Source organism: Vibrio sp. 970, from assembly GCF_033339075.1.
The window spans coordinates 1-57671 of record NZ_JAWOTW010000017.1; the positions used below are offsets into that span (position 1 = coordinate 1).

The window sequence follows — 57671 nt, forward strand, 5'->3', positions numbered from 1 at the left end:
AAAGAAATATCTAATTGGATTATCATCAACGAGTGCCCACACAGATTGATAGGTCTATATTGTTAAAGAGCTTGCTTTGCGAGAAGTTTTTCTCTCAAAGCGGAGGTGCATTCTAGCGATTTAGTTGTTAGTGTCAAACACTTTTTTAAACTAATTTTTTGTAGAAGCTTTTTACCTCTTCGACCCTGCTGAAGCCTTGTGACGTCTGCTGTGTCGATGGATGCGCATTATAGGGAGAAGATTTTCTTTGGCAATACTAAAAATGCATTTTTTCTAAAAAAACATGCCAAATGGATACTTTCCATCCAACCCTAAAATTACCCAGAAATAACACTCAGGATTTATACAATTTACCCACAAAAAGCTGTGGATAACTACTCATCACTATCAAAGAAATAAGAAATACGCGAACGCGGATTTAGATACTCTTTTACTTTATCCGGTAATTTTGACGGATGAATCGCGTTAACTATCTTTATATCTTTTGAGGCAAGATCAATGATTGGCGCTTGCGTCCTTGGTACTGATGGATCGTAAACCAAGACATTCGGGAATAATAAATGCGATGCATTCACTGAGATAACCAGGCCGACCATATTATTAGAAAGCTGAACTACGGTACCCGGAGGAAACACGCCCATAAACTTAATTAGGATGTTCAGGTTCTCTTCTTTATATAGGTGTTTACAGTTCTTATATAAATGAGAGAGTGCGGTATAAGGAATCTTTTGATCTGAGACTATCGGTGTATGACACAAGTTATCAAACGCATTGGCTACAGCAATAATTTGAGCAAACTCGTTGATCTCATCTCCTTTCAGGCCTTTAGGATAACCAGACCCATCTCTTAGCTCATGGTGCTGCGCGATCACAATTCTCGCGACTTCGGGAAAAGCCTCGATTTGACTCGCAAGATCGACACCATATTTAGTGTGCAACTTTAAGTAGTTGGTTTCTGGCTCTGTTAGAGGTAGTTGCTTTCTTAATATTGCAGTCGGGATTTTTATTTTCCCGATATCATGGAATAGTGCGGAGAAGGAAAGCTCTTTCAACTGTGCTGCTGAGTACCCTTTAGCACGGCCAATCATCATCGAGATAACAGCCACGTTCAATGAGTGGAAATAAATATCTTCAAACTCATTTTTTCCGTTCATCAGATGTAACGTAACATTATCATCGCACATTAACTTCTCGACGATATCTTCAATAAGAAGCTTTGCTTCATCAACTGCTGCTGTCGGACGGTTACGGATTTTAGTCATGACTGAACGCATACGTGCCAGAGAGCGCTCAAACTCTTTTTCACACTGAATCACGCGTCGACGGTATGCACTTAACTTTTCTATGCGGTTCTGTTTTTCTTGCCACATTTTTTGAGTTTCATGATCTAACGACGCTTCATTTGTTACTCTGTCAGCTTGTCTTTGATCAACAGGGAGTGGAACGGCATCGCTTTGCTCTGGATTAAAGTAAACGAACTTTACGCCGAGGTGGCGGATCATCTCGACTTGCTCTTGGTCTTTAATCTTAAAGCTATTGAGTAGAAAGGGGTGATCGTTCCACTTTAGCGGAAGACGGATATGTAATCCGGGTTGAATACGATCGACCGTTAGTTTAATGGCTGCCACTTATTCACTACTGATTTATATTTCTTAAGAGAGTTAGAATACTAGTAAATTTTGTGAATAAATTCATCAGTAACTATCAAAACATCAAACCGTTATTTCTAAGCGACTCACTTAATTAGATAGAAGTAAGCTACTTTAAGGAGCGATCTGCTTTGCGTATTTTAAGCTTGGCCTCGAACACTGGCTTGTCTATTACTTCTTGATCTTTGACTAGCCCCATTAACGTTTGTACCGCTACACGGGCCATGTCACTGATAGGAAAGTGCACTGCTGATACTGTAGGGTAAAGACTTTCACAAAGCTCAACACTGTCAAAGCTAGTTAATGAGATTTGCTCTGGTACAGAAATACTGTGCTCGTGTAAGTACTGCATTGCGCCAACCGTCATTTCTTCACTGCACGAAAAGACAGCCGTCACATCAGGGTGTCGTTGTAAAATTGCAGCCATTGCATCATAACCACTTTGCCGACCATAATTCCCTTCTTCACACCAGCTTTCATCAATATCTATACCAGCATCCTTCATTGCATCAATATACCCAAGCTTTCTCAATACACTGTTATGACGTTGGGATGGACCGGCAATACAAGCAATCTTTCGATGACCACCAGCTAAAAGGTGCTCAACGGCAATACGGCTTGCATGATGATGGTTAAAGGTAACACAACGCTCTTCTATTCCTTCCACGTAGCGATCCAGGAGAACGAAAGGTGTTGGCTGTTTAGCTAATTCACGTAAGTCATCATCTGACAAATAACGACTATGAAGTACATAGCCGTCACAACGTAAATCATTAAAACGCTGAATTGCCTCTTTTTCACCTTGTGCAGAATGATGGCCTTGAGCTGTAATCAAAAACTTCTTATGAATATCCAGCTCGGTCTGAACCTGCTCCATCATCTCGCCAAAGAAGCCCCCCGTATAGTAAGTCACCAATAACCCAACCATATTACTGGATGAGGTTGCGAGTGAACGAGCAATTGCACTAGGACGATAATTCAATTGCGCCATAGCTTGCTCTACTTTTTTTCGAGTTTCCTCGCGAAATTTCCCCTCTCCATTAATAATTCGAGAAACGGTAGAGCGATTTACACCGGCGAGTTCGGCTACATCTTTAATCCTTGCCATAATGCTATTGGGTCCAACTGCAATTGTTATTAAATATTCGTTTGTGTAGAACGGCTGCCAGCAATTCGTAAGGTGCTATAGGGGGCGAAGCTGGCAGCCTTTAATCATACACCGACCATTTGATTGGTAGAAACAAGCTCAGAGTAATCCGTGACAGTTATGCCATGATGAGCTAACTGTTCTTTTAAAATGGGAGAGGTAAGAACTTGTAACTCTAGCTCTCGCTGAAGCGCATAGCCACTCTTTAAGATAAGCGCCTGATCGGCCTCTGCCGGGTGGCACATCACCTCAACCAAGTCATAGTCAGCTTTTAAGCTCAATAAATGTGTCATCAAACCATCCAAGCTCACTTTTTGGTCATAAAACTCATCAGTAAAGATATACCTGATTGTCATCGATTCTTGACACAAGCCAGTGCCCCGCAGTGGCACTCGGTATTCATTCGCTACTTCTTTAATAACGGGCAAAATTTGAGGGTGAGTATGCGCGTGATGATGGCTATCTAAGTGGCTTAGCTCTAACCCAAGCGATAAAAAATGTTCCACCTGAGCTTTTGCTTCATCATAAACGACCTGAGTTTCGAAGTCCTGCTTACTCCAAAGTTCGTCATAGTTGATAAAGTGCGCTCGGCCGTTGGTCAAGTTAGGATGCTTCGTTATAGGCACACCTGCTGTAAACCTAAGATGAACGCCAACTTTCAAGCCTGGATTATGGCGAGCTAGTTCTAAGGCATGTTGCTCAGCATCCATACCCACCATCATGGTGGTTGAATGAACCACACCTTGCTGATGAGCTTTAACGATGCCGTTATTTACACCTCTCGTTAAACCAAAATCATCAGCATTAAAAATGACTTTCATCGGCGCCCTTCCTTAGTCTTACAACGTCGTTAGTTTAAATTGAGGTAAATACGGAGCGTTCACCGCCAGAATATCATCCAGAATTGACTTGGCGCGGCCAATGTCAGGCACCAATGGGTTATTGGTTAATGCCATAAGCGCCTTGTCATAATTACCTTCGACAGCAGCTTCTATTGTTAGCTGCTCATACGCTTTAACTTGATGGAGTAATCCTTTGATATTGTTTGACAACTCGCCAACCGCAAGAGGTTTCGCCCCCCAGCTACCAATCACGGCACTACATTCAATCACAGCATCGTCAGGTAGGCCGTTGATCGCTCCATTATTTAAAACGTTAACAACATGAATACTATTACGATTGTTATAAATTGAATCAACTAGGTTCAGTGATGCATCAGAATAATAAGCACCACCCCGCTCCTCTAACTCTTTCGGCTTATGATCGAGGGTAGGATCTTGATAGAGCTTAAATAGCGCATTTTCTGTTTCCATTACCTGCTCAGCACGAGTGCCTTTTTCATCGGCACTTTGTTTCTCTTCAGCAAGCATGGCATCAGTTTGGTAGAAGTAACGATGATAAGGACATGGTATCGCCCCCAGTGCTTTTAGAAATGCCGGATCCCACGGCTCTTCCCAGATATTCTTCATACTGAAGTTGGCACCATCACCGACTTTCTCTAATACCGTTTGAGTAATATCTTCCCCATTGAGCCATGCTTTGTGTACCCACACGAGATGGTTTAACCCAGCAAACTCAAGTTGCAGCTCTTTTGGCTCGCACTCCATCATTTCTGCAATCATCATTTCCATTGAAACGGGCACATTGCATAAACCAATACTCTTTACTTTGGTGTACTTACTGACCGCTTCGGAAACTAAACCCGCTGGGTTGGTGAAATTGAGCATCCATGCGTTTGGAGCCAACTCTTCAATGTCTTTACAGATATCAAGAATGACCGGAATGGTTCGCAGTGCTTTAGCAAAACCACCAGGGCCCGTTGTTTCTTGGCCGATGACGTCGTACTTGATTGGGATTCGCTCATCGTTAGCGCGTGCAGCAAGGCCACCAACACGAAACTGCGTCATCACAAAATCCGCATCTTTTATCGCAGCACGGCGATCGAAACCGGCTTTTATCTCAATTTTTGCTCCGGCTTTATCGACCATTCGCTGAGCCAATCCTTTGATGATCTCAAGCTTCTCAGCTCCTGACTCAATGTCCACAAAATGAATCTTCTTAACGGGTAAATATTCTAAGCGCTTAATAACCCCTTCAACCAATTCCGGGGTATAGCTACTACCACCGCCAATAATGGCAAGTTTGATCGCCTCTCTAGACATTTTCATCCCCCTTTATTTGTTCGAGATTTTTTTGTTCAGTGCGACGATTTCTACAGCCATCTCTTGAGCCAAAATCGTAGTCATTAGGTGATCTTGAGCATGCACCATCACTAACGTCATCGGGACTTTCCCTTCTCCCTGATCTTCTTCAATAAGCTGAGTCTGTATTAAGTGGGCTTTATTAATGCACTCTCTTGCTTGAGAGAGCTTCTCATCAGCCGCTTCAAAATCTTGTTCTCGAGATAAACGCAATGCCTCGCAGCTTAAACTTCTGGCTTCACCAGCATTGCAAATGATCTCCATTACAACCAATTCTTGTTCCATCATTTTCTCTCCGAAAATCGGGCCGCGGTAATTGCGGCCCATTAAGCACAGTTAAGCAGTAACGCCTTCGCCTGACGGCTGCGTGTCACCTTTAGTTTCCTTCGTCGTTGGTAGTTCTTGCTCCAACATTTGCTTCTCAAACATTTTGAAGAATGGGAAGTAGATGATTAGATCAAGAATTAATAAACCAATGACGAGCAATACTGGCGCAAAGGTCCAACCGCTACCCCACGAAGCACCTATCAGTGCCGGTGTTGTCCAAGGTGTTGTAGCGACACCCATACCCACAAAGCCGACATGCACAGCAAAATACGCAATCGTAGCGTTGATGACTGGAGCGAAGACGAACGGGATAAACAAGGTCGGGTTCATCACAACTGGGCTACCGAAGATCACAGGTTCGTTGATTTGGAAAAAGCCAGGCACCGCACTCATTCGACCAATGCTCTTAAGGTGAACAGAACGGCTAAACGACATCAGCATAACAAGAGCAAGTGTTGCACCAGAGCCGCCAATAAAGATGTAAAAATCCCAGAACGGTTGAGTAAATACGTTTGGAATCGGTTCACCTGCAACAAAGGCTTCAATGTTGGCACCAATGTTGGTCAAAAAGATTGGAGAAAGCAGTCCAACAACAATTGCAGCACCATGAATACCCGCAAACCAAAGCAGCTGGCAAAGCAATAAAGCGCCAATAATGGCAGGCAATGAGTTAGACGCACTAATTAGCGGTTTAAAGATAGCCATAACAGCGTCTGGAATCAGCATGTCGTACTGGGTTTGTACGAAAAGGCTAAGTGGATATAAGGTAATGAATATCGCTAAGACTGGTAGCAATACTTCAAATGATCGCGCAATCGCCGGTGGCACCTGCTCTGGCATGCGAATCGTAATATTGTGCTTTTTCATAAAACGGTAGAGCTCCACCGAGAAAAATGCACACATCACTGCGGTGAAGATCCCGGTTCCGCCCATGTGAGACATAGACAACGCGCCATCTTTAGCTGGGGCCGCAATGAGTAAAAAAGACATTAGTGACAATACAGCACTCGTGATCCCATCCATCTTGTAAGCCTTCGCTAAACTATAAGCAACGCCCAGCGAAACAAAAATAGTCATGATCCCCATCGACATGTTGTAGGGCATCATTATGGTATCAAAATGTGTAGTGGCGAAATCGAGCCAAATTCGACCAAAAGTAAAGGTTGTATCTTCGGCAAATGGGGGGAATGCAAAAATCAAAATGAAACTACCGACAATAATAAACGGCATTGCGACAATAAAACCGTCTCTCATTGCGCGAACATGGGGCTGATTCCCCACTTTAGCTGCTATAGGGGCTATATGCTTTTCGACTGCGCCTATAATTGCGTCATAAAGCTTCATAGAATCCATCCTTATTTTAGGCAAAAGAATCCCGCATCAAATATTTATATTTGATGTACAGTTATCTTTTTAATTTAAAACTATAGTTTAGTTAATTAATTCTAATGCTTGCTCTAGTACTTCTTCTCCCTTCATCATTCCATAATGCTGAGGAGAAATAGCATCAATGTTTTTACCATGCTCTTGCGCCGTTTTTCTTAGCTCTTCTAGCTGAAAGCGTACTTGAGGCCCGAGAAGACAAACATCGTACTCTTTAATTGCATCTTCAAACGCATTCACTGACATTGCATCAATCTTGCACTCAATTCCTTTATTTTCAGCAGCTTGCTCCATTTTCTTAACAAGCATACTGGTGGACATCCCTGCGCTACAGCATAAAAGGATCTTTTTCATAGCCTTACTCCCGTTGTGTAAATTTCAACCTACAAAAACTGTAGCAAAAATAACCAAGACAAAAAAGCGCAACCGGTTGCATTATTCGTGAACACAATCCCAATTTAGAAAATACCACCTATTTTTTTGTAATTATTTAGGTCTAGGATAAAAGTCATAAAATAATTTAAGACATCACATTAAGTTTCAAATTATCAATATTTTACTACTGACAACGTCGTTATTAATTTCTTAAAAGGAATAGAGAATGAAATTTAATAAATTGGCTATTGCAACGCTTGTAAGTGCCGCACTATCACAACACTCATTTGCTCAAACCGACTCTAAAGGCACAATTTATCTAACGTTTGATGATGGACCAATCAATGCATCTATTGACGTTATTCAAGTACTTAACCAGGAAGATATCAAAGCGACGTTTTACTTTAATGCTTGGCATTTAGATGGAATTGGTGATGAGAATGAAGACCGTTCCCTAGAAGCCTTAAAGCTCGCATTAGACACTGGTCATATTGTTGCGAACCACAGTTACGATCACATGGTGCACAATTGCGTGGATGAGTTTGGACCGAACAGTGCTGCGGAGTGTAATGCGACCGGGGACCACCAGCTTAACTCGTATCAAGACCCTGTTTACGATGCCTCAATGTTTACGGAAAACTTATCTGTGTTAGCAAAGTATTTGCCGAACATTACAAGCTACCCGAACTACAAGGCAACAGAGTTTGCTAGACTGCCCTACACCAACGGTTGGCGCGTGACGAAAGACTTCAAAGCAGATGGGTTATGTGCCACGTCTGATGGCCTGAAACCTTGGGAACCAGGATATGTATGCGATACATCCAACCCATCCAACAGTGTAAAAGCAGCTATCGAGGTTCAAAATATCCTAGCGAATAACGGCTATCAAACTCACGGTTGGGATGTGGACTGGGCACCCGAAAATTGGGGCATTGAAATGCCAGCAAACAGCCTTACAGAAGCAGAAGCATTTCTTGGATATGTGGATTCCGCGTTAAACACTTGTGCACCAACAACGATTAACCCGATCAACTCCAAAGCTCAAGAGTTCCCATGTGGCACACCTTTACACGCCGATAAAGTTATCGTATTAACTCACGAGTTCCTATTTGAAGATGGTAAGCGTGGCATGGGGGCAACGCAAAACCTGCCTAAGCTCGCTAAGTTTATACAGTTAGCAAAACAAGCGGGTTATGACTTCGACACAATGGATAACTACACACCGAACTGGCAAGTTGGTCATAACTACGACGCTGGCGATTACGTCTTACACCTAGGTACTGTATACCAGGCTGTAACAAACCATACTGCACAACAAGATTGGGCACCGTCTCCAACCTCTAGCCTTTGGACAAATGCGGACCCAGCCACTAACTGGACTCAGAATGTTTCCTATAAACAAGGCGATGTGGTGACTTATCAAGGTTTGCGTTATCTAGTTGATGTACCGCACGTGTCCCAAGCTGACTGGACTCCGAACACTCAGAATACCTTGTTCACAGCTCTATAGGCTGTTCTTACTATCACCATGTAGTAGTTTGCGCGAGGCATACCCCTCGCGCTTTTTTGTTTTGAAGATCCAGATACAACAAAGCCCCGACTTTCATCGAGGCTCTGTCTTACAATATGGTACCGGTGGACGGAGTTGATTGGACTTGCATTCCTGCCGCCACCGCGAAGGCAACGCTAACTTCCTTTTGATATTTACGAGCACCTAAAACGACGAAAGGCCGCTATAAAAGCGACCTTTCTATGTATGGTACCGGTGGGCGGACTTGAACCGCCACGCCCGAAGGCAACGGATTTTGAATCCGTCGTGTATACCAATTTCACCACACCGGCATCTTTGGGCTATTGCCCTTTGATGGTTGGCATTATACGTAAGCTTTTGACCTGCGCAAGCAGAAATACCTTAAATAACTATCGTTTGCTGATAATTTCGCCACAAAGTGTGACAAAGCTGTACTCATAAGAAACGTACGCTCCATTTTCTACTACTCTTCCAGATGAAAATGAGTATACGAAACTCTTTTTAAGTTCTATTCACTGTAATATCAGAAACATAACCATTCCCAATGCTCGACAACGCATTATGGAGCATCTCTGCGGCATCTTCTGCTTGCATGAAGTGACTCGTGTCCATCGTATTGCCGCTTGTTTTCCAGAATTCCGTATCCATTCCACCAGGATAAACCGCGATAATTTTCATAGGTTTTCCTTTTAGCTCCAAACGAACCGACTCAATTAATCCTTTGACGGCCCATTTCACTGCACAATACGTAGACTCTTGCGCTTTAGGTTGTTGCGCGGCTGTGGACATGATCATGACCACTTTTATTGGATGATCTTTGTAACGCTTTACTAACTCTCTTAGCACATGAATCGCAGAATTCAGGTTGTTATCAATCAACTTTTGAATCTCTTCCGGCTCCTGCTCTTCCAGTAAGCCAAAATAACCACTTCCCGCACTATGAATGACCATTTCAGGGGACTGTTTCACCCCATCAAAGAGCTGTTTCACATTTTGGTGCAATGAGAGGTTGCAAGCTTGATAACCAACGTTATGAGAGAGTTGTTTTGCTAGTGCGGATAGTTTTTCTGTATTTCTTCCTATTACATACGTCTCTTTGCCTTCCGCATCATAACGCTTTGCTAGTTCCGCCCCTAAGCCGCTACTTGCACCTGTAATTACAATCATGCGCTACCTCTTTTCAATCACATACTTTTAATTCATCTATCAATTAAGGTAACAGAATCGTGGTAATTCACACCTCAAGAGCACCATTCTTTGAAGCAAGCAGCTTTCTTACTTTCGTGATGCATGAAATATCAAGCAGAACGACGGGCATTTAACCTATGCTTAAGCAAGAATAACTTTCTGAATTTTCTATCGACTTTCTAGTGAGAACTGAATAGGAGCAAAGAATGACTGGGTCAAAATGGCAGTGGTTACTGAAACAGATGACACGAAAACTGTGGGTCCGGACGTCACTCTACGCATTACTAGCTGTTGCTACCGCCTTAATGTCGATTGTTTTAAACCAGTTCATTACTCTGCCCCCTGCCATCAACGTCAGCAAGGATTTGTTGAACAACATATTAAATATCCTCGCAACCTCCATGCTTGCAGTGACTACATTCTCTCTCAATATTATGGTCTCAGCGTACAGTGCCGCTAGTGCAGGGGTAACGCCGCGAGCGACAAAACTGTTGATGGAAGACAGCACAACACAAAATGCCTTAGCAACCTTTCTTGGCTCTTTTCTATTTAGTTTGGTAGGAATTATCGCGCTAGGTATTGGGGCCTATCATCAACAAGCACAAATTTATCTGTTCATCGTGACTATCGCCGTAATCGTGATGATCATACTCACTCTGCTACGTTGGATTCAGCACCTTTCCGTACTAGGAAGGGTCAGTGAAACCACTTCATACGTGGAGCAAGCCTTGTTAGATGCGATAAGAAAACGGGGCAAAGAGCGTTGGCTAGGTGCTCACCCGTGGAGCCACCCAGAACATAAACCCAGAGGAAGTAAACCTATTTTGAGCCAAGAAATTGGCTACTTACAGCATGTTGATATGCATCATCTCGATAGTATTGCTGAAGCATACCAATGCACCATCTACCTTGAGCGACAACCGGGAAGTTTTGTGTACGTAGGTCAACCATTGGCTTGGGTTTGTGGAGAGTTGCCAGACGAAAGCGAAGTAACGGCAGCCTTCACGATTCGAACGGAGCGTTCATATGATCAGGACCCTCGCTTTGGTTTAGTCGTTATGGCGGAAATCGCCTCACGAGCACTATCTCCGGCTGTAAATGATAATGGCACCGCGATTGACGTTCTTGGGCGTTCTGTACGAGCACTTTCATTATGGGGAGACCTACTCTGTGAGCCGCCTACCAAAACTCGATATCCTAGACTATTTGTGCCCGCATTGAGCTGCCAGGATTTGTTTGATGATGTCTTTTTGCCGATAGCACACGATGGTGCAGCGCAACTCCAAATACAGATTCGCCTACAAAAGGCCTTGCTAGCTCTCTCTAGTATGCACCCTAAGTTATTTTTGTCACCAGCAATCAAGCTGTCAGAAAAAGCTTTAGAGCTTTCATTAAGCCAACATTATACCGAAGATGAGAAACACCAACTCTCTCAACTATCTAATCTGGTCACAGACCAAAGAGCCAATGGTTAAGAGAGTCGAATTCAGTTGAAACATATTGCTGCACGGCCTCGTGTATCATGACATGTGCTGATAACGTAGGGCAGAAAAGTCTCTTCGTTTATACACAATTAAAGACTCTGTGCGTTAGGTCTCTTTTCTCTTGGTGAGGGAATCTATATTCTGACGCACAATTTTTAAGGTAAGTGATGGAATAATGACAACGTCTACAACTCTTCCACCTGCTGGTCTCTTTCGTCGACTTGCAGCGTTGATTTACGACACATTGATTATTATCGCAATTGAAATGATGGCCGCAGGTATTGTTATGGCCGTTGTGTTTGCACTAAATGCAGCAGGATTGTTGAGCTATGGCGAGTACGCTGATGCCGCAGATATGCTCGGAAAGCACCCTGTATTGAGCCCTCTATTTACACTTTATCTTGCGGGTGTGTGGATATATTTCTTTGTGTTCTTCTGGACGCGAGCAGGACAAACTCTTGGGATGCGCGCTTGGAAGCTTCGAGTTCGCAATGCCAAAGACGGAGCACCAATTACGGTAACTCAAGCTCTGATTCGTATTTCGACATCTGGCTTTGGCTTGGCAAATTTGACTGTACCGATTGATCCGAAGAAACGTGGTTTCCACGACATTTGGGCCAAAACAGAGGTTGTTGTATTACCTAAGGCAAATTAACTTGTCTAGGAACACAAAAAAGGAAGGCGTAATGCCTTCCTTTTACGTTTGGTTCGGTAAAACTTGGTTTATTCGATGATGCTTCAGTTATAGCTTTCTTCGTAGCAGTGCAATCGCAATAGCTAAGAACACCAAACTCGGGGCCAAAGCACCAAACACTGGGGATATGCCATACACCAAGCTTAATGGACCAAAGAACTCACTGGATATGTAAAAAGTAAACCCGGCAACCACGCCCGACAATACCCTTGCCCCCATGGTCACGCTTCTGAGTGGACCGAAAACAAAAGATAGCGCCATTAACATCATCACAGCAATTGAAAGCGGCTGAGTCAACTTACGCCAAAACGCCAACTCATAGCGAGATGCATCTTGTTCCGATGCTTTCAGGTAAGTCACATAATCATACAAACCGCTCAGTGACAGTTCTTCTGGCTTCACGGTCACCACAGCTAGCTTATCTGGTGCCAAAGAGGTGTGCCACTCCATCTGTTCGATGTCTTGCTTTGAAATTACGTTTTCATTTTCCATGTCCGTAATTTGTACGTAGCGCATCAGCCAGTTGTTATCTTGTTGGTAGTCGACTTCTTCGGCGAAAATAACTTTTTGTAGATTCTTATCATCATCAAAACGCCACATATTTAAAGCATAAAGCTTGTCGTCTTCGACTTTACCTATAAAGATAAAGTCGTTTGCGTCACGAGCCCACACACCTGAGCGCACAGACACAATGCTACCACCTGATATCGCAAACGCACGTAAGTCACGGGCCATCTTCTGGGCCTCAGGAGCGCCCCATTGACCTAACGCCATAACGACAATCATGAGCGGGACGGCCGTTTTTAGTACCGATAACCCGATATCCAGCTTAGAGAAACCAGCAGCTTGCATCACCACCAGCTCAGAGCTTGAAGCCAACATACCTAAGCCGATCAGGGCACCGAGTAATGCCGCCATTGGAAAGAACATTTCGATATCACGCGGCACACTGAGTAACACAAAGTACAACGCATGAGTGAGGTCGTACACACCTCGCCCTACTTTACGTAGCTGTTCTACATATTTGATGATGCCCGATAAGCCAACAAACGTCGCTAAAACCAAGGCAGTGGTAGAGATGATGGTTCTACCGATGTAAAGGTCTAAGATTTTGAACACAGCTTACGCGAGCCTCTTCTTGCGGAATTTGTCTTTTATTCGTCTAGCAGCAACGCTGTCCATCATATTCGCCATGATAGCAACAATCAGCAACATCGCATTGATTGGCCACATACCAATAGCAGCCGGGATGTCACCATCTTCTAATGCAGATTTGGTTGCACTGATCGCCAAGAAATACGCTAGGTAGATCAGAATCGCAGGCCCCATTTTGGCAAACCGTCCCTGACGCGGATTCACCGCAGACAAAGGAATAACGAGCATTGTTAAGAGTGGAATACACACAAATAACGAAATTCGCCATTGTAGCTCCGCTTGCGCCTCTGGATCTGGGTGACCTATCAAGTCAACCGTTGGGTATGCTTCCCAGTCTCGCCCTTTCTTTTTGACCTCACGTTGGCCGATAACACCTTCGTATTCATCGAATTTCGTGATCATATATTCAACGCGAGTAGGCACACCTTCATAACGCGTACCTTCTTTCATAGTGATGATCTGACGACCGTCCGAAAGCTCTTTTACTTCACCAGAAGATGAGAACATCACACTCGGTAACACTGAATCTCGAGGGCGCATCTGCGCAACAAAAACGTTGCTCAAGGTATTGTCTTTAATGTCATCGATGAACACAACCGATGAACCGTCTGGTGTACCTTGGAACTGACCTTTTTTAAGTAGGTCAACGCTGTTTTCTGACGCTACCTGCTCATAAAGCTGCTCAACGCGGTCTTGAGACCACGGCGATAGCCACAACGCATTGAAAGCCGCCACCGCTGAAGTAATCAACGCTAGGTATAAGGCCGCTTGAACCAAGAATTTATTACCAATACCTGTCGCGTTCATTACGACAATTTCGCTCTCTGCATACAGACGACCAAATGTGATCAATATGCCGATATACAGACTTAAAGGCAGCATTAACAGACCCATTGCTGGCATGTTCAAACCAACAATCGAGAAAATCAATCCAGCAGGAATATCCCCATCAGAAGCATCAGCAAGAACACTTATGAATTTCTGGCTTACAAACACCAAAAAAAGTACGAAAAAAATCGCAAATTGGCTCTTGAGTGTTTCGCGGATCAAATATCTAACAATAATCACGCTGAAATTACCTATACAAAACTTGTTTTTTTGGTCGAATCACTATAGTTTCCCGTTGAACCATTTATTTTTTTAAAAATTATAAACTAGATGTTAGTCGCTTAATCAGCTCTGCATGTAAGCCTGGAGCTAAAATTCAACAAGTAAGCGATCATTATCTAACATTTAGAGCAATTTGTCTTCAGGATGTAGGAGTACGCATGGAGTTCAGTGTAAAAAGTGGCAGTCCAGAGAAACAACGTAGCGCATGTATCGTTGTTGGTGTGTTTGAACCACGTCGCCTTTCTCCAGTAGCCGAACAACTTGATAAAATCAGTGACGGTTACATCAGTTCACTACTTCGCCGTGGTGATCTAGAGGGTAAACCTGGTCAGATGCTGCTACTGCATCAAGTACCAGGTGTTTTGTCAGAGCGCGTTTTACTTGTCGGTTGCGGCAAAGAGCGTGAACTTGGCGAGCGCCAGTACAAGGAAATCATTCAAAAGACGATCAGCACACTTAACGAGACAGGCTCAATGGAAGCGGTATGTTTCCTAACTGAACTGCATGTTAAGGGTCGTGATACATACTGGAAAGTGCGCCAGGCTGTAGAAGCGACTAAAGATGGTCTATACACATTTAATCAATTCAAGAGCGTGAAACCTGAGACTCGCCGCCCACTGCGCAAGCTTGTTTTCAACGTACCAACGCGTCGTGAATTGAACTTGGGTGAAAAAGCAATCACTCATGGTCTTGCTATCGCATCAGGTGTCAAAGCCTCAAAAGACCTTGGCAACATGCCGCCAAACGTAGCTAATCCAGCTTACCTTGCTTCTCAAGCTCGTCGTCTAGCGGACGATTACGAAACCGTAACCACCAAAATTATTGGTGAGCAAGAGATGGAAAAACTGGGTATGACCTCTTACCTAGCAGTAGGCCGTGGTTCTAAAAACGAATCTATGATGTCTATCATCGAGTACAAAGGTAACCCTGACTCAGATGCAAAACCGATTGTGCTCGTAGGTAAAGGTCTAACCTTCGACTCAGGCGGTATCTCTCTAAAGCCGGGCGAAGGTATGGATGAGATGAAGTACGACATGTGTGGTGCGGCATCGGTATTCGGTACAATGAAAGCGCTAGCGAAGCTAAACCTACCAATCAACGTTATTGGTGTTCTAGCGGGCTGTGAAAACATGCCTGGCAGCAACGCTTACCGTCCAGGTGACATCCTAACGACCATGTCTGGTCAAACTGTAGAAGTTCTGAACACGGATGCTGAAGGCCGTCTTGTTCTTTGTGACGCACTGACTTACGTAGAGCGTTTCGAACCAGACTGCGTGGTTGACGTTGCAACGCTAACTGGTGCTTGTGTTATCGCACTAGGCCACCATATCAGCGGTGTAATCTCTAACCACAACCCTCTTTCTCATGAGCTAGTAAACGCTTCTGAGCAAGCGAGTGACCGTGCATGGCGTCTACCAATGGCAGACGAGTACCACGAACAGTTGAAGAGCCCGTTTGCGGATATGGCAAACATTGGTGGTCGCCCTGGTGGCACAATTACTGCGGGTTGCTTCTTATCTAAGTTCGCGAAGAAGTATAACTGGGCACACGTCGATATCGCAGGTACCGCGTGGAAATCAGGCGCAGCGAAAGGCTCAACGGGCCGTCCTGTCTCAATGCTTGTCCAATTCCTTTTGAACCGCAGCGGCCAAGAGACAGAAGAGTAATTTCTGAACAGAATCTAAAAGGGCCGCAAGGCCCTTTTTTATTATCCTAATTTTCTAAAATGAAAGTGGGACTTAAGATGGTCTTAGGAAGAGACCCAAGGCAAGTGAGAGAATGATACAAACTGCAACCTTCTACATCATTAACGAAGAGAGCCCGCAAGCAACGGTGGCTGGCTTTGAAGAATACATCGTGTTTTTGGCTCAGCACTTTGCTCGCCAAGGCGCTAAAGTGTATTTAAACTGCCAAGACAAACCACACGCCGAGCAGCTCGCTGAAGCCTTTTGGCAAGTTGATGCAGACAAGTTCATGGCACATAACCTCGTAGGCGAGGGACCGAAATACGCCACCAATATTGAAATCGGCCATGAAGGTGTAAAACCTAATTGGAACCGTCAGCTGGTAATTAATTTGGCGGAAAATGAGACAACCTTTGCGAACAAGTTTGCTCAAGTGGTAGACTTCGTGCCCTGCGAAGAAAAAGCTAAACAACTCGCAAGAGAAAGATATAAAATTTACCGTCAAGCAGGTTACCAGCTGCAAACGATCGAAATTCAATATCCTTAACGGTCAATCCTTATAGTTAAGGCGATCTTGTTAAGATCCCTCACTTATAAAGATTGACTAAGATTCAACCATCAACGTATCCATTAAAAGAGCGCTATGGAAAAGACATACAACCCAACTTCAATCGAACAAGCTCTGTATCAGACTTGGGAAGAGAAAGGCTACTTTAAGCCACACGGTGACACTACTAAAGAATCATACAGCATCATGATCCCGCCACCGAACGTCACTGGTAGCCTACACATGGGCCACGCGTTCCAAGATACGATCATGGATACGCTTATCCGTTGTGAACGTATGAAGGGTAAAAACACCCTTTGGCAAGTAGGTACTGACCACGCTGGTATCGCAACTCAGATGGTTGTTGAGCGTAAGATCGCTGCAGAAGAAGGCAAAACAAAACACGATTACGGTCGTGAAGCTTTCATCGACAAAATCTGGGAATGGAAAGGCGAATCTGGCGGCACTATCACTAAGCAGCTTCGTCGTCTTGGCGCATCTGTAGACTGGGATCGTGAACGCTTTACGATGGACGATGGTCTATCTAACGCCGTTCAAGAAGTCTTCGTACGTCTATACGAAGACGATCTAATCTACCGCGGTAAGCGTCTGGTTAACTGGGATCCAAAGCTACACACAGCGATTTCAGATCTAGAAGTAGAGAACAAAGACACTAAAGGCCACATGTGGCACTTCCGCTACCCACTAGCAGATGGCGCTAGAACAGCCGATGGCAAAGACTACATCGTTGTTGCAACGACTCGTCCAGAGACCGTGCTAGGCGATACGGGTGTTGCAGTTAACCCAGAAGATCCACGTTACAAAGATCTTATCGGTAAAGAAATCATCCTTCCTATCGTTGATCGTCGCATCCCAATCGTGGGCGATGAGCACGCAGATATGGAAAAAGGTACTGGCTGTGTGAAAATCACACCTGCGCACGACTTCAACGACTACGAAGTAGGTAAGCGCCACCAGCTACCAATGATCAACATTCTGACTTTCGACGCAAACATCCGTGATGCTTCTGAAGTATTCAACACCAACGGCGAAGCAAGCGACGCTTACAGCACTGAGCTACCAGCTAAATACCACGGTATGGAGCGTTTTGCCGCTCGTAAAGCTATCGTTGCTGAATTCGACGAGCTAGGCCTACTTGAAGAAGTGAAAGATCACGATCTACAAGTTCCTTACGGCGACCGTGGTGGCGTGGTTATCGAACCAATGCTAACTGACCAATGGTACGTACGTACTGCGCCTCTAGCGAAAACTGCAGTTGAAGCAGTAGAAAACGGCGACATCCAATTTGTTCCTAAGCAGTACGAAAACATGTACTTCTCTTGGATGCGTGACGTTCAAGACTGGTGTATCTCTCGTCAGCTATGGTGGGGTCACCGCATCCCAGCTTGGTACGACAACCAAGGTAATGTTTACGTAGGTCGCACTGAAGAAGAAGTTCGTAAGAACAACAACCTAGAGTCAGTCATTGAACTGCACCAAGACGAAGACGTACTGGATACGTGGTTCTCTTCTGCACTATGGACATTCGGTACTCAAGGTTGGCCAGAGCAAACTGACGACCTGAAAGTATTCCACCCTTCAGACGTTCTAGTAACTGGTTTCGACATCATCTTCTTCTGGGTTGCGCGCATGATCATGATGACCATGCACTTCGTGAAAGACGAAAACGGCAAACCACAAGTACCATTTAAGACGGTTTACGTTACTGGTCTAATCCGTGATGAAAACGGCGACAAGATGTCTAAGTCGAAAGGTAACGTCCTTGATCCAATCGACATGATCGATGGTATCGACCTAGAGTCTCTCGTAGAGAAGCGTTGTGGCAACATGATGCAGCCTCAACTAGCGAAGAAGATCGAGAAGAACACTCGTAAGACGTTTGAAAACGGTATCGAAGCATACGGTACAGACGCACTGCGTTTCACTCTTGCAGCAATGGCATCGACAGGTCGTGATATCAACTGGGATATGAAGCGTCTTGAGGGTTACCGTAACTTCTGTAACAAGCTATGGAACGCAAGCCGTTACGTAATGATGAACACAGAAGAGCAAGATTGTGGCTTCAACGGTGGTGAGATTGAATACTCACTAGCAGACAAGTGGATCGAGTCTCAGTTTGAACTAGCAGCGAAAGCGTTCAACAACCATATCGACAACTTCCGTCTAGATATGGCTGCGAACACGCTTTACGAATTCATCTGGAACCAATTCTGTGACTGGTACCTAGAGCTTACTAAGCCAGTTCTATGGAAAGGTACTGAAGCACAACAGCGTGGTACTCGTCGTACATTAATCACGGTTCTTGAGAAGACTCTACGTCTAGCTCACCCAGTGATTCCTTACATCACTGAAACTATCTGGCAAAGCATCAAGCCATTAGTTGAAGGTGTAGAAGGCGAGACAATCATGCTACAAACACTTCCTCAATTCGACGAAGCAAACTTCAACCAAGAAGCGCTAGATGATATCGAATGGGTGAAGGCGTTCATTACCAGCATCCGTAACCTACGTGCTGAATACGACATCAACCCTGGTAAGCCGCTTGACGTTATGCTGAAAGCAGCAAATGCAGAAGATGCCTCTCGTCTAGAAGCAAGCAAGCAAGTACTGATGTCACTAGCGAAGCTAGAAGCAGTACGCGTGCTTGAAACTGGCGAACAAACTCCTGCATGTGCGACAGCACTGGTTGGTAAGTCTGAGTTGATGATCCCAATGGCAGGTCTGATCGACAAAGATGCTGAGCTTGCTCGTCTAGATGGCGAAATCAAGAAGACTCACGGCGAAATCAAGCGTATCGAAGGCAAACTAGGTAACGAAGGCTTCGTAGCGAAAGCACCTGAAGCAGTTGTTGCTAAAGAGCGTGAGAAGCTTGAAGGCTACAAAGAGACACTAGCTAAGCTAGAAGAGCAGAAGACAACGATCGCTGCGCTTTAAGCCTCAGTGAAAGAGAAGAATTAACACTTCTCACTTTTGGTTCAAAGGTTGGTCATCATGGCCAACCTTTTTTGTATACATTTCACCAAAACCATCATCAATAGCTTCCCCCTATCACAACAATACTCATTACCCATTAGCATTAATGAGAATTATTATCGATAATGAACTCATCGAAACAAACACGATTGAGTAATTATCATGAAAAAGACACTAACTTTCGCAGCACTGCATTTTACTATCGCATTTAGTGTCGCTTACGTACTCACAGGCGACATTCTAATTGGTAGTTTAATTGCCATGATTGAGCCTTCAGTGAACACCGTAGCCTTCTACTTTCATGAAAAGGCATGGGCAAAAGTCCCAGCACTTAAAGCTCGTCAGTGGATGACCAAATTAAAAACCGCAAGCTTTGCGACCGTGCACTTCAGCGTCGCTTTTACCGTGGTTTACTTACTAACAGGTGATGCATTTGTCGGCGGCGTAATGGCGATGCTAGAGCCGAGTTTGAACACGGTGGCTTACTACTTCCACGAGAAAGTATGGATGCGTAAATCATCAGAAAAAGCTCCAGCACCGCAGTTTTGTTTACATCACCACGCTTAAACATGGAGGCTCACTACGTCTCCTAACGAGAAAAATGACATTTACCATTGACAAGGTTGCGCACCGCAATTAATTTAATTGCGGTGCGCAACTTTATTTTTAGAGGTAAGTGATAATGAACGCTCGTCAACTTCGACACTACTCCCGTCAAGCCGTCCGATTGCTTGGTATGCTTGATAAACAATGCGGCGATGTCGCTCTCACTCCAGTGCAAGCGCACGCATTGGGTGAAATCCAATTGCAGCCATTGACCATCAATCAGCTGGCACAGCAGCTTAATGTCGACAAGTCCAACGCGAGCCGAACCGTTACTGGTTTGATTAAATTAGGTTTGGTCGAGAGCATCGAAAACCCAAAAGACAAACGTAGTCAACTCGTAGCGATTACAGAGCAAGGCCAACAGGCGTTATCACAACTGGACCAACAGCAAAACCACTTCTTTGAACAACTGCTTACCCAACTCGATGACAGCGAGCAAGAGCAACTCAAACTTGGTCTAGAGACTTACCTAAAAGGGCTAACAAAAGTGTGTCAGTCTGAGGAATACGTTCTTCGGCCTCTTACTAAAGCAGACAACCCGCAAGTCGCAGATGTGATTCGTAAAGTCTCTGCAGAATACGGCTTAACCGCAGACAAAGGTTATGGTGTGGCCGATCCAACGCTTGATGATATGTATTCGGTTTACAATCAATGCGGGGCCGCCTATTGGGTCATTGAACATCGCGGAGAGATCGTTGGTGGCGGTGGCTTTGCCCCTTTAGCTGGCGAGCCAAATGTGTGTGAACTACAAAAGATGTACTTCTTACCTCAAACACGAGGACACGGTTTAGCCAAACGCATCGTCGCATTGAGCTTACAATTGGCGGAACAATTTGGGTATCAGCAGTGCTATTTAGAGACAACTGAATGTCTGAGAGAAGCGGTAAGCTTGTATGAAAAGCTAGGCTTTGAGCATCTCGATGCCCCGCTTGGACAAACAGGGCATGATGCATGTGAAGTCGTAATGCTTAAGATGCTGTAATAGATAATATTATTAGAAGTTAAAGCACAACATGGGTAACACAAAGCTCCTGGCTCAAGGCAACAGTGAAGTTTTGGTGCTGCCCATCCAACTCAACAGACAATTGGTAGAGATCACTTGGATCAGGATCAGTAAGATCGGCATACTTTGGCGCTTCGATCTGGAATAAAGCGCTCGCATGCTCCGCTCGGACATCAATAGGAATATGGTAAGTCATACCATTAAACTTAACCGATGCAGAGACCAGACCCGGCGCAAAAGTTTGATAGTACAAGTCTACTTTAAACTCGCAACCACCACCGTGGTGCCAAATCTGCTCGGTTGCCACGCGGTCTAAACGTACATTGCGAATGAACTGCAGATACGGTTCTTGCCATACCCCTAAGCGCTCATCACTTTTTTTATATTCATGATCGGACAGAGAGCACAGCTCAGGTTTATCTTCATCAAACAGAAGATCCTCTTCTTCCTCTAAGAACAAGATTTCAAAGCGGTTACGCCCCATTTGCATGAACGGACGAATGTCTTTCTTGTAGACATTTTGAGAACCGTCACAGTCGAACAATGCTACTCCGTTCAAACGCACTTCTGCATGGTAATCCACACCACCCAACACCATTTCTACCGCTGGGAATGCCATCATGGATTCGTCCACTTCAATGTCATGCATCAGGTGCCACTCTTGCTGACGAATTGCTTCTTCTGTCAGTTCAGCTGGCAATACCTGACTCAAAGGAGCAGGGAAAGTAATGTCATCCTGTGGGATAGAAAGGTCCGTCAGTGGAGAGACTTGCCATAAACCGGCGAGTGAGAGTTGCATATACACCTTGAGCTAGATCAATTTTCACGCATTATAGGGAGAAATCCCCTATAAACTCAATGTGAATTATTTATCGCCTCCACATTCGTCAGTTTTTCAAGGAATAAAAAAACCAGCGTTAAACGCTGGTTTTTCCAAAAGTAGTGAGCTTTGATTACTCGTCGTCTTCATCTTCTTCAGGGTAAAGCGCATCTTCGCCTTCGTAGTACGTACCCCAACCGTCATAGATGATGTCGTATTTTTCTGCCAAGTGAATCAATTTTTCAACTTGCGCATCAATCGCTTCTGCGTCTAGTGCGGACTCCATAGTCGCATCACAGCAAAGCAACTTGTTACCATCTTCATCTTCAGTTTCTTCTGCTTCAAGAACTTCAAAGCCCATCTTGAATGCTTCAACTACCGCTTTTTCTAGCGTGTCAAAATCTTCTGCAAACAGGTGGTGCTCAATTTCGTATAGCGAATCTGGATCGCTGCCATCTTCTAGCAATGCTGCAATGATATCGCGAGTCTCTTCCTTTTGAATCTCAATTAATTCTTCTACTGATAGATATTCATCTTCGTGAGACATGTTTTGGCTCCAGATTAGTTACTTGATGGAAACACAATACCCGATACTGAGTATGCTGATCCGGTGAAATATGGCATGGATTGCGATGAAAAGCCACAAACAAACATCATACCACTGCGATTCTTATCGGTTATTTGAATCTAAATATTAAACCGACCACACAAAGAAACAAAAAATTAACAAAGAATGGCATTTTTTAATATTCAGAACATCCTAATTGACACTTAATGTGGTTATTTTCTCTTTCTATGCGTGTTTATGATGCTTTCTTGAATACACTCACGTGTAAAACGAAGAAGCATAACGAATAAATTCACTTTAATAATGCATAATTTAGAATAAAAATGCACGTTTTATGCACTGTGCGTGTATTCTTTCTCAACGGGAAAATTAGAATAAAAACGCACGCACTCTAATTTTAGTAAAATAGCATTTATATCTAATAATAAATTTCACAAGAATCAAAATAAAAATAAAAAACCAACAAAACCAGAAACACCAGAATATAAACAAAGCTTGATAACTTGCATCTTTCTAGGAAGCTTGTCATAACTAATGGCTGGAAAATTTGTAAGGATACAAAATGAGCAAGCTGTACGTTGGATCAGAAGTTGGTCAACTTCGACGAGTTCTATTAAATCGCCCTGAACGCGCCCTAACCCACTTAACTCCGTCAAACTGTCATGAGTTGCTATTTGATGACGTTCTTGCTGTAGAAGCGGCAGGTGAAGAGCACGATGCATTCGCACGTACGCTGCGCGAGCAAGACGTTGAAGTGCTTCTCCTCCACGATTTACTGGTCGAAACCCTCGCTGTTCCAGAAGCAAAACAATGGCTGCTGAACACTCAGATTTCTGACTTTCGCTACGGGCCAACATTTGCGCGAGACCTACGCCAATACTTTTCAGAAATGGATGATGAACATCTTGCCTGCATCTTTTTAGGTGGCTTAGCATACTCAGAGCTACCGATCTCCTCATCTTCTATGCTGCCAAAAATGAAGCGTCCTCTCGACTTTGTTATTGAGCCACTGCCTAATCACCTCTTTACTCGTGATACCTCATGTTGGGTTTATGGCGGCGTTTCTCTTAACCCGATGATGATGCCTGCACGCCAACGTGAAACAAACCACCTACGTGCGATTTATCGTTGGCACCCAATTTTTGCTGGCCAAGATTTTATCAAATACTTCGGTGACGATGATCTGCATTATGATAATGCTAATGTCGAAGGCGGTGATGTGTTGGTTATTGGTAAAGGTGCAGTTCTGATCGGTATGTCTGAGCGTACGACCGCGCAAGGCGTAGAGAACCTTGCAGCGAGCCTATTTAAAGCAGGCCAAGCGACCGAAGTGATTGCAATTGATCTGCCTAAACACCGCTCATGTATGCATTTAGACACCGTGATGACCCATATGGATGTAGATACTTTCTCTGTCTACCCAGAGATCATGCGCAAAGATCTCGACACATGGCGCTTAACACCAAAAGGCAACGGTGAAATGCATGTTGAAGCCTCACATAACTATCTGCACGCGATTGAGTCCGCTCTTGGCTTAGATCAGCTGAAAATCATCACCACTGGTGGCGACAGCTATGAAGCGGAACGCGAACAATGGAATGATGCCAATAACGTTCTAACTGTAAAACCGGGCGTAGTAATTGGTTACGAACGCAACGTATACACCAACGAAAAATACGATAAAGCTGGCATCAAAGTACTGACAGTACCTGGTAACGAGCTTGGTCGTGGTCGCGGTGGCGCTCGCTGTATGAGCTGTCCAATAGAGCGAGACGATATATAACTTACTCGTCCCTTTACATTAGGTGAATCAAAACTAAGGTTGATGTGAATACATCAACCTTTTTTAGCTTTATTTGAAAATAATTATTCACAATAAAAGCATTTATATGTTTTAATGAATTCTATTAATCTAATCACATGTACTAAGGGACGAGCTATGGCTTTCAATTTACGTAACCGCAACTTTTTGAAGCTATTGGACTTCTCAACCAAAGAAATCCAGTTTTTGCTCGAACTGTCTGCAGAGCTGAAAAAAGCTAAATATGCAGGAACAGAGCAGAAGAAACTTCAAGGTAAAAACATCGCACTAATCTTTGAGAAATCTTCGACTCGTACCCGATGTGCGTTTGAAGTCGCTGCCTTTGACCAAGGTGCTCAAGTCTCTTACATCGGCCCTTCTGGCTCGCAGATCGGTCATAAGGAATCGATGAAAGACACCGCTCGTGTTCTTGGTCGTATGTACGACGGGATTGAATACCGAGGCTTTGGCCAATCCATTGTTGAAGAGCTTGGTACTTATGCTGGTGTTCCAGTGTGGAATGGTTTAACGGATGAGTTCCACCCAACCCAGATCCTTGCTGACTTCCTGACCATGCAAGAGCACGGCCGTGGTAAACAGCTGCATGAAATAACCTTCGCTTACCTAGGTGATGCGCGCAACAACATGGGTAACTCACTTATGGTGGGCGCAGCGAAAATGGGCATGGATATTCGCCTTGTCGCGCCAAAAGCGTTCTGGCCTGAAGAAGAGCTCGTGGCAACTTGTCAAACTATCGCGCAACAAACCGGTGCAAAAATCACGTTAACAGAAAGCGTTGAGGAAGGTGTGAAAGGTTGTGACTTCCTATACACCGACGTTTGGGTGTCTATGGGTGAGTCTGCCGAGGCATGGGATGAACGTGTAGCGTTAATGACACCTTATCAAATCAATATGGACGTGATTGAGCAAACGGGTAATCCACATGTGAAATTCATGCACTGCCTTCCAGCTTTCCACAATGATGAAACCACCGTCGGCAAAGAAGTCGCTGAAAAATACGGTATGAAAGGCCTTGAAGTAACAGAAGAGGTATTTGAATCGGAATACTCCATCGTATTCGACGAAGCTGAAAACCGTATGCATACCATCAAAGCCGTGATGGTTGCGACGCTAGGAAGCTAAACCAGTGCGCAAAAACAGCCGATAAAAACCATGATGTAATCGCTTGCGCTCACGAAAGTTAAGCGTATAATGCTCGGCAATTTGTCTGAGGATTAAGAAATGACCACGCTGATTGCTGACGTAAAAACGCGATTTGCTCTCGCTAAGCGACTACGCTTACGTGGTGTTATTTTCGTTAATTCTATTGAATTTTAAAACCTCCCCATTGGGGAGGTTTTTTTATGTCCAAAATTCCTTTCGGTTATTTGGATGTAGTCATCAATGTTATAGGGAAGAAGATCATGGCGAACTCGCTTTACCAGAAGCACATCATCTCTATTCCAGAGCTTTCACGCGAAGAACTGGAACTTATCGTAGAAACAGCAGGTAGCCTTAAAAAAGCACCTCGACCAGAACTGATTAAAAACAAAGTCGTTGCAAGTTGTTTCTTTGAACCATCAACACGTACACGTTTATCGTTTGAAACAGCGATTCAGCGCATTGGTGGTGACGTGATTGGCTTTGATAATGATGGTAATACCTCTCTGGCGAAGAAAGGCGAAACACTCGCAGATTCAGTACAAGTCATCTCTTCTTACGTCGATGCCTTTGTGATGCGTCATCCACAAGAAGGCGCCGCTCGCTTGGCATCTGAATTTTCAAATGGCGTGCCAGTGATCAACGCGGGCGACGGTGCAAACCAACACCCAACTCAAACGCTACTCGACTTATACACCATCGCGGAAACACAAGGGCGTCTAGACAACCTGAACGTCGCATTCGTAGGTGACCTAAAATATGGCCGCACAGTGCACTCACTGACTCAAGCCTTAGCAAAGTTTAACAACATCCGCTTCTTCTTTGTTGCACCAGATGCGCTGGCAATGCCAGATTACATCTGCGAAGAACTAGATGAAGCTGGCATTCAATATAGCCTACACACAGACATGGAAAGTGTGATTCCTGAACTGGATATTCTGTACATGACACGCGTACAGAAAGAACGTTTTGACGAATCGGAATACGCACATATTAAGTCGGCTTACATCCTAACGGCGGCACTACTAGAAGGCGCGCGTGAGAACTTGAAAGTGCTGCACCCACTACCACGTGTGGATGAAATTACAACTGATGTTGATAAAACGCCTCATGCTTACTTCTTCCAGCAAGCTCAAAATGGCGTGTATGCTCGCCAAGCACTGCTGGCGCTTGTTCTAAACGAAACACTGTAATCGAGGGGAAAAATCATGGCTAAAGAAACTCAATTGCAGGTAGAAGCAATCAAAAATGGTACGGTCATCGACCACATCCCTGCGCAAATCGGCATCAAAGTATTAAGACTGTTCGATATGCACAATTCATCACAACGCGTAACGATTGGACTGAACTTGCCATCATCAGCACTCGGTCATAAAGATCTACTCAAAATCGAAAATGTGTTTATCAATGAAGAGCAAGCGAGCAAGCTAGCGTTGTATGCTCCTCACGCGACCGTGAATCAAATCGAGAATTATGAAGTGGTGAAAAAGCTCGCGTTAGAGCTTCCTGAGCGCATCAATGATGTATTTGAATGCCCGAATTCAAACTGTATTTCTCATAATGAACCAGTAGAAAGCAGCTTTAGCGTGTTCGAGAAAAAACAAGAAATCCGCCTAAAGTGTAAATACTGCGAGAAAGTGTTCTCACGCGAGATCGTAACCGAGCGATAAACACGCCGCACGACTAGGCTGTGATACGTTTAAAATACCCTGCAATGTCAGGGTATTTTGCTCTTTACCTACCGAGGGTTTAGAGGCAAACTGAGAATCTTTATTCCCTACAACTGATGGAAAAAATCAAATGACGAAAGTACTTCACACTGAGTCTGCACCAGCAGCAATCGGTCCTTACGTTCAAGGCGTAGATCTAGGTAACATGGTTCTTACTTCTGGCCAAATCCCAGTAAACCCAGCGACAGGTGAAGTGTCTGCTGATATCGCAGAACAAGCTCGTCAGTCTCTAGAAAACGTAAAGGCTGTAGTTGAATCTTCAGGTCTTAAAGTATCTGATATTGTAAAGCTAACGGTTTTTGTTAAAGACCTAAATGACTTTGGCACAGTGAACGAAGTTTACGGCAAGTTCTTTGATGAGCACGGCGTAGCAAACTACCCTGCACGCTCTTGTGTAGAAGTGGCTCGCCTACCAAAAGATGTTGGCATCGAGATTGAAGCAATTGCAGTTCGCAAATAATTGCACTTGCTGACAAACATAAAAAAACGGGTAGCTCAGGCTACCCGTTTTTTATTGTCTTTTCGTGATGATATCGCAGTAAAACTTAAGCAGCGTTGCGCTGTTTGACTTCTTCATCTAACGATTCAAGCTTCTCTTTCATCTGTTCACGACAGATATTCGCTAACTCGCGAATGCCCTCTTTACCATAGCCTTCAGTGCTGATTGGAGGTAGCATTTCAACAATCACATGACCATTGTTCCAACGGTTCAGCTTAATTTTATTCGTCGAGCTACATACGATAGGAATGATTGGCACACCTGCACCAATTGCCGCATGAAAAGCACCTGTTTTGAATGGAAGCAAACCACGCCCACGAGAACGCGTGCCTTCTGGGAACATCCACACAGAAACATCACTTTCTTTCATACTGCTCACGACCTGATCGATAGTACCTTTTGCTTTAGAACGATTCGCTCGGTCAATCAGAATGTTACCCGTAAGCCAGTAAAGCTGACCAAACAGTGGCATCCAAGCCAAGCTCTTTTTACCTACTGTCACAACTTTCGGAGTCACAGCCGCAGAAACAGTAAACATGTCCCAGTTGTTCTGGTGGTTAGCAATGTAAACATGTTGGCCTCGTGAATACGCATCTTCAGGGATACGCAACTCTAACTTAATCCCAAACACACGAGACATCTTGGCAAACAAACGGCCAAAAGTGAAAACGTGCTTAGGGTTTCTAGGGCTTAATAGGCAGTAACCACAACCACCAATAAACATAACAATCGCAAAGATAGCGACAGCAAATACACGTAACAGTGCAATCATTCTTGTTCTCCAGGAACCGGCTTTTGCCAGATACAGCTATTAATATCTCTCTTTCCATAAATGGAAAATATGGTCATGAGAGTGATATAAAAAAGCCGAAACTCAGGTTTCGGCTCTCTTGATATCCAAGTTACCTGCGGTGCAGTTTAACTTGCCTAGCTCACTCGCTCAATATTTGCGCCAAGTGCAGCCAGTTTATTTTCGATTTTGTCGTAACCACGGTCGATATGGTAAATACGATCAACGACGGTTTCGCCTTTAGCAATGCAACCTGCAATAACCAAACTAGCCGAAGCTCGTAGATCGGTTGCCATCACTTGCGCACCGCTGAGTGACTCAACATCACCACAGATAACCGTATTGCCTTCGATCTCAGCTTTAGCGCCCATACGCATGAGTTCTGGTACGTGCATAAAGCGGTTTTCAAAGATAGTCTCTGTGATCACGCCGCCACCTTTCGCCATCATGTTCAGAAGCGTAAATTGAGCTTGCATATCCGTCGGGAAACCAGGATGTGGCGCAGTACGTACACTTACCGCTTTTAGCTCGCGGTCGGTCATATCAACGGAGATCCAATCTTCACCCGTTTCGACAAGCGCGCCAGCTTCTTCCAGCTTGGCGAGAACCGCTTCAAGCAAATGAGCATTAGTGTTGCGACATACCACTTTACCGCCAGATACTGCTGCTGCGACAAGGAATGTTCCCGTCTCAATACGGTCAGCAACCACGTTGTGTTTACAACCGCCTAGGCGCTCAACACCTTCAATCGTAATGGTATCTGTGCCAGCGCCAGAGATTTTTGCGCCAAGCTTATTTAGGAAATCAGCGGTATCGACGATTTCAGGCTCACGCGCAGCGTTATCTAGTGTTGTTGTGCCTTCCGCCAGCGCTGCGGCACACATGATGGTGATCGTCGCGCCTACGCTGACTTTATCCATCACGATGTGCGCGCCTTTTAGACGACCATCCACTTCTGCTTTCACATAACCATCTTCTAATGTAATGGTTGCGCCAAGCTGCTCTAAACCAGAAATATGCAGATCCACAGGACGGGCACCAATGGCACAACCGCCTGGTAAAGAAACCTGACCTTGACCAAAGCGCGCCACCAAAGGACCTAAAGCCCAAATAGAAGCACGCATGGTTTTCACTAAATCATAAGGCGCGCAGTATTCTGTAATACTGCTTGGATCAACATGAACAGAGCCATTGCGGCTTACTTTCGCGCCTAAACGCTTAAGTAATTCCATGGTTGTGTCGATATCACGAAGGTGTGGTACGTTTGCCACTTCTACTGGCTCTTCCGCCAAGATAGACGCAAATAAAATCGGCAGTGCTGCGTTTTTTGCACCTGAAATGGTCACTTCACCAACTAGTGGTTTATCTGACCCAATAACTCGAAACTTTTCCATCAATAAACCTTAAAGCGACATCAATTTCTTATCACGAGCCCACTCTTCTGGTGTGAACGCTTTGATTGATAATGCGTGAATGTCGTTACGCTGGATGTATTCCATCAGAGGAGCATAAATTAGCTGCTGCTTCTTAACGCGGCTCATTCCATCGAAACAAGCATCAACAGCAACCACTTCATAGTGGCTACCTTCACCTTTCACATGCACTTCTTGAAGGTTTAGTGCTTCTTCTAATAACTGTTGTACTTTTGCGCTATCCACAATTTACCCCTGATAATTCTGTATGTGTTTGGCCACTAAAGATTCAACATTGCTCAGTTGAAACAAAGTGCGCAGTTGCGCCGGCACGAAACTGAGCATTATATGACAGTTTTGCTTTTTTGCATGCTCTAATAAGTGGATTAACATCACCATTCCTGCAGAGTCGACGCGCTCTATCTCTTTTAGCGAGCATTCCAGCTCCGATTGAGCAGGTTGCCATTGCTGTGCATACGCCCACAATGAAGGCACTGTATCTCTATCAAGTGCCCCTGTTAGCTTAAGAATGTTTTGATCCAATTGCCACTGAACGGGAGTCTGGGCCATTATTTCTTCGCCTCGAAGCGGATCGGTTCTGCGGCCAATTTTTCTAGGTCTTTAGCAACAGATAGAATACCTTCTTGACGAATTTTACTGTTCCATTCGGATTGTTTACTAGAAAGCAAACTAATGCCCTCTGCAATCATATCGAATGCTTCCCACTCACCAGAGTGGTTGTCTTTACGCAGTTTAAACTCAAGTTTGATGTTTGGACGCGGAGTATCGATGATATCAACTTTAATGCTTGTAATACGCTTAGAGTCATCAATGCTAGGCTCAGGACCAAACTCAATTTTTTGGTCAGAGTATTGCGTCAACACTTGTGCATAAGACGCAATCAGGTACGCACGAAATGCATCGATAAACTCAAGTACATCTTCACGCTTAGCACCTTTTAAGTTTGGACCAAGAAGTTTTAACCCTGCATAGCGGTAGTTGACGTAAGGCATTAGCTCTTCTTCAACGATCACTTTAAGTAAATTTGGATCTTGTTTGATTTTCGGCTGTTCGGCTTTCAATCTTTCGAACGTGACTTCAGCTACCTGCTTCATCATCTTATAAGGTTCAGTTTTATCCACCTCTGCTGCTGTTGCTCCAAAGACGCTAAACACAGCACAAACTGAAAGTAGTAATCTCGCTAACATAGTTATTCCTTACTTGAGTCGTCTGAACCACCTACGCTGTATAGTACTTGACCAATTAAGTCTTCAAGCACAAGCGCCGATTTGGTGTCTTCGATGGTATCACCATCCACTAGCATGACTTCATCATCAAAAACGAAGCCAGGTACTAAACCAATGTATTGCTCACCAATCAGGCCAGATGTCAAAATTTGTACGCTCGACGTTTCTGGGAACTGATTGTATTTGCTATTGATAGATAGTGTTACAACTGGCAATAAGTTGTCTGGGTTAAGCGAAATACTACTTACTCGACCAATCACAACGCCCCCCACTTTTACGGGAGAACGAACTTTTAAACTGCCAATATTATCGAACTCGGCTTTGAGGGTATAAGTATCACCAGAGCCAATGCTTTTTACGTCAGCAACTTGAAAAATCATCACAAGAATCGCGCAAATTCCCGCTAATACAAAGCTGCCAACCCATAATTCAGTTTTACGTGTTTGTTGCATGATTAATTCCCAAACATCAATGCGGTCAGTACAAAGTCTAATCCTAGTACTGCTAAAGAAGAATGCACAACAGTGCGCGTAGTTGCTCGGCTGATCCCTTCCGATGTTGGAATAGCATCATAACCGTTAAATAGAGCGACCCAAGTAACCGTAATTGCAAACGCAAAACATTTGATCATACTGTTACCAATGTCTTGTCCTAGCTCAACAGAGGACTGCATCGCTGACCAAAAACTACCGTGATCAACGCCTTTCCAGTCAACACCAACAAGCTGAGCGCCCCAAATTCCCACAGCCATGAAAATCATAGCCAGTAAAGGCATTGAGATAACCCCAGCCCAAAACCGTGGTGCAATCACTCGTTTCAATGGGTCTACCGCCATCATTTCAAGGCTAGACAGTTGTTCCGTTGCTTTCATTAGACCTATCTCTGCGGTTAACGCAGAACCGGCACGACCAGCAAACAAAAGTGCAGTAACAACGGGTCCTAATTCACGGAGTAACGAAAGCGCTACCATTTGCCCCAAACTGCCTTCTGCGCCGTAATCCACCAACACAACATAGCCTTGTAGACTCAAAACCATTCCAATGAACAGACCAGATACGACGATGATCGCCAGCGACTGAACACCAACAGAATAAAGTTGCTTAACAAGCAGAGGAAAGCTTCTGATCGGTTGTGGCTTAGAAAATAGCGCCCCAATCAACATGAAAGTCGCACGACCAAATGCTCCGCAAATAGAAAGCGTGCGTCGACCCAGCGAGGCGACAAAGTGAATGAAGTTATCGACCATCAAATAAGTCCTTTTCGATACTTTGAGAAGGGAAACGAAACGGTACAGGACCGTCGGCATCACCTTGTAAGAACTGCTGGACACGAGGATCAGAGTTTTGAGTCAGCTCTTCTGGCGTACCATAGGCGATGATTTTTCCATCGGCCATCAGGTATACCCAGTCAGCAATACTCATGACTTCAGGTACGTCGTGAGAAACCACAATAGAGGTCAAACCTAACGCTTGGTTTAGATTGCTAATTAGCTCAACCAAAACGCCCATAGTGATTGGGTCTTGCCCCACAAACGGCTCATCGTACATGATCAGGTCAGGATCAAGTGCGATTGCACGAGCCAAAGCAGCGCGTCTTGCCATACCACCTGAAAGCTCACTCGGCATTAATTGCGCCGCGCCGCGTAGACCGACAGCTTCGAGCTTGAGTAACACCATGGTGCGAATCAAATCTTCCGATAAATCGGTATGCTCTCTCAATGGAAAGGCGACATTATCAAAAACATTCAAATCAGTGAATAAAGCCCCTGACTGGAACAACATGCTCATTTTCTTTCGAGCATGGTAGAGTTTTTTACGCGAGAGAGAGGGAATATTGTCGCCATCAAACCAGATCTCTCCTTGCTCGGGATACAACTGACCACCAATCAAACGCAGCAGTGTTGTTTTACCAATTCCCGATGGTCCCATAATGGCCGTCACTTTGCCCTCAGGAACATGCAGATCAATATCATCAAAGATCATGCGTTCTCCCCGTGAAAAAGTGAGGTTGTTCACGGTGACTAAATCGTTGTTCGACATATCATCTCTTCTACTGTAGGAGCGTTGCAACTCACGGAATCATCAAGCAGATACTCATCGGAGTTGAATTCTACGTTTAATAAAGTAACGTCGGTACATTTATTAGGCTGCAATCATAAGCACATTGGCGTTGAATTTAAAGCACTGTTCAATTAAATAAAGTCGACTATATCCCTGCAATTTCTCATGGTTTATGACCTAATTAGCACGAAGTGTTTAAATCCTAGACCAGAATTGCTCATTTAAATGAGTGAGATTTACATACATTTTCGTTACTAACCTTTAATTTATTCTTCGTTTATCTTCCATTTTAGGCCGCAAAAGGTCAAAATTAGCGGTTATTCATTTTACTTATTTAATACTTAGGAATTCTCATGCTCGAAGCCGTTGCGTTGCTTATAGTCGGTCTTGTTTTGCTTGTTTGGAGTGCAGATAAACTTGTTTTTGGCTCTGCAGCGATAGCCCGCAACGTCGGTATTTCCCCGCTTGTCATCGGCATGACAATCCTTGCGATGGGCTCATCTGCCCCTGAGATGATGGTATCTGCAACCGCTGCTTGGGATGGTAAAACAGATACAGCGGTGGGTAACGTATTAGGCTCAAACATAGCGAACATTGCGTTAATCCTAGGTATTACAGCGCTGATCAAGCCTTTGTCGATTAGCTCCGCCGTCATCCGCCGAGAACTTCCACTCATGATAGCCGTAACCGTACTCGCTGGTATTCTGCTTTGGAATAGCCATCTCGGTTTTTATGAGGGTGTCTTATTGTTTGTACTCTTTGGGGCATTTTTATTTGCTATGTTGCAAATCAGCCGCAAAGAGCAAAAATCAGGTGATGTTTTTCTTGATGACCAAGAGTCAGAGATCCCTGAAGGCGTCAGTAACCCTAAAGCAATCATGTGGGTGGTTATTGGCTTGATACTGCTTCCTTTGGCAGCCAGCATGCTGGTTGATAACGCGGTAATTATTGCTAAACACTTTGGTATGAGCGACCTTGTTATCGGTCTAACTATTATCGCAATTGGCACTAGCCTGCCTGAACTGGCCGCATCACTTGCGGGAGTTTTAAAGGGTGAAGACGACATGGCTGTCGGTAACATTATCGGTTCGAATGTGTTTAACATTCTGGCGGTAATGGGGATTCCTGGCATCATTAATCCATCGGTGCTCAGTGAGTACGCGATGGGACGTGACTTCTGGGTCATGTTAGGCGTTTCATTGTTACTTGTCGCGATGTGTTTGGGTAAATCACGCAGTATTAACCGTATTGAAGGTGCCATCTTGTTTGTGTGCTTCTTAGGTTACCAAGTGTACTTATTCGCAAACATGACCGCTTAATTACCACGATCAATAAGTAGAGATCTGATATGTCCAATCAATTTGATTTTCGCGCTGCTGCTAAACAAGTTCTTGATATCGAAGTTGCTGCTCTGCAAGAGCTAGATACCTACTTTGATGATCAATTTGAAAAAGCGTGTGAACTTATCCTTTCCAACAACGGCAAAGTTGTCGTTATGGGTATTGGCAAGTCAGGCCATATTGGTAACAAGATTGCCGCCACTCTGGCAAGCACTGGGACTTCGGCGTTTTTCGTTCATCCAGGCGAAGCCGCACATGGTGACTTGGGTATGATTAGCCCTGGTGACATTGTGCTGGCAATTTCTAACTCTGGTGAATCAAACGAAATTCTGTCTCTATTTCCAGTATTAAAGCGCCTGAATATTAAGATCATCAGCATGACAGGTAAGCCAGAATCAAATATGGCCAAGCTGTCTGACTTACACCTGCAAATTACGGTACCTCAAGAAGCTTGTCCGTTAGGCCTGGCGCCAACTAGCAGTACGACTGCCACATTAGTGATGGGAGATGCATTAGCCGTAGCTCTGCTTCAAGCTCGTGGTTTTTCTGCCGAAGATTTTGCCCTATCTCACCCAGGTGGTGCACTGGGGAGAAAACTGCTACTTAAGTTGTCTGATATTATGCACTTTGGAGAAGCGTTACCTAAAGTTTCTCCTGACGCATTAATTCGCGATGCCCTGCTTGAAATTTCAGAAAAGGGGTTAGGCATGACAGCCATCGTCGATGAGCACGATGCTATGCTTGGTATATTCACCGATGGTGATTTACGTCGTACCTTAGACAAGCGTATCGATATTCATACGACGGCAATTGGCGAGGTCATGACGACAAACCCAACCACAGCACACCCTGATATGCTGGCGGTTGAAGGTTTGAACTTGATGCAGAATAAAAACATTAACGCTCTGATTTTATGTAAAGACGAAAAAATTGTGGGTGCACTGAACATGCACGATTTACTAAAAGCTGGCGTGATGTAATATCAGCACAAACATTTAAATCATTTATTAGACGAATAAAGGCAATGGTCAGGGAAGTACTGAGCTAAACGATAGGCCTTCATTATATGAGTTTTACTCGCCTTATTTATTTGCTCTTGATCTTCGTTGTAGCGTGGTGCGGTTATTACCTACTAACCCCTAAAGGCAACGACGCAATTCAAGTAGCACCAGATTCTGAACTGCCCATGTTCAGTGGTTCTGGATTAGAAAACATCACCTACGGTGAAGATGGTGTCCGCAGTTACATCATTCGCTCCACTAACTTAGACCATTATGCTAAGAGTGGAGATACTATTTTTAATAACCCGACTTTGATGGTTTACCGTGAAGGTAGCGTCATTGAATGGAAGGTGACTGCCACAAGAGCAGTGTTAGATGAAGACCAAGTTTTGACTTTATATGACAAAGTCTTAATGCAAAATCTTCTGCCTGGTGCGAGTTTTGATACCATGGCAACAGACAAATTGGTCATTAATCTAACCAATCGTGATTTTAAAGCTGACCAACAAGTGATGTTGGTTGGACCACAATTTGAAACTACTGGAGGCGCAATGCAAGGCAACTTAAAACAGCATACTGCGACTCTGACAGATGAAGTTCAAGGTCGATATGAAACCGTTACACCTTAGCCTACTGGCACTGGTATTGGCGGCGCCTCAAGCGCTGGCACTCAAGTCGGATACTCAACAGCCGGTTTACATAAACTCTGACACCCAACAGGTGGATATGAAGAGTAACCAGGTTGTTTTTGAAGGCGATGTATCTCTTAAGCAAGGGAGCATCAATATCGATGCTGATAGAATCGTGGTAACTCGCGATCCTAAAACCGAAGCAATTAAACAGATTCAAGCATTTGGTAAACCTGCGAAGTTTTCTCAGCTGATGGACGATGGTAAAACACTTAGTGGTCAAGCTACGGAGTTGGATTACCGTATTTCTACAGACGAACTGACCATGAAAGGTCAAGCGCAGCTGGCGCAAGACAACAACACCATCAAAGGTTCTTCGATTCGTTACCAAATTGGTAAACAAAAGCTAGTCGCAGATAGCTCTAAGGAAGAGCGCGTTACGACCATTTTGCAACCCAATCAGATAGAGAACTAATATGGCAGTACTGAGTGCGAAAAACTTGGCGAAAAGCTACAAAAAACGCAAAGTCGTCACTGATGTTAGCTTAGAAGTTGAATCTGGTCAGATTGTTGGGCTGCTCGGTCCAAACGGTGCGGGTAAAACCACCTCGTTTTACATGATTGTCGGCTTAGTACCTCGCGATGAAGGCACCATTACCATTGACGACAATGACATCAGTATTTTGCCGATGCATAGCCGTTCACGACTTGGCATTGGCTATCTTCCGCAAGAAGCGTCGATTTTCCGTAAGCTTTCAGTAGAAGATAACATCATGGCCGTACTTGAAACTCGTCAAGAAATGACGAGGGAAGAGCGCCAAGATAAACTGGAAGATTTGTTGGAAGAATTCCACATCCAGCACATCAGAACCAGTGCTGGTATGGCACTATCAGGGGGTGAGCGACGCAGGGTGGAAATCGCTCGAGCTTTAGCGGCCAACCCTCAGTTCATTTTATTGGATGAACCTTTCGCTGGTGTTGACCCAATTTCGGTTAATGACATCAAGAAAATCATTGAGCATCTGCGCGATCGTGGTCTCGGAGTGTTAATCACTGACCATAATGTACGTGAAACACTGGACGTATGTGAAAAAGCCTATATCGTGAGCCAAGGGCACCTAATTGCATCGGGAACTCCGGCAGAAGTTCTCAATAATGAACAGGTGAAACAAGTTTATCTCGGCGAACAATTCCGTCTATGATTATATTAGGAACGGTAAGATTCTGAGCATTACAAGGTAAGTAACACTGAATGAAACCTTCATTACAACTCAAGCTAGGTCAGCAGTTAGCCATGACGCCACAGTTGCAGCAAGCGATTCGCTTATTGCAATTGTCGACACTCGATCTTCAACAAGAAATCCAAGAAGCGTTGGACTCAAACCCATTATTGGAAGTTGAAGAAGGCCAAGACGAGCCTCTAGCAAACGGTGAAGATAAGTCAGCGGTCGAGGCTGCTGATAGCAACAGTGCTAGCGAACCAACAGAAATTGACGTTCCAGATAGCTCCGATGTGATAGAGAAATCAGAAATTAGCTCTGAACTTGAAATCGACACGACTTGGGATGACGTCTACAGCGCGAATACTGGTAGCACTGGCTTAGCTCTTGATGATGATATGCCCGTCTACCAAGGCGAAACCACTGAATCATTACATGATTACCTCATGTGGCAGCTTGACCTAACACCATTCAGTGAAACCGACCGCACGATTGCATTAGCGATTATTGACGCTGTTGACGACTACGGCTATTTAACTTTGTCGCCTGAAGAGATTCATGAGAGCTTCGATAATGAAGAGATAGAGTTAGACGAAGTAGAAGCCGTTCGTAAACGCATTCAACAATTCGATCCTCTTGGCGTTGCATCGCGTAACTTACAAGAATGTTTGTTACTGCAACTGACGACCTTCCCAGAAGACACGCCATGGCTTGCTGAAGCCAAAATGATACTTGCGGATCATATTGATCACCTAGGCAACCGTGACTACAAGCTCGTCATCAAAGAGACTAAGCTGAAAGAAGCCGATCTGCGTGAAGTCTTAAAGCTTATCCAACAGTTAGATCCTCGTCCAGGTAGTCGCATCACTCCTGATGATACCGAGTACGTAATTCCAGACGTATCCGTTTTTAAAGACAATGGCAAATGGACCGTTTCTATAAACCCGGATAGCGTGCCAAAATTAAAAGTAAATCAACAATATGCTCAATTAGGCAAAGGTAATAGCGCGGATAGCCAGTACATCCGCAGCAATTTGCAAGAGGCAAAATGGTTAATTAAGAGCTTAGAGAGTAGAAACGAGACGCTACTCAAAGTTGCAAGATGTATTGTTGAACATCAACAAGATTTCTTCGAGTATGGTGAGGAAGCCATGAAGCCAATGGTACTCAATGATGTCGCTTTGGCTGTGGACATGCATGAATCCACGATTTCTCGTGTAACAACGCAAAAGTTTATGCATACACCACGTGGTATTTTTGAATTGAAGTACTTCTTCTCTAGCCATGTTAGTACTGACAACGGCGGAGAATGTTCGTCAACAGCAATTCGTGCACTCATTAAAAAACTGGTCGCAGCAGAGAATACTGCCAAACCACTGAGTGATAGCAAGATTGCTGCTCTTCTGGCTGACCAAGGGATTCAGGTCGCAAGACGTACGATAGCCAAATATCGCGAATCCTTGGGAATTGCCCCTTCAAGTCAGCGTAAACGCCTATTATAAGGCACTAACTGAAAAGGAAAGTCTATGCAAATCAATATTCAAGGCCATCACGTTGATCTTACCGATTCAATGCAAGACTATGTAAATTCTAAGTTTCAGAAGCTCGAAAGGTTCTTCGACCATATCAATCAAGTGCATGTTGTACTAAAAGTTGAAAAAATTACTCAAATCGCGGAAGCTACGCTTCACATAAATCAAGGCGAAATCCACGCATCAGCCGATGACGAAAATATGTATGCCGCGATCGATTCGCTGGTAGATAAATTGGTTCGCCAACTTAATAAGCACAAAGAAAAACTAAACAGTCATTAATCATGCAACTGAGCGAAATACTGTCATTGGACTGCACCAAAAGTGCGGTCCACTGCACGAGTAAAAAACGCGCCCTTGAAATGATCAGCCGTATCGTGGCTGATCAAACGGGCCAAGATTCTACCGAGCTGTTCGAATGCATGCTCAATAGAGAAAAAATGGGCAGTACCGGTATCGGAAACGGTATTGCGATCCCTCACGCGAGAATGCAATCAAGCGACAAGGCCATTGCTGTCTTACTGCAATGTGATGAAGCAATCGAATTTGATGCGATTGACAATCGACCTGTCGATCTTCTTTTTGCGCTCCTTGTACCAGAAGAACAGTGCAAAGAGCACCTCAAGACTCTATCCTCTATGGCAGAACGTCTGAGCGATAAGCAAGTATTAAAACTACTGCGTAATGCTCAGAGTGATGAAGAACTTTACGACATCATGATTCACCAATAAGCAGGACTAACTCCATGCGACTAATCGTTGTTAGCGGGCACTCAGGTGCCGGTAAAAGTATTGCGCTTCGTGTACTGGAAGACTTAGGTTACTACTGTGTTGATAACCTGCCAGTTAACTTGCTGGACGCATTTGTTCATTCTGTTGCTGACAGCAAACAGAATGTTGCAGTCAGCATTGATATTCGTAATATTCCTAAAAAGCTAAAAGAACTGACGAGTACACTAGAACAGTTAAAAACTGAGCTTGATGTGACCGTGCTTTTCTTGGACGCTAATAAAGAAACGCTACTCAAACGCTACAGCGAAACACGCCGAATTCACCCGTTATCTTTAGGTGGCACCTCCCTCTCGCTCGATCAAGCCATCGAGCGTGAGAAGCAAATTTTGACGCCACTCAAAGCGCATGCAGATCTGGTCCTAAATAGTAGTGGGCAGTCTTTGCATGAATTGAGTGAAACCGTGCGTATGCGCGTTGAAGGCAGAGATCGCAAAGGGCTCGTTATGGTATTTGAGTCTTTTGGTTTTAAATACGGCCTGCCTTCCGATGCCGATTACGTATTTGACGTTCGCTTCTTACCTAACCCACATTGGGAACCAGCACTGCGCCCGCTTACAGGTCTGGATACTCCTATCGCCGCATTTTTAGAGCAACACCAATCGGTGTTAAGTTTGAAATATCAAATTGAAAGCTTTATAGAGAATTGGTTACCTCTGCTTGAGAAAAACAACCGCAGCTACCTGACCGTTGCAATAGGTTGTACTGGTGGTAAGCACCGCTCGGTGTACTTAACTCAGCAAATCGGTGAATACTTCGCCAACAAAGGACACCAAGTACAAATTCGCCATACCTCACTAGAGAAAAACGCTAAGGAGTAGCCGTGGAGTTAAGTCGTAAAGTATTGATTCAAAACCGCCTTGGCTTACATGCTCGTGCAGCAGTCAAACTGGTCGAACTGGCACAGAGCTTTGAAGCGGTCATCACCATCGACAATGAAGAAGACAAAACCGCCACAGCAGACAGCGTAATGGGCCTGTTAATGCTAGAGTCCGCTCAAGGACAATACGTCACGATCCACGCAACGGGTGGGCAAGCGGAAGAAGCACTGGATGCCGTTTGCCACTTGATCGAAGATAAATTTGATGAAGGCGAGTAGTTTACTCGCTTTTTTCTTACCTCCCATTATCTTTCTCTTCCCTGACCTAATAAATAAATTTGCTTAGTATCATAAGTTGTTATTAAAAGGCGCCTAGAATTAAGTTATTATTCAACGCATTGTAAATATCAGGAATTGGGAGGAATGAATGGCAGAGCAAATTGAATTCGACCAAGCTCACCAAGCCCTCCAAGAAGTCACAGAAGCGCTAGAAAATGGTCGCTTCGTCCATGTTCGTCGTCAATTACAGGACATGGAACCTGAGGATATCGCTCACCTTTTAGAAGCCTCCCCACGGAAGAGCCGTGAAGTTCTTTGGCAACTCACCGACCCTGAAGATTATGGTGAAATCCTTGACGAGCTGAACGAAGACGTCAAAGACAGCCTCGTATCCAAAATGGCACCAGAAGCGCTTGCAGAAGCGACAGAAGGCATGGATACCGATGACGTGGCTTACGTACTGCGTAGCTTGCCTGACAACCTGTCACGCGAAGTCCTGTCGCAAATGGACTCCTCTGACCGTCTACGGGTCGAAACCGCCCTATCCTACCCAGAAGACACTGCGGGTGGACTAATGAACACCGACGTCATCACAATTCGTGGTGACGTCGATGTGGACGTAGTTTTGCGTTATCTACGTATGAAAGGCGAGCTTCCAGAAGCTACGGATGCCCTGTATGTGATCGATGAAGAGAGTAAGCTCATCGGTGAACTGCCGATCACGACGCTTATTACCACTCAGCCAGACGTAAAAATCATTGATGTAATGGAAGACGCGGACGAGGCCATCACCGTCGATACTAGCGACTCAGATGTTGCGAGTCTGTTCGAACGCCGTAATTGGGTATCTGCACCTGTTGTTGATGAAAACTTGCATTTGGTCGGTCGTATCACCATCGATGACGTGGTTGACGTTATTCGTGAAGACGCGGAACACTCGATGATGAGTATGGCGGGTATGGACGATGACGAAGATACTTTCGCGCCTGTTGTAAAATCAGCTCGCAAACGCAGTATCTGGCTTGGCGCTAACGTATTAGCCGCCCTTGCTGCTGCTTCCGTTTCTAATATGTTTGAGGCCACATTAGATCAAATGGCGGCCATTGCAGTATTGATGACGATTGTTCCGTCCATGGGTGGTGTCGCTGGTAACCAAACCGTCGCACTAGTGATTCGTGGTCTTGCTCTTGGTCATATCGGTGACTCAAACAAACGCGAACTGTTAATGAAAGAAGCTTCGATCGGCTTACTCAACGGTATCATGTGGGCGCTGATTATTGGTGGTATTGTTGTTGCTTGGAAAGGTAACTGGATGCTCGGAGGAATCATTTCCGCCGCCATGCTGACCAACTTATTGGTCGCAGGTATTGCAGGAGTAACGATTCCAATCCTATTGAAAAAAATGAACATCGATCCTGCTTTAGCTGGTGGTATGGCATTAACAACGGTGACGGATGTGATTGGTTTATCTGTCTTCTTAGGGCTTGCCACAATACTGATTACCTAACAGAAAAAACGAAAAAGCCTGATGAACACATCAGGCTTTTTTGATTCTGAATTGCTAGAAAAGCTTATTCACCCGCCACTTTCATGGTATCCAGTAGGATAGAGCCCGTTTGGATTTGTGAGCGCGTTTCAATATCACTACCAACCGCCACAATCTTGGTGAACATGTCTTTTAGATTACCTGCGATGGTAATTTCTGATACTGGGTATTGGATTTCGCCATTCTCAACCCAGAAGCCTGCGGCACCGCGAGAGTAATCCCCCGTTACCACGTTCACACCTTGTCCCATGACTTCTGTCACTAGAAGACCAGTACCGAGCTCTTTAAGCATTTGTTCGAAGTTTTGGCCTGTCGACTTCACGTACCAGTTATGAATCCCACCAGCGTGACCTGTCGGCGTCATCTTCATTTTACGTGCGGCATAACTGGTTAACAGATAAGTTGCTAGCACACCGTCGGTAATGATCTCACGGTCTTGAGTGTACACACCTTCACTATCGAATGGACTTGATGCCAAACCACGCAATACATGCGGACGTTCTGAGATATTGAACCATTCAGGAAGCACTTGTTTGCCTAGATGGTCAAGTAAGAAAGAAGATTTTCGGTACAGGTTACCACCGCTGATCGCCATAACGAGATGGCCAATCAAGCCTGTCGCAACATCAGCCGCAAACATGATTGGGTATTGACCTGTTTTTAGACGCTGCGCATCTAAGCGGTTAACCGTATTCTCTGCCGCCTTACGACCCACCGTTTCTGGGGTCCATAAGTCATCACGATGACGTGCCACGGTGTAGCTGTAATCACGTTCCATCTCGCCGTTTTGACCAACGCCAATTACACAACAGCTAGTACTATGGCGGCTAGACGCATAACTAGCTAATAAGCCATGGCTATTGCCATACACTTTCACGCCGTAATGACTATCATAACTCGCGCCATCACTTTGTTTGATTGCACTGTTATAACTTAGCGCCTCTTTTTCTGCTGCAATCGCCACATTGGCAGCATAGTCTGGATCGGGTGCGTCAGGGTGGAAAAGATCAAGCTCAGGGATATCTTGCACCATGTATTCTTTTGCTGCAGGGCCTGCAAATGGGTCTTCAGATGTGTAATGTGCAATATCTAGCGCCGCTATAACGGTTTGCTCGATTGCCGCTTCACTTAAATCAGACGTGGAAGCACTGCCTTTGCGTTGACCTCGGTAAACGGTAATGCCCAGCGCACCATCGCTGTTGAACTCGACATTCTCTACTTCACCCATACGAGTTGAAACACTTAAACCAGTGCTTTTAGTAATTGCGACTTCGGCGGCGTCAGATTTTGCCGATGCAAGCTTTAAGGCTCTTGCGACGGCTTGCTCTAGCTCGGTACGTTGCTCAGCAACCTGCTGTTTAATATCCATTGTCTTTCACATCTTGTCTTTGATGAACAATAGGATAACAAGAATTTCGCTTTCTCCCCATGATTCTTGTTAAAATAGTCATAATATTAATCAAAACACAGGCAACTGAAATGGCACGTAAGAATCAAAAAGCGCCATGGGAACCAGAAGAAGAGATCATCTGGGTAAGTAAATCCGAGATGAAGCGAGACATGGAAGAACTGCAAAAGCTAGGTGAGGAGCTTGTCGGCCTCAAACCTTCAGTTCTAGAAAAGTTTCCATTGAGCGAAGATTTGCGAGAAGCAATTGCTGACGCGCAACGCTTTAAAAATGAAGCGCGTCGTCGCCAATTACAACGTATTGGTAAATTGATGCGTTACGAAGATCCAGAGCCAATCCAAGCCGCACTGGATAAAATTCGTAATAAGCACTCTCAATTAACGGCTGTATTCCACAAACTTGAAGCGTTGCGTGATCGCGTAGTGGAAGAAGGTGACAAAGCCATTGATGACGTAATGGAAATGTACCCAGAAGCGGATCGTCAGCGTCTACGCCAACTTGCTCGCCAAGCAGCGAAAGAGAGAAAAGCTGGGAAACCAGCAAAAGCGTACCGCGAAATCTTTCAGATCCTTAAAGGTCTAAACGAAGAAGAGTTTTAATTCGACGGCTCAAGCAATGAGCATTCGATTTAAACGCAAAAAGCAGACGTCAATGTCTGCTTTTTTTATCTTTGGTTTTACAGTCAGCGTTACACTAAGCGATTAACGCGGTCTCCGCGCTCGAAAGCGTTAATGTTCTCAATCAAGATTTCCGCTAAACGTTGGATAGATGAGTCGCTGCCCCATGCAACATGCGGTGTCAGTAACAAATTAGGTAAACTCATATTGGCAATCAGCGGATTGCTCTCATCAGCCGGTTCTTGTGTAAAAACATCAAAACCAGCCGCTGCAATTTCTTGCTGTTTTAAGGCATCCACCAGTGCGCTCTCATCCACCAAACCTCCACGCCCTGTATTAATCAAAATGGCGTTGGACTTCATTTGTTGCAACTCTGCTTGACCAATTAAATTCTGAGTATGATCGTTGAGCGAGCAATGCAAGGTCAGCGCATCGGAGCGTTTTAATACTTCCTCAAACGACACATAACCTGGTCTACATTCTGCCGCCCCTTTACGCTCAGAAAACAAGACGGTCATTCCTAACGCTTGAGCCAGATTCGCCGTCGCTTGCCCTAGTGCCCCACTACCAACAACACCTAACGTGCTACCACCAATATCCCCGATTGGGTGAGTAAAAAAACAAAACTGCTGGTTACGCTGCCACTCACCTGCGGCAATATCTTGGTGGTACCCAAATAAATTCCGTCTTAAAGCGAATAACATTGCCATCACGTGCTCGGGCACCGAACGCGTCGCGTAACCACGTACATTAGCAACCGCAATATCATGATTAGCACAGTAGTTCACATCGACGTTGTTAAAACCAGTTGCGGCAACCGCGATCATCCGTAATTTTGGTAGTTGCTCTAATACATGTTGGTCAAGCAGGACTTTATTGCTAATCACGATATCGGCATCGGCTAACCTTTCTATTACCTGCCCAGGCGCAGTTAGGTCGTACTCACGCCAGTGGTGCGGAAAGCTAGGTCGTGGGATCTCAATATGTTCTGGGATGGTCGCTCGGTCTAAAAATACGATGCTTGGCAAAGACATAACAACTCCTTGTTCACGGCTGAAAGACAGGATACATCAACCACAGTAACGAAATAGCCAAAAATAGCGAACTAGAAAGAACCGTTGTTGAGTGCAATTGGCATTAAGGGTGTGGCAACGTTTTATAATCAGGCAATGTACGCTCTGGCGAAAAATAGTTAAAGATCATCGCCTCGGCTTCAGAATAAAAGTCACAGGGTACAAAAATACTGCTCAGCTGACCCGTAGCTGGATGATAAAAACTTAGCTCCGCAGCGTGCAACTCTAAACGTTCTGAAAACTGATACGCCTCTTCGCTTGCATAAAACTCATCACCCACAATCGCATGACCAATCGCCATCAAATGCACGCGTAACTGATGCGATCGACCAGTAATGGGCAGTAGTCGCACAACGGTCGTATGGGTGCCATCAGGGTGCACTTCACGCTTCACTACTTGGAATAAAGTTTGAGATGGTTTGCCGTCGTCAAAACATACTTTTTGTCGTGGACGATTTGGCCAATCACAAATTAATGGAAGATCAATACTCCCTTCTTGCGGCTCAACATGCCCCCACACACGTGCGTAATACACCTTGTGAGTGAGGCGATATTGGAACTGCTTTTTTAATGCTCGCTCCGCGGGTTTGTTTTTCGCCAGCAACATCAACCCTGATGTCGACATATCCAAGCGATGCACAACTTGAATTTCTGGATGCAACTCTTTGAGGCGGCTCCACATGCTGTCGTAATGCTCTGCAAGGCGACCAGGGACAGACAGCAGCCCTGATGGCTTATTCACTGCCAGAATGTCGTCATCCTCAAAAACGATATCAACCCAAGGGTCGGTGGGAGGGGTATATTCAAGCATTGCCATGGGAGATCTCTACAAAATAAAAACGCCGCGATTATATACCCAAATAGCACCCAGATGCAGGATTCTGAAGAAAAGTTCAACCCAATAAAACAAAGTCAATCCTTTAGCATAAAAACTAAAAATAGCACGTTGTAAATTTAGTTTGACAACAAGACGCATAACTGAATAGAGTGCTAGATGCACACAGCATGGTATTCGCAAAGAATACTTAAAATAAATACACCAAAACACAGCATTTAAAAGACATTACCGTTGCGCAGTATAGGGCGATCGCTCAGCTTGTCATGTACTGCGGTATGTATCTCTTTAGAAAGATACATAAGATAAAAAGGACAATAAGCAATGGACTCCGCCGTTATAGATAAACCCCAATCCAAACTTTCCTTATTTTTTCGTTCGCTAGGCCCCGGCATATTAATGGCATCTGCTGCGGTCGGTGGCTCTCACCTCGTGGCATCAACCAAGGCTGGTGCGATTTATGGTTGGCAATTGGCTGCACTGATTCTGCTCGTAAACCTGTTTAAATACCCTTTTTTCCGAGCGGGCGTACAGTACACCATGGGGACAGGGCTGACCTTGGTTGAGGGCTACGCGAAATTAGGTCGGCCTTATCTATGGCTATTTCTATTTCTGAGCGTGGTATCGGCCGTCATCAATACCGCCGCTTTGTTGATGTTTAGCGCTAGCTTGCTGGGCTACTTCATTCCGTTTTCACTATCAATGGCATCACTCAGTATCATTGTGATTGTCACCTGCCTGATTATATTATTTGCTGGCCATTACAAAGCGCTCGATACGCTATCTAAGGTGATCATGTCGGTGTTAACCATCGCGACTTTACTCGCTGTTTCTATCGCCGTTGGTAACCCTGTTGAGCAAGTAGCCAACTTCGAGCCGCCATCACCTTGGTCTATTGCGGCTATTGGTTTTATCGTCGTGACAATGGGGTGGATGCCTGCACCGATTGAGATCTCCTGTTTAACCTCAGCGTGGCTAAAACGCCAATCAAGCCAGCAAGAAGTAACATACCGCTCTGCTCTATTTGACTTTAATGTCGGTTATATTGGCACGGCGTTTCTTGCCATTATCTTTGTATCGCTAGGCTCTTTGATGCTTTATGGATCTGGCGTTGCGCTTGAAAGTTCTGGTGTTGGCTTCTCCCACCAATTGGTTGGCTTATATGCGGCAACGATTGGCGAATGGTCTCGTTACTTGATCGCGGTAATTGCGTTTTTCTGTATCTTTGGCAGCACGATTACCGTTATTGATGGCTATTCGCGCGTTATTTCGGATTCTCAACGCCTACTGCGCTCGCAACCAGACACTAACCCTAAAACCACTTCAGCGATCATGCTGGTAGTCTCCTTACTTGCATTGGGTATTGTGGTTTTCTGGGCTTCTGCGTTATTGCCTATGCTGAACTTTGCGATGATCCTCGCCTTTATGACCACGCCATTCTTTGCTCTGCTAAATTACACCTTAGTGAGCAAAACTGAGTTACCGGAGCCTTTGGCTGTTGGACCTAAACTAAAGTGGTTATCGATTGCGGGCCTGATTTACTTGTTTGGCTTCTTGGCTGTGTTTATCTGGTGGAAGTGGTTGATGTAAATGAGGTAGCTATCAGTGATTAATGCATTCCGCATAAAGAAACTAAACCGTAAATAAAGAAAAAGGTCTTCAACTGAAGACCTTTTTAATGAGCAATAAATACTTACTTAGTTGTGGCTCACCACAATCAAACGCAGCGAGTCGAGCTGAACCTGAGCTTGGTTGATGTAACCAGTGAGCTCTTTAATTTGTGCGTCGATAGCTTCAATTTCTTCGTCACGAATATTTGGGTTCACCGCTTTCAGTGCTTGCAAACGCTCAAGCTCTGCATTCAAACTGTGCTGCATATCTTGATGAGCTTGTTTGCGTACTTCTTCAACCTTCTCTTCAATAAGAACATCACCGGCTTCAATTAAGCGGTGTACATCTTTCTGTACCGACGTAACCAACTTGCTACCTAAGTGACGGTTTACAGGGCTGAGCTGGCGGTTAAAGCTTTCAAACTCCACTTGAGCAGACAAATCATTACCACGCGAGTCCATCATTAAACGGATTGGCGTTTTCGGTAAGAAGCGCGCGATACCACTGCGTTTTGGCGCTTGCGCATCTACCGCGTAAATCAACTCAAGAAGAATAGTCCCGACTGGTAACGCTTTGTTTTTCAATAGAGATACCGCAGACGTCCCCACCCCTTCACTCATAAGAAGATCGATACCACCCTGGATCATTGGGTGTTCCCAACTGATAAAGTGCATATCTTCACGAGATAACGCTGTATCACGATCAAACGTGATCGTCGCTCCTTCGTATGGCAGACCTGGGTAGCTTGGCACCATCATGTGCTCAGATGGGGTCACAATCAGGGCGTTTTCACCTTTATCGTCTTGATTCAAGCCAATCGTGTCAAAAAGAGAAAGTGCGAAGGTGACCAGATTGGTATCGCCGTCAGTTGATTCAATTTTCTCAACGATTTGTTGTGCTTTTTCTCCGCCATTCGAATGCATTTCTAATAGGCGATCACGGCCTTGCTCCAATTGGGATTTCAGCTCTTTATTCATTTTTGCTGACGCTTCAATGATCTCATCTAGCGTGCTGGTATCACCAGAGGCAAGAATTTCAATCAGATCATCGGAGTACTTATCGTAAACAGCACGGCCTGTTGGGCAGGTTTCCGAAAAAGCGTTCAGGCCTTCATCGAACCAACGTGCTAGGATCGCTTGCGATGTGCCTTTCAGGTAAGGAACATGAATGTCGATATCGCGATTTTGACCGATACGGTCCAAACGACCAATACGTTGCTCAAGCAAGTCTGGGTTAAATGGCAAGTCGAACATGACAAGTTGGTTGGCAAACTGGAAGTTACGACCTTCAGAGCCGATTTCGCTACAGATAAGAACTTGTGCTCCACCTTCTTCTTGCGCAAAGTAAGCCGCCGCTTTATCACGTTCAAGAATCGACATACCTTCGTGGAAAACAGTGGCGCGGATACCTTCACGCTCACGCAGTGCTTGCTCCAATTGCAGCGCGGTACTCGCACGAGAAGCAATCACGAGGATTTTCTCGCTGCGCTTCTCTTTTACTTTTTCAAGCAACCAATTCACACGCGAGTCAAACTGCCACCAGCTCGCGTCATCGCCTTCAAATTCTTGGAAAATTTCTTCCGGGTAAAGGTTCTTCATCGCACGTGCTTCAGAACTCATCTTACCGCCAATCATCCCAGCAACACGCATTGATGTAGTGTATTGCGGTGGAATATCCATTGGCATCAGATGCACGTTACGCGTAGGGAAGCCTTTGATGGCCGCGCGCGTGTTACGGAACAGAACACGCCCTGTACCATGGCGATCCATCAAGTTATCGATCAGCTCTTGGCGTGCCGACGCTTTAGCTTCTTCGTCCGCTTCACTTTCGATAATGCGGAAAAGTGGTTCTACGTCTTGTTCAGACAATAACTCAGTGATCTGGTTTTTTGCTTCATTAGGTAGCTTTTCACCGGAAAAGAGTGAAGTAATCGCATCAGCTACGGGCGCGTATTGCTCTTCTTCCTCAACGAATGCTTCGTAATCATAGAAGCGGTCTGGATCCAACAAACGCAGACGAGCAAAGTGACTCTCACGACCAAGCTGCTCTGGCGTTGCAGTCAGTAGCAACACACCTGGAGTACGTTCAGCCAAGCCTTCTACCACTTGGTATTCACGGCTCGGTTTATCTTGGCTCCATTCAAGGTGATGCGCTTCATCAACAACCAGTAGGTCCCATTCACCTTCCAGTGCTTGTTCAAAACGCTTGCGGCTCTTGCGTAGGAAATCCAAAGAACACAGCACATATTGCTGAGTATCAAATGGGTTTTCTGCATCCGCAAAAGCTTCGATACAGCGCTCTTCGTCAAAGATAGAGAAATGCAGATTGAAACGACGCATCATCTCAACCAGCCATTGATGCTGCAGTGTTTCAGGCACCACAATCAAAATGCGTTCGGCACGACCAGACAGAACTTGTTGGTGGATGATCATGCCCGCTTCGATGGTTTTACCCAAACCTACCTCATCCGCCAACAAGACGCGTGGCGCGTGACGACGGCCAACTTCGTGCGCGATGTAAAGCTGATGAGGGATCAAACCTGCACGCATACCACATAGGCCACGCATTGGGCTCTTATGCTGCTCAAACTGGTTGGTTAGCGCACGGTAACGCAGAACAAAGTTGTCCATACGGTCGATTTGACCGGCGTACAACTTATCTTGAGGTTTGTTAAAACGAATTTGGTTGCTAAGGAAAATCTCACGCAGAACAACAGCGGTTTCTTGCGTGTCTTCACGAGTACCGAAATAGGTGTAAAGACCTTCATCTTCCAGTACTTCTTCTACTTTTAGAGACCAACCTTCTTGGCAATCGATGACATCCCCAACATTAAAGGTGACTCGGGTAACAGGTGCATCGTTACGTGCGTAAACTCGGTTTTCCTCTGACGCTGCAAACATCAATGTCACAGTACGAGCATCCATTGCTACAACGGTACCTAAACCTAAATCGCTTTCCGTATCGCTAATCCAGCGCTGCCCCAAAGCAAATGTCATGAATTGACTACCTCGTTATTAGTTCTTGATTCGTATTTCTTGTTGGTCTACTCATGCCCGTAGGCATGGATAATAGTTTAGATCTGATTCTGGCTTCTGCTATGCCGATAGCATTCGTCATTCCAGTATGAACTGAGTATTTTTTAAGCCAGCTCAACATGATAAATCGGACGTAGCCTATACGCAGAAAAAGGTCGCTAATCTTACTTGAAGCTGTGATTTAGGTCACGCCGAAACCGCACCAAGCAGAAACTTTTTTTCCCAAACTCTAAATGCAATCAAATTGTAAAATACTCATGCCAATTATTAAGTTGTAGAACGTAAATATTACGTATACTTCTAATGAGGGGCGTTTAAAACCATTGCATATGATTTAAGCGCGTTAGTACACGATTAGGATCAACACGGGTTTGCAGTAAGTTGTCTTGCTACTCGGTTGCACACTAGCCGACATCAGCCCGACAACCTCTATTGCAAGCAATCAGAGTTAGGTCACTTCACACCTATTTGGAAACGACCTAACAACTCGCATGCAGAGCCGTACTACGGCAAGGAGACGCTATGGGCGATACCGATCGGAAACTGTTTGTACTCGATACCAACATTCTTCTTCATGAACCCTTTGCCATCTTCTCTTTCCAAGAACACGATGTCGTTATCCCCATGACCGTGTTGGAAGAACTCGACCGAATCAAAGACAGTAAGCGCGACGTTGCAAGAGATGCGCGCGTGGCTATTCGCACCTTGGAAGATTTGTTTAAAGAAGCAACGCCAGATGAAATCTCTGAAGGCATTCCTGTTTCTAAAGACAACCCCGACCAAGGTACTATTTCCATTTTGGCGGATTTTGAACTGCAGGAAACTGTCAAAGCCTTCGCCGACAAAGCCGGTGACAACCGTATTCTCAACGCGGTGCTTTATCTGCAAAATAAACGTGCACCACGTGAAGTGGTACTGATCACGAAAGACATCAACATGCGTCTGCGAGCCAAAGGGGCTGGTGTACGCTTTGTTGAGGACTATAGAACCGACCAACTGATTGACGACATTCAATACCTAACCAAAGGCTTTCAATTGCGTGAAGGTGATTTCTGGAGCGGTATTGAGGAAGTAGAAAGCTATGCTCTGGGCGGAAAAACTTACCACAAACTCAGTCGCGAACCCTTCGACCCAACCTTTATCAACCAATACGTTATTGATGAAGACAGTGACTTTGCTGGTCGCGTAGAAACCATCAATGAAGACAAGCTAACGCTTCTCGACCTGAGCCGCGAACGTCTAATGCATCGTAAGGCTTGGGACATCACACCTAAAAATATCTACCAGGGAATGGCGTTAGATGCCTTACTCGATCCAGAAATTGACTTGGTGATTCTAACGGGTGCGGCGGGTAGTGGTAAGACATTACTGGCAATGGCAGCAGCATTGGAGCAAACCATTGAAAAAAGCATGTTCGATAAAATTATCGTAACACGTAACACGCCAGATATCGGTGAATCCATCGGCTTCTTACCCGGCTCCGAAGAGGAGAAAATGATGCCGTGGTTAGCGGCGGTGACCGATACCTTGGAAGCACTACATAAACACGATCACTGCACTGAAGGCTCATTGAAGTACATCTGCGATAAAGCCAACATTCAATTTAAATCGATCAACTTTATGCGTGGCCGTTCGATTCAAAATGCGTTTGTACTGCTTGATGAGTGTCAAAACCTCACTGCATCACAAATCAAAACCATCATTACCCGCTGTGGCGAAGGAACCAAAATCGTCTGCTCCGGTAACTTGGCGCAGATTGACTCTCATTACCTCACCCCAGTGACATCAGGATTGACGTACATGGTTGAGCGCTTCAAGAACTTTGAAGGCAGCGCAAATATTCACCTCAACGGCGTGGTTCGTAGCCGCTTGGCGGAATTTGCTGAAGAAAACCTGTAATTGACACCGACTCACAAAGCAAAAGAGCGCTCTAATGAGCGCTCTTTTTATAACGATTCGACTGAGTTACTCCGTGCCACCCACTGTCAGTGAGTCCAGCTTCAAGGTCGGCTGACCAACACCAACTGGCACACTTTGACCTGCTTTACCACATACGCCAACGCCCTTGTCGATACTTAGGTCGTTACCGACCATAGACACTTGCTGCATTGCTTCGATACCTGAGCCAATCAACGTCGCACCTTTAACAGGGCGCGTAATTTTACCGTTTTCAATCAAGTACGCTTCCGATGCAGAGAACACAAACTTACCCGAAGTAATGTCCACCTGGCCGCCACCAAAGTTTGGCGCATACAACCCTTTCTCGACCGTCGAGATAATTTCTTCTGGCGTATGTTCACCTGGAAGCATGTAGGTGTTGGTCATACGAGGCATTGGCAAGTGTGCATACGATTCACGACGACCGTTACCCGTTGGATTTACACCCATTAGCCGCGCGTTTAGCTTGTCTTGCATATAGCCTTTCAGCACACCATTCTCGATAAGCGTGTTGTACTGACCGTTTACCCCTTCATCATCCACATTCAGTGAACCACGAAGGTCTTTTAACGTGCCATCATCGACGATGGTACACAACGAAGACGTCACTTGTTGACCCATTTTGCCAGAGAAAACCGAAGATTCCTTCCGGTTAAAGTCACCTTCTAGGCCATGACCTACCGCTTCGTGTAGCAACACGCCAGGCCAACCTGAGCCCAATACCACTGGCATCATGCCAGCTGGTGCGGCTTCTGCTTCAAGGTTGATTAACGCCATGCGAATCGCTTCGTCTGCGTAATGAAAAGCTTGTTTCACACCATTGCTTTCCGTTAAAAAGAAATCGTAACCGAAACGGCCGCCGCCACCAGCACTACCGCGTTCACGTCGTTCACCTTTTTGTGCGAGCACGCTAATAGACAAACGCACCAAAGGACGAATATCGCCTGCATAAGTACCGTCTGTTGCCGCAACAAGCATCTGCTCATGCACACCGCTGATGCTGATCGAAACTTCTTTAATCAATGGTTCTTTAGTGCGGATGTAAGCATCTAGAGATTTGAGTAATTCTGTTTTTTGCTGCTTTTCCCATTCAGCTAGTGGATTCACAGCCGCGTAGTACGCTTGGTTTTCGGTGCGTTTAAACGCTTGGACTTTGCCATTTTGCCCTTGCTGAGCAATACCGCGCGCCGCCATTGCACTCTGCTTCAGGCCTTCAGGCTGGATTTGATCAGAGTAGGCAAAGCCTGTTTTCTCGCCAGTTACTGCACGGACACCAACACCACAATCAATGTTAAAAGAGCCATCTTTGATGATGCTGTCTTCTAGAACCAGAGACTCATGCCAGCTGGACTGAAAGTAAATGTCCGCATAATCGATCTGGCGCGTCGCAATGCTGGCAAGCGTGTCAGCAATGTCTTGTTCTGTCAGACCATTTGGGGCAAGGAGTGCCTGTTCTATTTGGTTTGTGCTCATAGTTAGCTCTTTTATTTCCGTCTCAATTCATTTTGAAAGCGACTGTGTTGAGTCAGCGGCATATTCTGCCTTACTTGTTGGCTTTGTGACAAATCTATCTCAGTCACCAATAAACCTACTTCATCCTGAAGCTGTTTATGGATACGTCCCCAAGGGTCAACGACCATTGAGTGTCCCCATGTTTTTCGTCCACATGGATGCGTTCCAGTTTGTCCGCTTGCCAAAATCCAACATTGTGTCTCAATCGCTCTAGCTCGCAATAATACTTCCCAGTGAGCTTGCCCCGTCACAGCGGTAAACGCAGCGGGCACCACAATGATATCCGCCCCTTCTTGACGCAATACTTTATAAAGTTCTGGGAAACGTAAATCATAACAAATACTCAATCCAACACTGCCGATATCAGTTTCCGCAACGACTATTTGATTACCCGCCATAAACGTATCCGACTCACGATAACTACCATAACCATCGGCTACGTCGACATCAAACATATGCAGTTTGTCATAGTGAGCAATGCATTTACCGTGCGGCGGAAATACAAGTGTTGTGGTGGTGACACCTTTTGCGGTTTGAATGGGCATGCTTCCGACAATTAGCGTTAACTGGTTCTTTCTAGCGATTTCACAGAGCCGCTGTTGAATCATGCCACTGCCAAGTGGCTCTGCATGTTGATGATAAGCTTCGCGACTGGAAAATAGCACTGTATTTTCAGGAGTAAGAACAAGTTTGGCACCTTGCTTGCTCGCTAAAGCACACTGTTTTTCAATGAAGTCCAAATTCGCGTTAATATCCGGACCCGAAGTCATTTGAATAATGCCAACACGCTCCATGTGTTTCCTCCCTATTCCATTATATTCGGTGAGTTATTTGGCCTGTTCACGCAGTTTTTCTGGCAGCTTATATTCACCTTTACTTCGCGAAATTTCTTTCACCGTTGGTGAATCTAGTGGGCCTTTCACTTCATAATTGACTTGAGTGAAGACCTCAACCACCGGAGATATCACCGTAGAGATGGCCAAGACATACAAAGCAGTTTGAGGCGCAACGGCAAACGCGGTCAGCATTGGTAGGCCTGATGTGATGTCTGGTGTGAATTTCACTTCCGCATCAACCATTCTGCTGTTCATATTAGCGATGCCGCGGATTTGCATTTCCCCTGCTAACGCATCCATTACGATATCATTGGTGATAAACACACCGTCTTGGATTTTGCCCGTTCCCGTGATCGAGTTGAATGCCATGCCTTTATCGAATACGTCGGTAAAGTCGAGCTGCATCTTACGGATGATAGAATCCAAGCTGAACAAGCCTAACAAGCGTGCCGCACCACTAACTTCACTGATCACGCCTTTACCAAATTCCGTTGAGACGTTTCCTTGCAAGGTTTGTGTCTTCATTGACCAAGGTGCGCCGTCCCATTCCATATTGGCATTGATCTCAAATGGTGCTTGTTGAATGCCTGATGTAATACCAAAGCGCTCCATAAGATCGGTGTTGTTATCACCTTTCATTTTCATGGTTAATTTGGAATGACTACTCTCTTTCGTCAGGTCCCACCAACCACTCATATCAATGCGGTTTTTGCCGCTACTAAAGGTGATATTTTTCCACTCCAAGCGGTTCTCGCGACGCTGCAAATCAACATTCACTTTGCCCACTTTGTAGCCTTGCAGCCAAAAATCATCAATGTTCAAAGTTAAGTTTGGCATCTCTGCGTGAAACTTGCGGTCAAAATTGGTAATCAAAGGTGCGTTTTGATCTTCACTCGCAAAGATTGAACTGCGCTCTTTGGTCATCTCTTCAAACCCTGGGATGTACAGATGCAAGTGCTCTAGAGAGACCGATAGATCATAGGGTTTCAGATAGTTAGCTTTCCCTTTAACCTCTTGACTGTCCACATCGAGTTGCCAACTCAAATTTTTCTTGCTTGCTGAAAAACCCACATCATGAAACTCAATCCCACCGAGCTGTAAGTTTGGCGTTTCAACTTCAATGCGTGTCGGCAATGGAATGGTCGGCGTTTTCATGCTTGCCAAAACAGACGATGAAGGCTTGCTCTCAGAGACCTGCGCAAGCTCCGCCCATTGGTCTAAATTCAGTTCTTCGACACGCACCGAAGCATCGTGCCCGACAATAGGACTAATCCGGAAGCCACCTTTGCCAACCATTAAATGAGTCGCAGTCAGAACCGGGACATCGCCAGCGATATCTATCTCAGTTTGATACTTCACATTTGGGATCTGTAGTCTTGCTGAAATACTCTCTTGGTTGCCGGATGCTTGCAGTTTCGCTTGCCCAGACTCGCCAATTTGTTTCGCTAAAGGATAAGGATATTGACTAGCCAGACGATTTAGCTGCGCCAGCACTTCAAGCTGATAAGTGAAACCAACATCATTGAGTTGCAAGTCAATGTCCATTTGCCACGGCGCATGGCCAGAAACAAGGTTTAACCAACGCTCACCGACATAGGGTTTGAGAGGCTCGACATCCCAATCTCCTAATGTATTAATTGTCACGTTGTAGCCTTGCTCCGCACTCTCTCCATGGAAATCAAGAGAGATAGGCTGTTGTAATAATTCGGCCGACAAACCCGATGTGGTAACCACATCATTGTCGAAGGTGATGCGCCCTGTGGCGTTTTCAAGCGTCATTGGCGGCGCTTCAATATCAACACGATTTTCTGTTAAATCTGCATAACCCCAAGCGCGAGACTCTTTCTCAAAATCAAACGGTATATTGAGTTGAAACTCAGAGTAAACGGGACCACTCACTTGCAGCGCTGTCAATGCGGCACCGACTGAATCCACTAATGGCGTCGCCATCATGTAGTCACGGACTTCATTACCCGGCGCGCTTGCTTTCGCTTCAATCTCGATGTGTCCACCTTCTGCCAACTCAGGGATTCGCCCAGTGATACGCTTGGCATGAACGCCATTTAGTGTGGCTGATTTTGAATCCAAATACATGGCATCATTTTCAAACAGCAAGTCTAGCTGCAAATCCGTGATGGTTGGCCATGCCGTATCAAAGCTAAATTTCGCGTCTTTTAATCCAACCCAAGCTTGGAACATGCCATTATGTTCTTTGTAAGGAAAATCACCTAACTCGCCATACCACAACAATTTCGCTGTATTCACTTTTCCGCCCTGAATCGCGGTCGAAAGATAGTCGGTCAAGTCTTGTCCAAGTGCCAGAGTCGGTAGATAGCGCCATGTTTCACCCGCGTTGTAGAGATCCGCTTCGGCATAGAACGATAAAAATGGGCTTTGTTCTTTTGGGAAATCAAGACGAAATGCCCCCAAAACTTGAAGATCAGGCGTTGCTGCCGTCACTTTATCCGACCACAAACGCCAACC

At 45.0% G+C, this 57671-nt stretch carries 55 protein-coding genes and 1 tRNA gene (1 of these 56 running past the window's edge); 28 read left to right on the forward strand and 28 right to left on the reverse strand.

Features of this window, described 5'->3' with window-relative positions:
• Positions 1–374: 374 nt before the first annotated feature.
• The 7 genes from R7Q11_RS20320 to R7Q11_RS20350 form a co-directional block, all read right to left on the reverse strand.
• Positions 375–1628, reverse strand: coding sequence for an HD-GYP domain-containing protein (locus R7Q11_RS20320; protein ID WP_005381029.1), 1254 nt, complete (start codon positions 1626–1628; stop codon positions 375–377).
• Positions 1629–1758: 130 nt separating this feature from the next.
• Positions 1759–2757: a LacI family DNA-binding transcriptional regulator gene (locus R7Q11_RS20325; protein ID WP_213868947.1), complete on the reverse strand. Its 999-nt coding sequence runs from the start codon at positions 2755–2757 to the stop codon at positions 1759–1761.
• A gap of 104 nt (positions 2758–2861) precedes the next feature.
• A complete protein-coding gene (gene chbG, locus R7Q11_RS20330; protein WP_017821838.1) occupies positions 2862–3617 on the reverse strand; it encodes a chitin disaccharide deacetylase in 756 nt (251 codons plus the stop codon).
• Between the two features lie 18 nt (positions 3618–3635).
• Positions 3636–4958, reverse strand: coding sequence for a 6-phospho-beta-glucosidase (locus R7Q11_RS20335; protein WP_005381048.1), 1323 nt, complete (start codon positions 4956–4958; stop codon positions 3636–3638).
• A gap of 12 nt (positions 4959–4970) precedes the next feature.
• Positions 4971–5282, reverse strand: a complete 312-nt coding sequence (locus R7Q11_RS20340) for a PTS lactose/cellobiose transporter subunit IIA (RefSeq protein WP_225466684.1) — start codon at positions 5280–5282, stop codon at positions 4971–4973.
• A gap of 51 nt (positions 5283–5333) precedes the next feature.
• Entirely contained in the window at positions 5334–6668 is a 1335-nt protein-coding gene (locus R7Q11_RS20345; protein ID WP_005381064.1) for a PTS sugar transporter subunit IIC, read from the reverse strand.
• Positions 6669–6755: 87 nt separating this feature from the next.
• Positions 6756–7061 (reverse strand): PTS sugar transporter subunit IIB, encoded by a 306-nt coding sequence (locus tag R7Q11_RS20350; protein WP_025767645.1) that lies wholly within the window; start codon positions 7059–7061, stop codon positions 6756–6758.
• A gap of 247 nt (positions 7062–7308) precedes the next feature.
• Between R7Q11_RS20350 and R7Q11_RS20355 the strand changes: the two genes are divergently transcribed.
• Entirely contained in the window at positions 7309–8592 is a 1284-nt protein-coding gene (locus R7Q11_RS20355) for a carbohydrate-binding protein (RefSeq protein WP_225466678.1), read from the forward strand.
• Positions 8593–8839: 247 nt separating this feature from the next.
• On the opposite strand, the gene R7Q11_RS20360 is transcribed toward R7Q11_RS20355, so the two are convergent.
• Positions 8840–8924: transfer RNA gene (locus tag R7Q11_RS20360), tRNA-Leu, on the reverse strand.
• 190 nt (positions 8925–9114) lie between these two features.
• Positions 9115–9780, reverse strand: a complete 666-nt coding sequence (locus R7Q11_RS20365; RefSeq protein WP_213886858.1) for an SDR family NAD(P)-dependent oxidoreductase — start codon at positions 9778–9780, stop codon at positions 9115–9117.
• Between the two features lie 227 nt (positions 9781–10007).
• Here R7Q11_RS20365 and R7Q11_RS20370 point away from each other — a divergent pair, with 227 nt between their 5' ends.
• Complete coding sequence (locus R7Q11_RS20370) at positions 10008–11276, forward strand: DUF2254 domain-containing protein (protein ID WP_225466679.1); 1269 nt, start codon at positions 10008–10010, stop codon at positions 11274–11276.
• A 184-nt stretch (positions 11277–11460) separates the two neighbouring features.
• The gene (locus R7Q11_RS20375) at positions 11461–11940 is read left to right on the forward strand and encodes an RDD family protein (RefSeq protein ID WP_005381070.1); all 480 of its coding nucleotides are present in this window, start codon (positions 11461–11463) and stop codon (positions 11938–11940) included.
• Positions 11941–12027: 87 nt separating this feature from the next.
• On the opposite strand, the gene lptG is transcribed toward R7Q11_RS20375, so the two are convergent.
• Positions 12028–13098, reverse strand: a complete 1071-nt coding sequence (gene lptG / locus R7Q11_RS20380) for an LPS export ABC transporter permease LptG (RefSeq protein ID WP_005381071.1) — start codon at positions 13096–13098, stop codon at positions 12028–12030.
• Between the two features lie 3 nt (positions 13099–13101).
• Positions 13102–14202, reverse strand: coding sequence for an LPS export ABC transporter permease LptF (gene lptF, locus R7Q11_RS20385; protein ID WP_005381072.1), 1101 nt, complete (start codon positions 14200–14202; stop codon positions 13102–13104).
• Positions 14203–14402: 200 nt separating this feature from the next.
• On the opposite strand from lptF, the gene pepA reads away from it, so the two are divergent.
• The 5 genes from pepA to R7Q11_RS20410 all read left to right on the forward strand — a co-directional run bounded on the left by pepA (position 14403) and on the right by R7Q11_RS20410 (position 21058).
• A complete protein-coding gene (gene pepA / locus R7Q11_RS20390) occupies positions 14403–15911 on the forward strand; it encodes a leucyl aminopeptidase (protein WP_005381073.1) in 1509 nt (502 codons plus the stop codon).
• A 115-nt stretch (positions 15912–16026) separates the two neighbouring features.
• A complete protein-coding gene (locus R7Q11_RS20395) occupies positions 16027–16476 on the forward strand; it encodes a DNA polymerase III subunit chi (protein WP_031777270.1) in 450 nt (149 codons plus the stop codon).
• A 96-nt stretch (positions 16477–16572) separates the two neighbouring features.
• Complete coding sequence (locus tag R7Q11_RS20400) at positions 16573–19431, forward strand: valine--tRNA ligase (RefSeq protein WP_115386304.1); 2859 nt, start codon at positions 16573–16575, stop codon at positions 19429–19431.
• Positions 19432–19632: 201 nt separating this feature from the next.
• Positions 19633–20037 (forward strand): DUF2061 domain-containing protein, encoded by a 405-nt coding sequence (locus R7Q11_RS20405; RefSeq protein WP_005381078.1) that lies wholly within the window; start codon positions 19633–19635, stop codon positions 20035–20037.
• Between the two features lie 115 nt (positions 20038–20152).
• Positions 20153–21058: a bifunctional helix-turn-helix transcriptional regulator/GNAT family N-acetyltransferase gene (locus R7Q11_RS20410; protein ID WP_080996865.1), complete on the forward strand. Its 906-nt coding sequence runs from the start codon at positions 20153–20155 to the stop codon at positions 21056–21058.
• A 19-nt stretch (positions 21059–21077) separates the two neighbouring features.
• On the opposite strand, the gene R7Q11_RS20415 is transcribed toward R7Q11_RS20410, so the two are convergent.
• Together R7Q11_RS20415 and rraB are read right to left on the reverse strand one after the other, a co-directional pair.
• Entirely contained in the window at positions 21078–21878 is an 801-nt protein-coding gene (locus tag R7Q11_RS20415; protein ID WP_033906208.1) for a glycosyl hydrolase 2 galactose-binding domain-containing protein, read from the reverse strand.
• Positions 21879–22032: 154 nt separating this feature from the next.
• The gene (gene rraB, locus R7Q11_RS20420; protein WP_005381081.1) at positions 22033–22446 is read right to left on the reverse strand and encodes a ribonuclease E inhibitor RraB; all 414 of its coding nucleotides are present in this window, start codon (positions 22444–22446) and stop codon (positions 22033–22035) included.
• A 583-nt stretch (positions 22447–23029) separates the two neighbouring features.
• Here rraB and arcA point away from each other — a divergent pair.
• The 6 genes from arcA (at position 23030) to R7Q11_RS20450 (ending at position 27619) form a co-directional block, all read left to right on the forward strand.
• Entirely contained in the window at positions 23030–24250 is a 1221-nt protein-coding gene (arcA, locus tag R7Q11_RS20425; RefSeq protein WP_005381082.1) for an arginine deiminase, read from the forward strand.
• Positions 24251–24406: 156 nt separating this feature from the next.
• The gene (locus R7Q11_RS20430) at positions 24407–25411 is read left to right on the forward strand and encodes an ornithine carbamoyltransferase (RefSeq protein ID WP_005385520.1); all 1005 of its coding nucleotides are present in this window, start codon (positions 24407–24409) and stop codon (positions 25409–25411) included.
• 99 nt (positions 25412–25510) lie between these two features.
• Positions 25511–25606: a hypothetical protein gene (locus R7Q11_RS20435; RefSeq protein WP_005381084.1), complete on the forward strand. Its 96-nt coding sequence runs from the start codon at positions 25511–25513 to the stop codon at positions 25604–25606.
• An 86-nt stretch (positions 25607–25692) separates the two neighbouring features.
• Positions 25693–26622: an aspartate carbamoyltransferase gene (gene pyrB, locus R7Q11_RS20440; RefSeq protein ID WP_005381085.1), complete on the forward strand. Its 930-nt coding sequence runs from the start codon at positions 25693–25695 to the stop codon at positions 26620–26622.
• A gap of 15 nt (positions 26623–26637) precedes the next feature.
• The gene (pyrI, locus tag R7Q11_RS20445) at positions 26638–27099 is read left to right on the forward strand and encodes an aspartate carbamoyltransferase regulatory subunit (RefSeq protein WP_005381086.1); all 462 of its coding nucleotides are present in this window, start codon (positions 26638–26640) and stop codon (positions 27097–27099) included.
• A 130-nt stretch (positions 27100–27229) separates the two neighbouring features.
• Positions 27230–27619, forward strand: a complete 390-nt coding sequence (locus R7Q11_RS20450; RefSeq protein ID WP_005381087.1) for a RidA family protein — start codon at positions 27230–27232, stop codon at positions 27617–27619.
• 85 nt (positions 27620–27704) lie between these two features.
• Here the strand turns inward: R7Q11_RS20450 and R7Q11_RS20455 are convergent, their stop codons facing one another.
• The 8 genes from R7Q11_RS20455 to mlaF all read right to left on the reverse strand — a co-directional run bounded on the left by R7Q11_RS20455 (position 27705) and on the right by mlaF (position 33146).
• The gene (locus R7Q11_RS20455) at positions 27705–28430 is read right to left on the reverse strand and encodes a 1-acylglycerol-3-phosphate O-acyltransferase (RefSeq protein WP_005381088.1); all 726 of its coding nucleotides are present in this window, start codon (positions 28428–28430) and stop codon (positions 27705–27707) included.
• Between the two features lie 155 nt (positions 28431–28585).
• On the reverse strand, positions 28586–29842 hold the full coding sequence (murA, locus tag R7Q11_RS20460; RefSeq protein WP_005388419.1) for a UDP-N-acetylglucosamine 1-carboxyvinyltransferase: 1257 nt from the start codon (positions 29840–29842) through the stop codon (positions 28586–28588).
• Positions 29843–29851: 9 nt separating this feature from the next.
• Positions 29852–30106 (reverse strand): BolA family iron metabolism protein IbaG, encoded by a 255-nt coding sequence (gene ibaG / locus R7Q11_RS20465; RefSeq protein ID WP_005381092.1) that lies wholly within the window; start codon positions 30104–30106, stop codon positions 29852–29854.
• Between the two features lie 3 nt (positions 30107–30109).
• Entirely contained in the window at positions 30110–30430 is a 321-nt protein-coding gene (locus R7Q11_RS20470) for a lipid asymmetry maintenance protein MlaB (RefSeq protein ID WP_054728869.1), read from the reverse strand.
• Positions 30430–31068: a phospholipid-binding protein MlaC gene (gene mlaC / locus R7Q11_RS20475; protein WP_017821301.1), complete on the reverse strand. Its 639-nt coding sequence runs from the start codon at positions 31066–31068 to the stop codon at positions 30430–30432. Before mlaC ends, R7Q11_RS20470 begins: the two co-directional genes overlap by 1 nt.
• A 2-nt stretch (positions 31069–31070) precedes the next feature.
• Complete coding sequence (gene mlaD / locus R7Q11_RS20480) at positions 31071–31559, reverse strand: outer membrane lipid asymmetry maintenance protein MlaD (RefSeq protein WP_005381099.1); 489 nt, start codon at positions 31557–31559, stop codon at positions 31071–31073.
• 2 nt (positions 31560–31561) lie between these two features.
• Entirely contained in the window at positions 31562–32353 is a 792-nt protein-coding gene (gene mlaE / locus R7Q11_RS20485) for a lipid asymmetry maintenance ABC transporter permease subunit MlaE (RefSeq protein ID WP_005381100.1), read from the reverse strand.
• Positions 32343–33146 carry a phospholipid ABC transporter ATP-binding protein MlaF gene (gene mlaF, locus R7Q11_RS20490; protein WP_005388422.1) on the reverse strand — a complete coding sequence of 268 codons (804 nt, stop codon included), beginning with the start codon at positions 33144–33146 and terminating at the stop codon, positions 32343–32345. Before mlaF ends, mlaE begins: the two co-directional genes overlap by 11 nt.
• Before the next feature lie 374 nt (positions 33147–33520).
• Between mlaF and R7Q11_RS20495 the strand changes: the two genes are divergently transcribed.
• From R7Q11_RS20495 to mgtE, 11 genes are all read left to right on the forward strand, one after another.
• Positions 33521–34486, forward strand: a complete 966-nt coding sequence (locus R7Q11_RS20495; RefSeq protein WP_005381102.1) for a calcium/sodium antiporter — start codon at positions 33521–33523, stop codon at positions 34484–34486.
• A gap of 29 nt (positions 34487–34515) precedes the next feature.
• Positions 34516–35487: an arabinose-5-phosphate isomerase KdsD gene (gene kdsD / locus R7Q11_RS20500; protein ID WP_005381104.1), complete on the forward strand. Its 972-nt coding sequence runs from the start codon at positions 34516–34518 to the stop codon at positions 35485–35487.
• An 86-nt stretch (positions 35488–35573) separates the two neighbouring features.
• On the forward strand, positions 35574–36137 hold the full coding sequence (gene lptC, locus R7Q11_RS20505) for an LPS export ABC transporter periplasmic protein LptC (protein WP_005381106.1): 564 nt from the start codon (positions 35574–35576) through the stop codon (positions 36135–36137).
• Entirely contained in the window at positions 36118–36612 is a 495-nt protein-coding gene (gene lptA, locus R7Q11_RS20510; protein ID WP_005381109.1) for a lipopolysaccharide transport periplasmic protein LptA, read from the forward strand. Before lptC ends, lptA begins: the two co-directional genes overlap by 20 nt.
• 1 nt (position 36613) lies before the next feature.
• The gene (lptB, locus tag R7Q11_RS20515; protein WP_005381111.1) at positions 36614–37339 is read left to right on the forward strand and encodes an LPS export ABC transporter ATP-binding protein; all 726 of its coding nucleotides are present in this window, start codon (positions 36614–36616) and stop codon (positions 37337–37339) included.
• Positions 37340–37389: 50 nt separating this feature from the next.
• The gene (locus R7Q11_RS20520; protein WP_005381112.1) at positions 37390–38859 is read left to right on the forward strand and encodes an RNA polymerase factor sigma-54; all 1470 of its coding nucleotides are present in this window, start codon (positions 37390–37392) and stop codon (positions 38857–38859) included.
• 24 nt (positions 38860–38883) lie between these two features.
• Positions 38884–39171 carry a ribosome hibernation promoting factor gene (hpf, locus tag R7Q11_RS20525; RefSeq protein ID WP_005381114.1) on the forward strand — a complete coding sequence of 96 codons (288 nt, stop codon included), beginning with the start codon at positions 38884–38886 and terminating at the stop codon, positions 39169–39171.
• A 2-nt stretch (positions 39172–39173) separates the two neighbouring features.
• Positions 39174–39620 (forward strand): PTS IIA-like nitrogen regulatory protein PtsN, encoded by a 447-nt coding sequence (gene ptsN / locus R7Q11_RS20530; RefSeq protein ID WP_005381116.1) that lies wholly within the window; start codon positions 39174–39176, stop codon positions 39618–39620.
• Between the two features lie 14 nt (positions 39621–39634).
• Entirely contained in the window at positions 39635–40498 is an 864-nt protein-coding gene (gene rapZ, locus R7Q11_RS20535) for an RNase adapter RapZ (RefSeq protein ID WP_149191738.1), read from the forward strand.
• A 2-nt stretch (positions 40499–40500) separates the two neighbouring features.
• Entirely contained in the window at positions 40501–40776 is a 276-nt protein-coding gene (locus R7Q11_RS20540) for an HPr family phosphocarrier protein (protein ID WP_005381120.1), read from the forward strand.
• A 148-nt stretch (positions 40777–40924) separates the two neighbouring features.
• Complete coding sequence (gene mgtE, locus R7Q11_RS20545; RefSeq protein ID WP_005381121.1) at positions 40925–42283, forward strand: magnesium transporter; 1359 nt, start codon at positions 40925–40927, stop codon at positions 42281–42283.
• A 64-nt stretch (positions 42284–42347) separates the two neighbouring features.
• On the opposite strand, the gene pmbA is transcribed toward mgtE, so the two are convergent.
• Entirely contained in the window at positions 42348–43691 is a 1344-nt protein-coding gene (pmbA, locus tag R7Q11_RS20550; protein WP_005381122.1) for a metalloprotease PmbA, read from the reverse strand.
• A 110-nt stretch (positions 43692–43801) separates the two neighbouring features.
• Between pmbA and yjgA the strand changes: the two genes are divergently transcribed.
• Complete coding sequence (yjgA, locus tag R7Q11_RS20555; protein WP_025767614.1) at positions 43802–44329, forward strand: ribosome biogenesis factor YjgA; 528 nt, start codon at positions 43802–43804, stop codon at positions 44327–44329.
• An 89-nt stretch (positions 44330–44418) separates the two neighbouring features.
• Here yjgA and R7Q11_RS20560 read toward each other — a convergent pair whose 3' ends face one another.
• Positions 44419–45381 (reverse strand): D-2-hydroxyacid dehydrogenase, encoded by a 963-nt coding sequence (locus R7Q11_RS20560; RefSeq protein WP_170894148.1) that lies wholly within the window; start codon positions 45379–45381, stop codon positions 44419–44421.
• 103 nt (positions 45382–45484) lie between these two features.
• A complete protein-coding gene (gene rluA, locus R7Q11_RS20565; RefSeq protein ID WP_225466680.1) occupies positions 45485–46237 on the reverse strand; it encodes a bifunctional tRNA pseudouridine(32) synthase/23S rRNA pseudouridine(746) synthase RluA in 753 nt (250 codons plus the stop codon).
• Between the two features lie 342 nt (positions 46238–46579).
• Here rluA and R7Q11_RS20570 point away from each other — a divergent pair, with 342 nt between their 5' ends.
• Positions 46580–47845: an NRAMP family divalent metal transporter gene (locus R7Q11_RS20570; protein WP_054575321.1), complete on the forward strand. Its 1266-nt coding sequence runs from the start codon at positions 46580–46582 to the stop codon at positions 47843–47845.
• Positions 47846–47952: 107 nt separating this feature from the next.
• On the opposite strand, the gene rapA is transcribed toward R7Q11_RS20570, so the two are convergent.
• Positions 47953–50862: an RNA polymerase-associated protein RapA gene (gene rapA, locus R7Q11_RS20575; protein WP_025767610.1), complete on the reverse strand. Its 2910-nt coding sequence runs from the start codon at positions 50860–50862 to the stop codon at positions 47953–47955.
• A 561-nt stretch (positions 50863–51423) separates the two neighbouring features.
• Here rapA and R7Q11_RS20580 point away from each other — a divergent pair.
• Positions 51424–52800 (forward strand): PhoH family protein, encoded by a 1377-nt coding sequence (locus R7Q11_RS20580; RefSeq protein ID WP_005381133.1) that lies wholly within the window; start codon positions 51424–51426, stop codon positions 52798–52800.
• A gap of 66 nt (positions 52801–52866) precedes the next feature.
• Here R7Q11_RS20580 and tldD read toward each other — a convergent pair whose 3' ends face one another.
• The 3 genes in view from tldD to R7Q11_RS20595 are tightly spaced (at most 33 nt apart) and all read right to left on the reverse strand, a layout consistent with a single transcriptional unit that may run on beyond the window.
• Complete coding sequence (tldD, locus tag R7Q11_RS20585) at positions 52867–54312, reverse strand: metalloprotease TldD (RefSeq protein ID WP_005381134.1); 1446 nt, start codon at positions 54310–54312, stop codon at positions 52867–52869.
• 11 nt (positions 54313–54323) lie between these two features.
• Positions 54324–55145, reverse strand: coding sequence for a carbon-nitrogen hydrolase family protein (locus R7Q11_RS20590; protein WP_005381136.1), 822 nt, complete (start codon positions 55143–55145; stop codon positions 54324–54326).
• A 33-nt stretch (positions 55146–55178) separates the two neighbouring features.
• A protein-coding gene (locus R7Q11_RS20595; protein ID WP_225466681.1) for a YhdP family protein crosses the window boundary here: on the reverse strand, positions 55179–57671 show its 3' portion. The gene runs 1389 nt beyond the window's last position; the window shows 2493 of its 3882 coding nt (coding positions 1390–3882); the start codon falls outside the window, past its right edge; it ends in the stop codon at positions 55179–55181.

Excerpts from the sequence above, each read along its gene's own strand:
- R7Q11_RS20325 (WP_213868947.1), bottom strand. The coding sequence starts at position 2,757 with ATGGCAAGGATTAAAGATGTAGCCGAACTCGCCGGTGTAAATCGCTCT.
- chbG (WP_017821838.1), bottom strand. The coding sequence starts at position 3,617 with ATGAAAGTCATTTTTAATGCTGATGATTTTGGTTTAACGAGAGGTGTA.
- R7Q11_RS20335 (WP_005381048.1), bottom strand. The coding sequence starts at position 4,958 with ATGTCTAGAGAGGCGATCAAACTTGCCATTATTGGCGGTGGTAGTAGC.
- R7Q11_RS20340 (WP_225466684.1), bottom strand. The coding sequence starts at position 5,282 with ATGGAACAAGAATTGGTTGTAATGGAGATCATTTGCAATGCTGGTGAA.
- R7Q11_RS20345 (WP_005381064.1), bottom strand. The coding sequence starts at position 6,668 with ATGAAGCTTTATGACGCAATTATAGGCGCAGTCGAAAAGCATATAGCC.
- R7Q11_RS20350 (WP_025767645.1), bottom strand. The coding sequence starts at position 7,061 with ATGAAAAAGATCCTTTTATGCTGTAGCGCAGGGATGTCCACCAGTATG.
- R7Q11_RS20355 (WP_225466678.1), top strand. The coding sequence starts at position 7,309 with ATGAAATTTAATAAATTGGCTATTGCAACGCTTGTAAGTGCCGCACTA.
- R7Q11_RS20365 (WP_213886858.1), bottom strand. The coding sequence starts at position 9,780 with ATGATTGTAATTACAGGTGCAAGTAGCGGCTTAGGGGCGGAACTAGCA.
- R7Q11_RS20370 (WP_225466679.1), top strand. The coding sequence starts at position 10,008 with ATGACTGGGTCAAAATGGCAGTGGTTACTGAAACAGATGACACGAAAA.
- R7Q11_RS20375 (WP_005381070.1), top strand. The coding sequence starts at position 11,461 with ATGACAACGTCTACAACTCTTCCACCTGCTGGTCTCTTTCGTCGACTT.
- pepA (WP_005381073.1), top strand. The coding sequence starts at position 14,403 with ATGGAGTTCAGTGTAAAAAGTGGCAGTCCAGAGAAACAACGTAGCGCA.
- R7Q11_RS20400 (WP_115386304.1), top strand. The coding sequence starts at position 16,573 with ATGGAAAAGACATACAACCCAACTTCAATCGAACAAGCTCTGTATCAG.
- R7Q11_RS20405 (WP_005381078.1), top strand. The coding sequence starts at position 19,633 with ATGAAAAAGACACTAACTTTCGCAGCACTGCATTTTACTATCGCATTT.
- R7Q11_RS20410 (WP_080996865.1), top strand. The coding sequence starts at position 20,153 with ATGAACGCTCGTCAACTTCGACACTACTCCCGTCAAGCCGTCCGATTG.
- R7Q11_RS20415 (WP_033906208.1), bottom strand. The coding sequence starts at position 21,878 with ATGCAACTCTCACTCGCCGGTTTATGGCAAGTCTCTCCACTGACGGAC.
- rraB (WP_005381081.1), bottom strand. The coding sequence starts at position 22,446 with ATGTCTCACGAAGATGAATATCTATCAGTAGAAGAATTAATTGAGATT.
- arcA (WP_005381082.1), top strand. The coding sequence starts at position 23,030 with ATGAGCAAGCTGTACGTTGGATCAGAAGTTGGTCAACTTCGACGAGTT.
- R7Q11_RS20430 (WP_005385520.1), top strand. The coding sequence starts at position 24,407 with ATGGCTTTCAATTTACGTAACCGCAACTTTTTGAAGCTATTGGACTTC.
- R7Q11_RS20435 (WP_005381084.1), top strand. The coding sequence starts at position 25,511 with ATGACCACGCTGATTGCTGACGTAAAAACGCGATTTGCTCTCGCTAAG.
- pyrB (WP_005381085.1), top strand. The coding sequence starts at position 25,693 with ATGGCGAACTCGCTTTACCAGAAGCACATCATCTCTATTCCAGAGCTT.
- pyrI (WP_005381086.1), top strand. The coding sequence starts at position 26,638 with ATGGCTAAAGAAACTCAATTGCAGGTAGAAGCAATCAAAAATGGTACG.
- R7Q11_RS20450 (WP_005381087.1), top strand. The coding sequence starts at position 27,230 with ATGACGAAAGTACTTCACACTGAGTCTGCACCAGCAGCAATCGGTCCT.
- R7Q11_RS20455 (WP_005381088.1), bottom strand. The coding sequence starts at position 28,430 with ATGATTGCACTGTTACGTGTATTTGCTGTCGCTATCTTTGCGATTGTT.
- murA (WP_005388419.1), bottom strand. The coding sequence starts at position 29,842 with ATGGAAAAGTTTCGAGTTATTGGGTCAGATAAACCACTAGTTGGTGAA.
- R7Q11_RS20470 (WP_054728869.1), bottom strand. The coding sequence starts at position 30,430 with ATGGCCCAGACTCCCGTTCAGTGGCAATTGGATCAAAACATTCTTAAG.
- mlaC (WP_017821301.1), bottom strand. The coding sequence starts at position 31,068 with ATGTTAGCGAGATTACTACTTTCAGTTTGTGCTGTGTTTAGCGTCTTT.
- mlaD (WP_005381099.1), bottom strand. The coding sequence starts at position 31,559 with ATGCAACAAACACGTAAAACTGAATTATGGGTTGGCAGCTTTGTATTA.
- mlaE (WP_005381100.1), bottom strand. The coding sequence starts at position 32,353 with ATGGTCGATAACTTCATTCACTTTGTCGCCTCGCTGGGTCGACGCACG.
- mlaF (WP_005388422.1), bottom strand. The coding sequence starts at position 33,146 with ATGTCGAACAACGATTTAGTCACCGTGAACAACCTCACTTTTTCACGG.
- R7Q11_RS20495 (WP_005381102.1), top strand. The coding sequence starts at position 33,521 with ATGCTCGAAGCCGTTGCGTTGCTTATAGTCGGTCTTGTTTTGCTTGTT.
- kdsD (WP_005381104.1), top strand. The coding sequence starts at position 34,516 with ATGTCCAATCAATTTGATTTTCGCGCTGCTGCTAAACAAGTTCTTGAT.
- lptC (WP_005381106.1), top strand. The coding sequence starts at position 35,574 with ATGAGTTTTACTCGCCTTATTTATTTGCTCTTGATCTTCGTTGTAGCG.
- lptA (WP_005381109.1), top strand. The coding sequence starts at position 36,118 with ATGAAACCGTTACACCTTAGCCTACTGGCACTGGTATTGGCGGCGCCT.
- lptB (WP_005381111.1), top strand. The coding sequence starts at position 36,614 with ATGGCAGTACTGAGTGCGAAAAACTTGGCGAAAAGCTACAAAAAACGC.
- R7Q11_RS20520 (WP_005381112.1), top strand. The coding sequence starts at position 37,390 with ATGAAACCTTCATTACAACTCAAGCTAGGTCAGCAGTTAGCCATGACG.
- hpf (WP_005381114.1), top strand. The coding sequence starts at position 38,884 with ATGCAAATCAATATTCAAGGCCATCACGTTGATCTTACCGATTCAATG.
- ptsN (WP_005381116.1), top strand. The coding sequence starts at position 39,174 with ATGCAACTGAGCGAAATACTGTCATTGGACTGCACCAAAAGTGCGGTC.
- rapZ (WP_149191738.1), top strand. The coding sequence starts at position 39,635 with ATGCGACTAATCGTTGTTAGCGGGCACTCAGGTGCCGGTAAAAGTATT.
- mgtE (WP_005381121.1), top strand. The coding sequence starts at position 40,925 with ATGGCAGAGCAAATTGAATTCGACCAAGCTCACCAAGCCCTCCAAGAA.
- pmbA (WP_005381122.1), bottom strand. The coding sequence starts at position 43,691 with ATGGATATTAAACAGCAGGTTGCTGAGCAACGTACCGAGCTAGAGCAA.
- yjgA (WP_025767614.1), top strand. The coding sequence starts at position 43,802 with ATGGCACGTAAGAATCAAAAAGCGCCATGGGAACCAGAAGAAGAGATC.
- R7Q11_RS20560 (WP_170894148.1), bottom strand. The coding sequence starts at position 45,381 with ATGTCTTTGCCAAGCATCGTATTTTTAGACCGAGCGACCATCCCAGAA.
- rluA (WP_225466680.1), bottom strand. The coding sequence starts at position 46,237 with ATGGCAATGCTTGAATATACCCCTCCCACCGACCCTTGGGTTGATATC.
- R7Q11_RS20570 (WP_054575321.1), top strand. The coding sequence starts at position 46,580 with ATGGACTCCGCCGTTATAGATAAACCCCAATCCAAACTTTCCTTATTT.
- rapA (WP_025767610.1), bottom strand. The coding sequence starts at position 50,862 with ATGACATTTGCTTTGGGGCAGCGCTGGATTAGCGATACGGAAAGCGAT.
- R7Q11_RS20580 (WP_005381133.1), top strand. The coding sequence starts at position 51,424 with ATGGGCGATACCGATCGGAAACTGTTTGTACTCGATACCAACATTCTT.
- tldD (WP_005381134.1), bottom strand. The coding sequence starts at position 54,312 with ATGAGCACAAACCAAATAGAACAGGCACTCCTTGCCCCAAATGGTCTG.
- R7Q11_RS20590 (WP_005381136.1), bottom strand. The coding sequence starts at position 55,145 with ATGGAGCGTGTTGGCATTATTCAAATGACTTCGGGTCCGGATATTAAC.